The organism is Kitasatospora sp. NPDC056184, from assembly GCF_042268405.1.
Classification (GTDB): domain Bacteria; phylum Actinomycetota; class Actinomycetes; order Streptomycetales; family Streptomycetaceae; genus Kitasatospora.
The window spans coordinates 115,343-173,013 of sequence record NZ_JBHJUI010000018.1 but is presented as its reverse complement, the minus strand read 5'-3'; the positions used below and the strand labels follow the sequence as shown (position 1 = coordinate 173,013).

Sequence of the window (57,671 nt, the reverse complement as noted above, 5' to 3'; positions counted from 1 at the left end):
CCCATCGACCAGCCGTCCCCGACGATGTGGTGCAGCGCGACGACCAGGACGTGCTCGTCCTCGGCGACCCGGAGCAGGGTGGCCCGGACCGGCGGCTCGGCGGCCAGGTCGAACGGGCGGCGGGCCGCGCGGTCCACCTCGGCGTCGACGGACTCCCGTGCGCAGTACAGGAGTTCGACGGGCACCGCGGCCTCGGCGAGGATCCGCTGGTAGGGCTCGCCCTCGTGCTCGGCGATCACGGTGCGCAGGCTCTCGTGCCGCTCGGCCAGGTCGCCGAGCGCGGCGGAAAGCGCGGCGCGGTCGAGCTCGCCGGTCAGGCGCAGCGCGAGCGGCATGTTGTAGAGCGCGCCGGGCCCCTCCATCCGGTCGATCAGCCATAGCCGCTGCTGGGCGAAGGAGAGCGGCAGCCGCTCGGGGCGCTCGCCGGCGGTGAGCGCGGGCCGGGCCTCGGCGCCGTCGAGGCGCTCGACCAGGCCGGCGACGGTCGGGGCCTCGAAGACGTCCCGGATGCCGAGTTCGGCGCCGAGGGCGGCGCGGACCCGGCTGAGCAGCTTGGTGGCGAGCAGCGAGTGGCCGCCGAGGGCGAAGAAGTCGTCGTCGATCGAGACGGCGCCGTCCAGGCCGAGGACTTCGGCGAACAGGCCGCAGAGGATCTCCTCGCGGGCCGTGCGGGCGGCCCGGCCGCCGGCCGTCGCGGTGAAGTCGGGGGCGGGCAGGGCGGCCCGGTCCAGCTTGCCGTTGACGTTGAGCGGCAGCGCCTCCAGGGTGACGAAGGCGGCCGGGACCATGTAGTCGGGCAGCGCGGCGGCCGCGTGGGCGCGCAGCTCCGCCGGGTCGGCGTCGGCGGCCAGGTAGGCGACCAGCCGGGTGCCGGCCGTACCGTCCCGGTGCGGCAGTACGGCGGCCTGCCGGACCTGCGGGTGGGCGGCCAGGACGGCCTCGATCTCGCCGAGTTCGATCCGGAACCCGCGCACCTTGACCTGGTGGTCGGTGCGGCCGAGGAACTCCACCGAGCCGTCGGCGCGGCGCCGGGCGAGGTCGCCGGTGCGGTACATCCGGGCGCCCTCGTCGTACGGGTCGGCGACGAAGCGCTCGGCGGTCAGCGCCGGGCGGCCCAGGTAGCCGCGGGCCAGGCCGGCGCCGCTCAGGTAGAGCTCGCCGGGCACGCCGACGGGCACCGGGCGCAGCCGGGCGTCCAGCAGGTGGGCGCGCAGGTTGGCCAGCGGGCGGCCGATCACCGGGCGGGCCACGGTGGCGTCGAGGCGGTGGTACAGGGCGTCGACGGTGCACTCGGTGGGCCCGTAGATGTTGAGCACGACGGTGTCGGGGGCGGCGGACAGCGCGGTCCACAGCTGCTGGCCGCAGGCCTCGCCGCCGATCATCAGCACGGCGGGCGGGCAGGTGGTGAGCAGGTCCTCCTCGACCAGCCGTTCGGCCTGGCCGGGGGTGACGTCGAGGACGTCGGCGCCGGTGCGGGCGAGGTACTGGACGATGGCGGCGGCGTCGCGGCGCAGGTCGTCGTCGAGCAGGTGCAGTTCCTGGCCGGCGACCAGCCAGAGCACCCCTTCGAGGAAGGTGTCGAAGGACATCGAGGCGGTCGAGGCGAAGGTGAACCGCCGCCCGGGGTTGGCCTGTTGGGCGAGGCTGAGGGTTTCGTCGCGGTGGAAGGCGTACAGGTTGGCGAGGCCGCCGTGCCGGACCACGACGCCCTTGGGGCGACCGGTGGAGCCGGAGGTGTAGATCACGTAGGCGGCGTGCTCGGGCCCGACCGCCACGTCCGGTTCGTCGGCGGGCAGCTCCGCCCAGATGGCGGCGTCGGCGGGCAGCACGGTCAGGCCGTCCAGCACCTCGGGCAGCGGCCAGGCGTCGGTGGAGAGCACGGCGGCCGGGCGGGCGTCGGCCAGCATGTGGGCGAGCCGGTCGCGCGGGTAGTCGGAGTCCAGCGGCAGGTAGGCGGCGCCGGCCTTGAGCACGGCGAGCAGGGCGACGATCGACTCGGCCGAGCGGGGCAGGGCGAGCGCGACCAGCGACCCGGGGCCGATGCCTGCGCCCTCCAGGCCGTGGGCGAGCCGGTTGGCGCGGGCGTTCAGCTCGGCGAAGCTCAGTTCCTGTCCGCCGAAGACCAGCGCGGTGGCCTCCGGGGTGGCGGCGGCCTGCGCGGCGAACGCGGCGGGGACGAGGACCTCGCCGCCGGGGCGGGCGGTGTCGTGCCAGCGGGCGAGCGCCGCGTGCCCGGCCGGGCCGAGCACGTCCAGCTCGGCGACGGGGCGGTGCGGCTGCTCGGCGGCCTGGGCCAGCAGTTGGACGAGGGCGCCGGCGAGCCGCTCGGCGGTGGCCCGCTCGAACAGGTCGACGGCGAACTCCAGGCCGCCGGAGAGCCCGGCCGGGCGGCCGTCCGGGTGGTGGCGCTCGGAGAGGTTGAGGGTGAGGTCGAAGGCGGTGCTGGGCAGGCCGAGCGGCTCGTGGGCGGCGCGGGTGCCGGGCAGGGCGGGGGCGCCGCCGGCGGTGCTGTCGGCGGCGGTGCTGTCGAAGGCGGTGTTGTCGAAGGCGGTGTTGTCGAAGGCGGTGTTGTCGAAGGCGATCATCACCTGGAACAGCGGGTGCCGGGCGAGGGTGCGGGCCGGGTTCAGCTCCTCGACCAGGCGCTCGAACGGCACGTCCTGGTGGGCGTAGGCGGCCAGGTCGGCCTCCCGGACCCGGCCCAGCAGCTCGGCGAAGGTGGGCGCGCCGCTCAGGTCGGTGCGCAGCACCAGGGTGTTGGCGAAGAAGCCGACCAGCTCGTCGAGGGCGGTGTCCAGGCGCCCGGCCAGCGGGGTGCCGATCGGCAGGTCGTCCCCGGCGCCGAAGCGGTGCAGCAGGGCGGCGTAGGCGGCCTGGAGGACCATGAACAGGGTGGCGCCGTGCTCGGCGGCCAGGGCGGCGAGCCGGGCGTGCAGGGCGGCGTCGAGCTCCAGCTCGACGACGTCGCCGCGGTGGGTGGGCACCGGCGGGCGCGGGCGGTCCAGCGGCAGCGGCAGCTCGTCGGGCAGGCCGGCCAGCGCCTCGCGCCAGTGGGCGAGCTGGGCGCCGAGCAGCGACGCCGGGTCGGTGTCCGCGCCGAGCAGCCGGTGCTGCCAGAGGGTGTAGTCGGCGTACTGGACGGGCAGCGGCTCCCACCGCGGCGCGGCGCCGGCCCGGCGGGCGGCGTAGGCCTCGGCGAGGTCGCGGAACAGCGGGCGCAGCGACCAGCCGTCGCTGGCGATGTGGTGCATCACCAGAGTGAGGACGTGCTCCTCGGGGCCCTCGGGGCGCAGGTAGGCGTGCAGCGGGACGTCCGCCGCCAGGTCGAAGGTGTGGTGGACGAGGTCCTGCGCGGGGCGGTCGGTGACGGTGAGCAGCGGGGCGGGCGGCGCGGCCAGCACCCGCTGGTGGGGCACGCCGTCGCGCTCGGCGAAGACGGTGCGCAGCGACTCGTGGCGGGCGGCGACGTCGCCGAGGGCGGCTTCCAGGGCCGCGCTGTCCAGCGGGCCGGTCAGCCGCAGGGCGAGGGTGACGTTGTAGGTGGCGCCGGGGCCCTCGGCCTTGCCCAGGAACCAGAGGCGGCGCTGGGCGAAGGAGACCGGCAGGTGCTCGGGGCGCGGCTCGGGGCGCAGCGCGGGGCGGGCCGGGGCGCCGGCGATCCGGGCGGCGAGCGCGGCGACGGTCGGGGCCTGGAAGAGGTCGCCGATGGCGAGTTCGGCGCCGAGCTCGGTACGCGCCCGGCCGACCAGGCGGGTGGCCAGCAGGGAGTGGCCGCCGAGGGCGAAGAAGTCGTCGTCGATGGTGATGCCGTCGATGCCGAGGATCTCGCCGAACAGCGCGCACAGGGCCCGCTCGCGCTCGTCGCGCGGGGCCCGGCCGTCGCCGTCGGCGCCGAGGTCGGGGGCGGGCAGGGCGCGCCGGTCGACCTTGCCGTTGGCGTTCAGCGGCAGGGCGGGCAGCACCACGACCGCGGACGGGACCATGTAGCCGGGCAGCGCCTCGGCGGCGAACCGCTTGAGCTCGGCGGCGAGTTCGGGGCCGCCGGCGGTGTCGAGGGCGGCGCAGTAGCCGATCAGCCGGGTGTCGCCGGGGCGGTCCTCGCGGGGCACGACGATGACCTGGCGGACGGCGGGGTGGCGGGAGAGCACGGCCTCGATCTCGCCGAGCTCGATCCGGAAGCCGCGCAGCTTGACCTGGCCGTCGATCCGGCCGAGGAACTCGATCGCGCCGTCGGCCCGGCGGCGCACCAGGTCGCCGGTGCGGTACATCCGCCCGCCGCCGTCGGCGTCGTACGGGTCGGCGACGAAGCGCTCGGCGGTCAGCGCGGCCCGCCGCCAGTAGCCGCGGGCCAGGCCGGCCCCGGCGACGTACAGCTCGCCGGGCACCCCGGGCGGCACCGGCTGGAGGCGGGCGTCCAGGACGTGGGCGCGCATGTTGTCCAGCGGCAGGCCGATCGGCGCCCGGCCACCGTCCAGGTCGGCGGGCCGCAAGGGGTGGTGGGTGGCGAAGGTGGTGGCCTCGGTGGGCCCGTAGACGTGGGCGAGCAGCAGGTCCGGGCAGTGGTCGAGGACCCGGCGCAGCAGGGTGCCGGAGGCGGCCTCGCCGCCGGTGCAGACCGTCCGCAGGGCGCGGAAGGTCTCCGGCGCCTGCTCGGCGACCAGGTCGAACAGGGCCTTGGTGAGGAAGACCGCGGTGACCCGGTGCCGGATGGCGAGGGCGTGCAGGGCGGCGGCGTCCAGGGTGCCGGGCGGGGCGACGACGACCGTGCCGCCGCGCAGCAGCGGCGCCCACAGCTCGTAGGTGGCGGCGTCGAAGGCGTGCGGGGAGTGCAGCAGGATCCGCTCGTGCCGGCCGTCGCGCCAGCGGCGGTCGTCGGCGAGGTCGACGACGTCGCGGTGGCGCACCGCGACGCCCTTGGGGGTGCCGGTGGAGCCGGAGGTGAACATCACGTAGGCCAGCCGGTCCGGGTGGACGGGCAGCGCGGGGTCGTGGTCGGGCCGGTGCGCCTCGTCGCCGGGGCGGACCACGGCGGCGGTGTGCGCGAAGCCGGGCTCGGCGCGGTCGGTGAGCAGGACGGGCGCGGCGGTGTCGGCGAGCAGTGCGGTCATCCGCTCGGGCGGCAGGCTCGCGTGCATCGGCACGTAGCAGCCGCCCGCCTTCAGCACGGCGAGGGTGGCGACCACCAGGTCCACCGAGCGCTCCATCAGCAGCGCGACCGGGGACTCGGGGCCGACGCCCGCGGCGATCAGGTGGTGGGCGAGCCGGTTGGCGCGGGCGTTGAGCTCGGCGTAGCCGACGGTGCCGCCGTCGTGGGCGAGCGCGACCGCGTCCGGGGTGCGGGCGGCCTGGGCCTCGAACAGGGCGGGCAGCGAACCGGTGCGGACGGGCGCGGCGGTGGCGTTCCACTCCTCGGCGAGGCGGGCGCGCTCCTCGGGGGCGAGGATGTCCAGGGTGCCGATCGGCGCCTGCGGGTCGGCGGCCGCGGCGGCGAGCAGCCGGCCGAGGCGCTCGAACAGGGTGACGACGGTGGCGCGGTCGTAGAGGTCGGCCGCGTACTCGACCGAGCCCTCCAGGCCGGCCGGGGCGCCGTCCGGGCCGTGCCGCTCGGTGACGCCGATGTTGAGGTCGAACTTGGCGACCCGCAGGCCGAGCGGTTCGGGGGCCGACTCCAGCCCGGGCAGGCCGAGTTCGCCCTCCTCGTGGTTCTGGAGCACCAGCAGGGTCTGGAACAGCGGGTGGCGGCCGAGCGCGCGGGCCGGGTTGACCTCCTCGACCAGCCGCTCGAACGGCACGTCCTGGTGCGCGAAGGCGTCCAGCTGGGACTCCCGGACGCGGCCCAGGAGTTCGTCGAAGGACGGGTCCCCGGACGTGTCGGTGCGCAGCACCAGGGTGTTGACGAAGAAGCCGACCAGGTCGCTCAGCGCCTCGTCGGAGCGGCCGGCCACCCCGGTGCCGAGCGGGATGTCGGTGCCCGCGCCGAGCCGGGTGAACAGCGCGGCGAGGCCCGCCTGGAGCACGGCGAACAGGGTGGCGCGCCGGCCGCGGGCGAGTTCGGCCAGCGCGGCGTGCAGCTCGGGGGCGAAGGTGAACGGGACGGCGTCGGCGGCGCCGGTGGGCGCGGGCGGCCGGGGGCGGTCCGCCGGCAGCTCCAGCTCCTCCGGCAGATCGGCCAGGACTCCTCTCCAGTGGTCGAGTTGACGGCTCATCAGGCTGTACGGGTCGGACTCGTCGCCGAGCAGCTCGCGCTGCCACAGCGCGTAGTCGGCGTACTGGACCGGCAGCGGCTCCCACCGCGGCTCGGCGGCCGCGAGCCGGGCGGTGTAGGCGGTGGCGAGGTCGCGCAGCAGCGGGCCGAGCGACCAGCCGTCGCCGGCGATGTGGTGGAGCACCACGAGCAGCACGTGCTCGGGAGTGTCCCCGTCGGTCGGGGTGAGCGAGAAGACCGTGACCCGGATGGGGAGTTCGGCGCTCAGGTCGAAGGTGTGGGCGGCTTCCGCGTCCCGCAGGGCCGGGTAGCCGGCCGGTGCGCACTCCACCGTCGCGAAGGCGATCGCCGCCTCCGCCGACGGCAGGATGTGCTGCACCGGCACGCCCTCCGCGTCCACCGGGAACACCGTGCGCAGGGCCTCGTGCCGGGCGACCACGTCCGCCGTCGCGGCACGCAGCGCGGCGGTGTCGAGCGGGCCGCGCAGGCGGACCGCGAACGGCAGGTTGTAGAGCGCGGTCGGCCCTTCGATCTGGTCGATCAGCCACAGACGCTGTTGTGCGTACGAAACCGGGATCACGGTGCTTCCTCTGCTCACGTCACGGGCGGGTGGGGGGCGCCGTCACGCGGCGACGGCGGTGGTCGGCAGGACCGAGGGGCGGCAGTCGAGGACGTCGACCGGGCGGCCCATCGCGACGGCGATCTTCCGGTCGCCGCGGTACGGGTCGCGGCCGTGCGCGCAGAGCACGTTGTCGACCAGCATCACGTCGCCGACCTGCCAGGTCTCCCGGACGGTGGCCGCCTCGTAGGCGGCGTTCAGCGCGTCGGCGTCCTCGCGGGTGAGCGGCTCGCCGTCGCCGAAGCCGGTGTTGAACGGCAGGCCGTCCGGGCCGAACTCCTCGACCATGGCCTCCCGGATGTCCGGGTCCAGCGACCACTCGCTCCAGAACGCCAGGTGGTTGAACCAGGCCTCCTCACCGGTGTACGGGTGGTGGATGGTGGCCGGCCGCAGCTGGCTGGTGCGCAGGTTGCCGTCCGCCGTCCACTCCCAGGAGATGCCGTTCTCCCGGCAGTAGCGCTCGACCTCGGCGCGGTCCTCGGTGGCGAAGGCGGTCCGCCAGCCGAGCGAGACGTAGTCCGAGTAGCTGCGGTTCAGCGTCCAGCCGGAGGTCCGGCCGCGCTCCGCCAGGTGCGGCGGCAGGGCGGCGAGGACCTTGCGGACGTCGGCGGTCGGGGTGGCGCCGCCCGCCTCCGGGGCGGTCAGGCAGGCGAACAGCAGCCGGCCGGGGAAGGTCAGCGTGTAGCTGTTCTCGTTGTGCATCCGGATCGGCTGCGCGGGCGGCAGGTCGGTCGACGAGAAGACGCCGTTGCCGAAGTCGCTGCGCGGGGTGGCCTTCTCCCGGTACGGGGTGGGCTCGGGGATCAGCACGTCGCGCACGGCGGCGACGTCCTCGGTGGCGGCGACCGGCAGGCCGCGCAGGAAGATCGTGCCGTGCCGGTGCAGCGCGGCGGTCAGCTCGGCCTCGTGCGCGCGCAGCCAGGCGGTGCCCTCGGCGAGCTCGGCGACGGCCGGCACGTGCGCGAGCGCCGGACGGCCGGGGTTCAGCTCCCAGGTGACCATGGCGGCGCTCACCGGCGGTCGAGGCCGGCGACCAGCGAGGCCGGGCGGATGTCGGTCCAGTTGGCCTCGATCCAGTCCAGGCACTCCTGGCGGGGGGCCTCGCCGTGGACGGTGGTCCAGCCGGCCGGCACGTCGATCCAGACCGGCCAGAGCGAGTGCTGGTTCTCGTCGTTGACCAGGACGAGGTAGCCGGCGTTGTCGTCCTCGAACGGGTTGCTCACGGTGGTCTCCTCGGTGCGGTGGTGGTCGTGGTGCGGTGATTCGAAGGTAGGGGCGCGGCGGGCCCGGAAGCGGCACGAGGCCCGGCAGGAGAGCGGCAGTTACGGGACTGCCGTCCTCCTGCGCGGGCCTCGGCGCGGGGGTCGAACGCGGGGTGCTGTGCCGTACGGCGCTCAGCGGGGCGTGAGGCGGACCGGGAACCGGTCCAGGCCGAAGTTGATGATCGAGCGGTTGTACTCCGCCGGACCGGCCGGCTCGATCGCCGACGCCTTCTCCAGCGCCGCCGTGAACAGCGCGCTCAGCTCCGTCTTCGCCAGCGGCGCGCCGATGCAGTAGTGGGCGCCCAGGCCGAGCGCCAGGTGCTTGTTGGGCGAGCGGTCGAGGCGGATCTCCTCGGGCGCCTCGAAGGCCTCCGGGTCGCGGTTGGCCGACCACACCCAGACGGCGACCCGGTCGCCGCGGCGGATCTGCCGCCCTGCCAGCTCGATGTCCCGGGTGGCGGTGCGCAGCGTGTGCAGCCCGACCGAGGTCCAGCGCAGCAGCTCGTCGACGGCGGAGTCCATGGACACCTCGCCGCGCTGCAACTGCCGCCACAGGTCCGGCCGGTTGACCAGGGTGTGCAACCCCATCGCGGCGGTGTGGCGGACCGTCTGGACGCCGCCGACCACGATGTTGTCCAGGTTGAGCACGACGTCCTCGACCGGCAGCAGCCGGCCGTTCACCTTGTAGGTGGCCATCATCGAGATGAGGTCGTCGCGCGGATCGGTGCGCCGCAGCATCACCTGGTGCAGCAGGTAGGGGATCAACTGCTGGTGCCCGGCCCGGCGCTCCTCCGGGGTGGCGCCGAGGAACGCCACGTCGCAGACCCGGACCACCATGTCGCGGTCCTTCTCCGGGACGTCCAGCAGGTCGCACATCACGGCCAGCGGCAGCGCCGAGACCACGTCGACGAGGTCCGCCTCGCCCTGCTCGACGGCCCGGTCGAAGAGCTCGGCGGCCCGGTCGGCGATCGACCGGGAGGCGCCGCGCACCCCGCCCTTGGAGAAGAACGGGTTGGCCGGGGCCCGCAGTTCGCGGTGCCGGGGCGGGTCGGTGAGGGCCATCATCCGGCCCGAGCCGACCGGCACGTTGCCGACGCCCGCGCCCAGCAGCGAGCCGGACTCCGAGCTGAAAGCGGCCGCGTTGCGCAGTACCTCGGCGGACTCCCGGTAGGTCATCACCGACCAGATCGGCCCGTCGTCGACGGTGTCGGTGCGGTGGACGGGCGCCTCGGCGCGCAGGTCGGCGACCAGCTCCGGGATGTCGGGGCGGGCCCACAGGGCGGGGTCGGTCAGATCGACGGAGGTGGTGGTCACCATGACGGCTGCTCCTCGGTGGCAGTCGGGTCGGCCGGGCGACGGCCGGCCGGGAGGGGGTTCGGGAGGGCGGTCGGGAGGGCGGTCGGGAGAGGGTTCGGACGGGAGGGCTGAAGGCCGCCGCCGGGCATCGCGATCACCACGGCGGCAGCTCCCCGCCGCCCACCGGGACGGTGCTCGGGCTCGGGCGGGGGGCCAGGAGGGAGGTCAGGAGGTCGACCGGGCCGGGCCGGTCGACGGTGGCGAGCAGGTGCCCGCCGGGCAGGACGCGGTGGCCGAAGGCGCCCCGGGTGTGGGCGGCCCAGCCGGTGAGGTCGGTGGTGGCGAGCATCGGGTCGTCGGCGCCGGCCACCGCGTACAGCGCCGAGCCGATCGGCGCGTCCGGCCGGTACCGGTAGGTGGCGCTGACCGCGAGGTCGGTGCGGATGCCGCCGAGGGCGAGCTCGACCAGCTCAGGATCGGCCCGGACCAGCTCCTCCAGCCCGGTCAGGCGCAGGAGTTCGGCCGCGTCGAGGTCCTTGGTCCCGCGCTCGGTCCACTCGTCCGGACTGGGTGCCCCGGCCACCACCACCAGCTCGGGGCGGCGGTCGGCGGGCAGCGCCCGGGCCACCTCGTAGGCGAGCAGGGCGCCGAAGCTCTGCCCGTAGAAGGCGGCCCGGCGACCGGGGCCGAGGTGCGGGGCGACGGCGGCGGTGACGGCCCCGACCAGGGCGGCGAAGTCGGCGGGCATCGGCTCACGGCTGCGTCCGCCGCGCGCCGGCGGGCGCAGCGCCCACACCTCCGCGGCGGGGGCGAGGGCCCGGGCCAGCGGGGTGAAGGCGGTGGCGTCGCCGCCCGCGTGCGGGAAGCAGAACAGCCTGGCGGGGGTGGCGGGTTGAGGGGCGGGAAGGAGGAACCAGTCCCCCTCGGTGCGGGGCCGCGGGCCGGCGCCGACCCGGGCGGCCGCCGGGGCCGAGGCCGCGCGGTACGGGACCGCGCCGGCGTCCGGGCGCGGCCGGGCGGTGACCGGCGGCCGCCCGGGCGGTGCCCCCACCGGCCCGGGGACGGCGGCACCGGCCTGCACCGGCGCCGCCGAGGCGGTCGGACGCGGACGGGCGGTGATCGGCGGCCGCACCGCGGCGGGGGGAATCGGGGGCCCGTCGCTCTTGGCCGGCAGCGGCTGTTCCGGGACTTCCGGCGGGCGGGGGGCGGGGTCGGTGGTCGTGGTCATCGGACGGCCGGGCGGCGGGGGGTGAGGGTCGGGCGGGCGGTGGCGGGGCCGGCGGCCGCGGCGCTGACGACGGCCTGGGTGAAGGCGGCCAGGTCGGCGGCGTCCAGCAGGTGGCGCAGCTGGAGTTCGACGTTGAGCTTGCGGCGCAGCAGGTGGACGACGCGCAGGGCGGCGAGGGAGTGGCCGCCGAGGGTGAGGAAGTCGTCGGTGGGCAGCACCTCGGGGACGCCGAGGACGGTGCGCCACACCTCGGCGACCTGCTCCGCCACTCCGCCGCCCTCGGCGGACGGCTCCGCCTCGGCGGCGGGGGCGGGCAGGGCGCGGTGGTCGACCTTGCCGTTCGGGGTGAGCGGCAGGGCCTCCAGCACGGTCACCGTGCCCGGCACCAGGTGCGCGGGCAGGACGGCCCGCAGGGCGGCGAGCAGGTCGGCGGGGGCGGCCGCCGGGCCGGTGACGTACGCGGCCAGCCGGGTGTCCCCGGGCGCGGGCTCGTGCACGGTGACGGCGGCGGCGGTGACGCCGTCCAGCGCCGCCACCGCGTGCTCGACCTCGCCGAGCTCGATCCGGAAGCCGCGCACCTTGACCTGGCGGTCCACCCGGCCGACGTACTCCAGCAGGCCCTCGGCGGAGCGGCGGGCCTGGTCGCCGGTGCGGTACATGCGCGCGCCGGGGGCGGACGGGTCGGCGACGAAGCGGCCGGCGGTCAGCCCGGGCTGCCCGGCGTAGCCGTGCGCCAGGCCGGGACCGCCCAGGTAGAGTTCGCCGACCGCGCCGGGCTCGGTGACCGGCGCCAGCCGCTCGTCCAGCAGCCGCACGCGCACGCCGGGCAGCGGCTCGCCGAGGTGCGGGCCGGGGCCGGTGATCCGGGCGGCGATCGCGTCGACGGTGCACTCGGTCGGCCCGTACAGGTTGAACGCCTCGATGCCGCCGTCGGCCAGCTCGCGCCAGGTGCGCTCGGGGACCGGCTCGCCGCCCATGAACAGGCGCGGGACCGCCGCCTCGCCGCCGAGCAGCGGCTCGCGGAGCAGCTGCCAGTGGGACGGCGTCAGGTCGAGGTCGGTGACGGCGTGCTCGGCGAGCAGGGCGGCCAGCCGGGCCGGGTCGGCGCGCCGGGCGTCGTCGACGACGACCAGGGTGTCGCCGCGGCAGATCCGGATCCACTGCTGGACGGAGGCGTCGAAGGAGACGCTGGCGTTCCACGCGACGACGGACGGCTCGGGCCGGTAGGCGCCGATCCCCTCCAGCCCGGCGGCGAGGTCGGCGACGGCGCCGTGCGGCACCTCGACGCCCTTGGGGCGGCCGGTGGAGCCGGAGGTGTGGATGACGTAGGCCGGGTCCAGCGGGTGCGGGGCCTCCAGGTCGGCGGCGGGCGCCTCGGCGTCCGGGCGCAGCACGGCGACGCCGGCCGGGACGGGGGGCGTCGCGTCGGCGCTGACCACGGCGGTCAGGCGGGCGTCGGCGGCCATGAAGGCGATCCGCTCGGCGGGGTAGGCCGGGTCCAGCGGGACGTACGCGGCGCCCGCCCGCCAGACGGCGAGCAGCGCGACCGGCAGGTCCAGGGTGCGGGCGAGGTGGACGCCGACCCGGTCGCCGCGCCCGACGCCGGCGGCGCGCAGGGCGGCGGCCAGGGCGGCGGTGCGCCGGTCGAGGGCGGCGAAGTCGAGGCTGCCGTCGGCGGCGTGCACGGCGGGGCGGGCCGGGTGGGCGGCGACGGCGGCGCGCAGCCGGGTCAGCAGGTCCACGGTGGTGGCGGCGGTGGCGGGGGCGATGGTGACCGGCTCCGCGAAGGTGGTCATGACGGGGTACTCCTCGGTGAAGGAAGAAGGAAGGGCCGGGGTGGAAGGGTGGTGCTCGGCGTCGGACGGGGGCGTCGACGGGGGTCGTTGACGGGGCGCCGGGCCCGGAAGGCTGCCCGCGATCGGGCCCGGCGCCGCCCGTCAGACCCCGGCGGCCAGGCGGGCCAGGGCCGCCGCGTAGGCGTCCATGAACTCCTCCGCCGCGGCGTCGTCCACCAGGGCGCGCTGGTGGTCCACGGCCAGCAGCACCCGCTGGGTGACCGGGTCCTGGATCAGCGAGGCGCCGAAGGTGAAGCTGTTCGGCTCGTGCCGGTAGGTGGGCTCGGTGCCGATCCGGCCGTCCTCGATGCGGGCCGAGCTCAGCCGGCCCAGGGCGTGGAAGCGCAGGAAGCCGAACTGGCTGTCGAGCGCGGTGTCGGCCATCATCCGGGCCAGCCGGGCGAACGGCACCCGGCGGTGCGGCATCATGTCCAGCTCCTCGCGGTGCACGTGCCGCACCAGTGCCGCCAGGTCGTCCCCCGGTTCGGCGACCAGCGGGACGGTGTTGAGGAACAGCCCGTACACCTCCGTGCCGCCGAGCCGCTCCAGCCGGCCGTTCATCGCCAGCCCGGTGGTGACCCGCCGCCGCCCGGTGATGTGCGCGAGGGCGTGCAGATGGGCGGCGAGCGCGACGGACTTGACCGGGACGGCGAGCGCGTCGGCGACGGCCCGCAGCTGCCCGGGGGCGTCCGGCAGCACGCGTTCGACGGTGCGCGGCAGCTCGTGGACGTCCTCGCTGCCCGGCCAGAGCTGGCCGGTGGCGCCGTCCAGCCGCCGGTGCCAGTAGGCGAGCGAGTCCGGGTCGGCGGCCGCGGCCCGTTCGACGGCCACGAAGTCGCGGAAGGCGGTGCGCGGCGGCGGGGTGGGCGCGGAGACCGGGTCGGCGGCCAGCGCGGCGTGCCGCTCCATGATCTCGGTGAGCAGCGAGGTGAAGCTCCAGCCGTCGAGGATCGCGTGGTGCTCGGAGACGGTGAGCTGGAAGGCGTCGGCGGCGAGGCGCTGCACGGTGATCCGGAACAGCGGGGGCGCGGTGAGGTCGAACGGCCGGTCGCGGTGGTGCTCGAAGACGGCGCGGATCGCGGCGTCCTGCTCCGGCCCGCCGTGTCCGCGCAGGTCGGCGAACTCGACCGGGGCAGGCAGCGTGCCGTGCACCAGTTGGAGCGGTTCGCCGTAGCCGGAGAGGTCGAGGCCGGTGCGCAGCACGGCGTGCCGGGCCATCGCCTCGTTGACGGAGCGGCGCAGCGCGGTCTCGTCCAGGGCGCCGCCGAAGCGGTAGGAGTTGACGTTGTGGTAGCTGTCGGTGCCGCCGGCGACCTCCATGTGGAAGACCATCGACAGCTGCATGGAGACCATCGGGTAGGCGTCGACGATCCCGGGCGGCAGCTCGGCGCGGTCGTCCTCGTCGATCAGGGCGAACGGCCGGTCGGCGCCGGGGTCGGCCTCGACGGGCCGGGCCAGCGGCAGCAGGGCGGCGACGGTGGGCGCGTTGAAGACGTCCCGCAGGGAGAGCTGCCAGCCGCGGTCGTGCAGCGCTCCGGCCAGCTGGACGGCCCGGATGGAGTCGCCGCCGAGGTGGAAGAAGTCGTCGTGGACGCCGATGCCCGGCACCCCGAGCACCTCCGTCCAGACGGCGGCGAACAGCTCCTCCTCGGGGGTGCGCGGTTCGACGTGCCGGCCGGCCCGTTCGGGGGCGGTGCGCCCGGGGGCGGGCAGCGCGGCCCGGTCGGCCTTGCCGTTGACGGTGAGCGGCAGGGCGTCCAGCACGGTGACGCTCGCCGGGACCATGTACTCCGGCAGCGAGCGGCCGAGGAAGGCGCGCAGGTCGTCGGGGGCGCGGCCGGTGACGTACGCGGCGAGCCGGTCGTCGTGGACGGTCACCACGCAGGCGTCGACGTCGGGGTGGGCGGCGAGGGCGTTCTCGATCTCGCCGAGCTCGATCCGGAAGCCGCGCAGCTTGACCTGGAAGTCGGCGCGGCCGACGTACTCCAGGCCGCCGTCCGGCAGCCGCTTGGCGACGTCGCCGGTGCGGTAGAGGCGGGCGCCGGGCGGTCCGGCCGGGTCGGCGACGAAGCGGCCGGCGGTGAGGCCGGGGCGTCCCCAGTAGCCGTGGGCCAGGCTGCCGCCGCCGATGTACAGCTCGCCGGGGACGCCGGGCGGGCAGGGGCGCAGCCAGTCGTCCAGGACGGCCGCGGTGAGGTGCGCCATCGGCTCGCCGATGAGGCTGCGCCCGAAGCCGGCGCCGCCCTCGGCGACGTCGTGGACGGTGACGTGGACGGTGGTCTCGGTGATGCCGTAAAGGTTGCAGAGCCGGGCGGGCGGCAGCGGGTCGAGCTCGTGCCAGCGCTGGACGACGCCCGGGTCCAGGGCCTCGCCGCCGAGCATGATCCAGCGCAGCGCGGGCAGGTCGCGGGGCCGGCGGCGCAGGGCCGGTTCGAGCTGGCGCAGCGCGGACGGGGTGAGGCACAGGTGGGTGACGCGCTGCTCGTCGAGGAGTTCGGCGAACTCCTCCGGCGAGCGGCTGGTCAGGTAGGGCACGACGATCAGGCGGGCGCCGTGCAGCAGGGCCCCCCACAGTTCCCAGACGGTCCAGTCGAAGGCGTAGCTGTGGAAGAGCGTCCAGGTGGTGTCGGGGCCGAAGCCGAAGTGCGCGCGGCCGGAGTCGAGCAGCCGGCTGACGTGCTCGTGGGCGACGGCGACGCCCTTGGGGCGGCCGGTGGAGCCGGAGGTGAAGATGAGGTAGGCGAGGTCGCCGGGGCGTCCGGCGGCGGGCGGGCGGGTGTCGGGGTGGGCGGCGATCTCGGCGGCCCGGGCGGCCAGGTCGAGGGTCTGCCAGGGGCCGGCGGGGGCGCGGTCGGGGCGGTCGGTGAGGACGGCGGTGACGGCGGTGTCGCCGAAGACCAGGGCGGCCCGGTCGGCGGGGGCGGCGAGGTCGACGGGCACGTAGGCGGCGCCGGCCTTGAGGACGGCGAGGACGGCGACCGGGACGGCGGCGGTGCGTTCCAGCAGCAGCCCGACCCGGTCGCCGGGGCGCACCCCGCGGGCGCGCAGGGTGTGCGCCAACCGGTTGGCGCGGCGGTCGAGTTCGGCGTAGTCGAGGGTCTCCCGCCCGTCGCTGACGGCCGGCCGGTCGCCGTACGCGTCGGCGGCCCGCTCGAAGAGGTGGTGCAGGCAGTGGCCCTCGTCGAGCCGGGCGGGGCGGGGCGGGCGTCCGGCCGCGGGGGCGGTGGTGAGCCGGAGCACGGTGGCGTCCGGGTCGGCGAGGGCGGCGTCCAGCAGGGCCGCGTAGTCGGCGGCGAGGCGGCGGACGGTGCCGGGGTCGAAGAGGTCGGTGCTGTACTCGGCCTCGCCGCGCAGTTCGGCGGCGCCGTCCCCGCCGCCCTCGGCGTCCTCGGTGGGCTCGAAGACGGACCAGGTGAGGTCGAACTTGCTGGTGCCGTTGGAGCGGACGGCGCGCCGGGCGGTGGCCGCGCCGAGGGCGAGCGGGGCGCGGTCCTCGCCGTGGGCGCCGAACACCACCTGGACCAGCGGCGGGTGCTGCGGGGTGCGGGCGGTGCCGAGGTGGTCGACCAGCTGGTCGAACGGCACGTCGAGGTAGCCGAAGGCGTCGAAGGCGCCGTCCTGGAGGTCGGTGACCAGCTCCCGGAAGGTCGCGCCCGGGGCGAGCCGGATGCGCAGCGGCAGCAGGTTGACGAAGTAGCCGAGGAGGTCGGCGAGTTCGGGTCGGCTGCGGGTGGTGACCGGAGTGCCGACGAGCAGGTCGTCGGCGCCGGTCCAGCGGTTCAGCAGCAGGGCGAAGGCGGCGAGCTGGACGGTGAACGGGGTGGCGCCCTCCTGCTCGGCGAGCGCCCGGACGCGGGCGGCGGTGCCGGGGGCGAGGCCGAAGTGCTCGGTGGCGCCGCGCTCGCCGCGCTCGGCGGGGCGCGGGCGGTCGCCGGGCAGGTCGAGCAGGGCGGGGGCGCCGTCGAGGCGGTCCTTCCAGTAGGCGAGGTGCTCCTCGTAGGGGGTGTGCTCCTCCTCCTCGGCCCAGTCGGCGTACTGGGTGGTGAGGGCGGGCAGGTCCGGCGTCCGCTGCGAGGCGAACGCCCGGTAGTGCTCGGCGAGTTCGCGCTCGAAGAGGTCGGCCGACCAGCCGTCCCAGATGATGTGGTGGACGACGAACAGCAGGGTGGTGCGCTCCTCGCCGAGCCGGAGCGCCTCGGCGCGCAGCAGCGGGCCGGCCGCGAGGTCGAACGGCTCGGCGGCCCGTTCGGCGATCAACTCCTCGGCGCGCTCCTCCCGTTCGGCCTCCGGCAGGCCGCACAGGTCGGTGACGGCGAGCGGTACGGCGAGGGTGTCGTGGACGTGCTGGCGCGGGCCGTCGGGGTGCAGCGCGAAGGTGGTGCGCAGCGCCTCGTGCCGGGCGGTGACGGCGTCCAGGGCGCGGGCCAGCAGCCCGAGGTCGAGCGGACCGGTGACCCGGTACGTCCAGGGGGTGGTGTAGGTGACGGTTCCCGGGTTCAGGTGGTCGAGGAACCAGAGGCCGCGCTGGAGGCCCGAGACCGGCGCGGTGCGGGCGGGTTCTGACACCGGACGGGCGGGCTCTGACACCGGGCGGACCGGCTCGGCCACCGGGCGGGCCGGCGGGCTCATGGGGTCGGCTGACGGGCTCACGGGGTCGTTCCTTCCTGTCCGGCGGGTGTCGGGGCGGCCCGCCATCACGAGGCCAGCCGTTCGGCGATGGCGCCCACGGTCCGGCCGCGGAACACCACGTGCGGCGGGACGCGGGTGCCGGTCTGCTGCGAGAGCTTCATGGCGACCCGCACGGCGGCCAGCGAATTGCCGCCGATGCGGAAGAAGTTGGCCTCCGGACCGAGGTCCTCCGGCAGGTCCAGGACGGCGCGGACGGCGTCGGCGACCAGCCGCTCGCGCGGGGTGAGCGGGTCGGCCGCGGCGGCGGTGCGGCGCTCGGCGGGGGCCGGCAGGGCCCGGCGGTCGACCTTGCCGTTGGGGTTGAGCGGCAGGGCGTCCAGCACGTCGAGGGTCGCGGGGACCATGTGCTCGGGCAGCAGCCCGGCGAGGTGGTCCAGCAGCGCCTCGGGGTCGGCCCCGTCCGCCCCCGCGTCGAGGGTGACGTAGGCGGCGAGCCGGTGGTCGCCCGGGGCGGGCTCGTGGACGGTGACGGCGGCCTCGCGGACGGCGGGGTGGCGGGTCAGCGCGTCCTCGATCTCGCCGGGCTCGACCCGGAAGCCGCGGACCTTGACCTGGTCGTCGATCCGGCCGGTGATCTCCAGCAGCCCGTCCGGGCGCCGGTGGCCGAGGTCGCCGGTGCGGTAGAGCCGCTCACCGGGGGTGCCGAACGGGGAGGCGACGAAGCGCTGGGCGGTCAGCCCGGGCCGGCCGACGTAGCCGTGGGCGAGGCCGCCGCCGGCCGCGTAGAGCTCACCGGTGGTGCCCTCGGGGACGGGCTCCAGCCGCTCGTCCAGGACGTGCACGGCCTTGCCGTGCAGCGGGCGGCCGATCGGGATGGCGGTGCCCGCGGCGTCCTCGGGGGTGGCCCGGTGGCAGGTGGTGAGGCCGAGGCTCTCCACCGGGCCGTAGCCGTTGGCGACCACCAGGTCCGGGTACTGGCCGAGCGCCTTGCCGACGTGGGTGACGGAGGCCCGCTCACCGGCCGTGAAGGCCACCTTGAGGTCGTCGTAGGTCTCCGGGAACTCCTCCAGCAGGAAGTTGAACAGGCTGGCGGAGAGCTGGAGCTGGGTGACGCCGTGGCGCCGGGTCAGCTCGGCGACGGCCTGCGGGTCGGGCCGCTGCCCGGGCTGCAGCACGCAGACCCCGCCGAAGGCGAGCGCGCCGTACAGCTCCAGGGCGAAGGCGTCCCAGGAGACCGGGGAGCACTGCAGCCAGACCTCCTCGGGGCCGAAGCGGGCGTAGTCCTGGCCGAGGTAGGTGGTGGTCAGCGCGCGGTGCGGCACGGCGGCGCCCTTGGGGCGGCCGGTGGAGCCGGAGGTGAACATCACGCAGGCGAGGTCGTCGCCGGTGACCGGCACGCCCGGGTCGTGGCCGGGGCGGGCGGCGATCGCGGCGGCCTGCGCGTCCAGGTCGAGGTGGCGCCCGACCGGGAACGGCGGGCTCCCGTGGCGGTGGGTGACCAGCAGCGAGGCCGCGCAGTCGGCGAACGCGCCGGCCAGCCGCTCGGCCGGGAAGTCCGGGTCCAGCAGGGTGTAGGCGGCTCCGGTCTTGAGCGCCGCGAGCAGGGCCACCACCAGGTCGGGTCCGCGCTCGACCAGCACGGCGACGGTGTCGCCGCGGCCGGTCCCGGCCTCGGCCAGGTGGTGCGCGAGCCGGTTGGCCCGGGTGTTCAACGCGCCGTAGGAGAGCCGCTCCTCGCCGGAGACGAGGGCGAGCGCGTCCGGGGCGGCGGCGGCGCGGGCCTCGAACAGGGCGTGCACGGGCGCCTCGACGGCGGTGGCCAGGGTGCCCAGCCAGGCCTCGCACAGCTCGGCCATGGTGGCGGCGTCGAACAGGTCGGAGTCGTACTCGAAGCGGCCGGTGAAGTCGGTGCCCCGGTCGTCGACGGAGATCGACAGGTCGAAGCGGGAGACCGGGTTGGAGTGCAGCTCCCGGGTCACCTCGACGCCGCCGACGGTCAGCGGGCGGGTGTCCAGCGGGTGCAGCTCCAGCAGCACCTGGCAGAGCGGGTTGCGGTTCTCGGCCCGGTCGTCCGGCCGGTCCTCCAGGGCGCACGCCGCGATGTCGTCGAACGGCGCCTCCTGGTGGCGGTAGCCGGCGATCGCCACCTCGCGGACGTGCCGGACCAGCTCGCGGAAGTCGGCCGACTCGTCGAGGCGCACCCGCAGCGGCAGCAGGTTGACGAAGTAGCCGACCAGGGCGTCCAGTTCGGACCGGCCGCGGACGCTCACCGGGGAGCCGATGACCAGGTCGCGCTGTCCGGTGCGGCGGTGCAGGGTGAGCGCGAGGCCGGCCAGCAGCACCATGAACGGGGTGGCGTCCTCGCTGCGGGCCAGCGCGCGGACCGCCTCGGCGACCGGGCGCGGCATCGCGAAGCGGTGGAAGTCGCCGCGGAAGCGCTGCACCTCGGGCCGGGGGTGGTCGGTGGGCAGCGCCGGTTCGGTCGGCGCGTCGGCCAGGTGCTCGCGCCAGTGGGCGAGTTGGCGCTCGGCGTGGGCCGGGTCCCGGTACTGCCAGGCGCTGTAGTCGGCGTACTGGACGGCGGGCTCGGGCAGGTCGGCCGGGCGTCCGGCGGCCAGCGCCTCGTACAGGGCGGCGAGTTCGCCCTCCAGCACGGGCAGCGAGCCCTCGTCCCAGACGATGTGGTGGCAGAGCAGCAGCAGGGTGGCGGTGTCGCCGGTGCGGTAGAGGTGGGCGCGCAGCAGCGGCCCGCCCTCCAGGTCGAAGGGGACCAGCGCGGCCTCGGCGACCAGCGCCTCGACGCGCCCGGCCTCGGTGTCCGTCACGGTGAACGGGACCTCCACCGAGGGGTGGATCAGCTGGCGGGGGCCGTCCTCGGCCAGCTCGAAGGTGGTGCGCAGCGCCTCGTGCCGCGCCACCACGCCCTCCAGCGCCCGCCGCAGCAGCTCCGGGTCGACCCGGCCGGCGAAGCGGAACACCCACGGCACGATGTAGGTGGGCGCGTCCGGGTTCCACTGGTCGAGGAACCAGAGGCCGCGCTGGTACGGGGAGAGCGGCGCCGAGACGGCCCCGGCCCGGGTCAGCGGCGGGCGCTCGCCACCGGCGGCGGCGGTGACGGCGGCGGCGAACTCGGCGAGGGTCGGGGCGTCGAAGATGGTGTACGGGGAGATCATCCCGAAGACGTCGAAGACCCGGCCGACCACCCTCACGGCGGTGAGCGAGTCGCCGCCCAGGTGGAAGAAGTTGTCCTCGGCGCCGACCTCGGGCACGCCCAGCACGTCCGCCCAGACCGCGGCGATCAGCTGCTCGGCGGGGGTGCGCAGCGGGCGGCCGGCGGGGGCGGCGGCGGGCGCGGACCGCGGCGCGGGCAGCGCGGCCCGGTCGATCTTGCCGCCGGCGGTCAGCGGGAAGGCGTCCAGCACGGTGACGGTGGCCGGCACCATGTGCTCGGGCAGCCGCTCGGCCAGGTGGGCGCGGAGCGCGGCGGGGTCGGGGGCGTCGCCGGTGACGTACCCGGCGAGCCTGCCCTCGTGGGCGACGACCACGGCGGCGGCGACGCCGGGGCGGGCGGCGAGCAGCTGCTCGATCTCGCCGGGCTCGACCCGGAAGCCGCGGATCTTCACCTGGTGGTCGGCGCGGCCGACGAACTCCAGCGGGGCGTCCGGGTCCTCGCGGCGCACGACGTCGCCGGTGCGGTACATCCGGGCGCCCGGCTCGGGCGCGAACGGGTCCGCGACGAACCGGCCCGCCGTCAGGCCCGGGCGGCCGTGGTAGCCGGAGGCGAGCAGCGGCCCGCCCAGGTAGAGCTCACCGGCCTCGCCGGGGCCGGTGACCGGGCGCAGCCGGTCGTCCAGGACGTAGGCGCGCCGATCGCCCAGCGCGGTGCCGATCGGGACGACGCCCGACTCCCCCTCCGGCGCCCCGTCCGACAGGTGGGTCGTGGCGGTGATCACGGTCTCGGTGGGCCCGTAGGCGTTCAGCAGCGGCACGCCGGTGGCGGCCCGCCAGCCGGCGGCGGTGTCCGGGTAGAGCCGGTCGCTGCCGGAGATCATCAGGCGCAGGGTGCGCGGGGCGCGGCCGCGGGCGCGCAGCGCCGTCACCACCTCCTGGAAGTAGCCGGCGGCGAGGTTGGCGACGGTGGCTCCCTCGGCGTCCAGCAGGTCCAGCAGGGCGTCCGGGCCGAGCAGGTGCTGCTCGGGGATCAGCAGGCAGGCCCCGGCGGACAGGGTGGTGAGCGCCTGCTCGACGGCGACGTCCACGGTCGGGCGGGCGAGGTGCAGCACGACGTCCTCGGCGGTGAGGCCGAAGCGGTCGACGGCGGCGGCCAGGTGGCCGGCCAGCGCGTCGAGCGGGACGTGCACGCCCTTGGGGCGGCCGGTGGTGCCGGAGGTGTAGACGAGGTAGCCGGGGGCGGGCGCGCCCGCGCCGCCGCCGGACGGCGCGAGCGCGGTGAGCTCGCCGTCGGTGAGGGCGAGGGTGGCGCCGGCGTCCTCGCGGATCCAGCGGTTGCGCTCCTCCGGGGCCTCCCGGTCCAGCGGCAGGTAGACGGCCCCGGCCCGGAGCGCGGCGAGCAGGCCGACCAGGTGGTCCAGCCGGTCGCGGCCGGTGACGGCCACCGTGCGCCCGGGGGCGATCCGGGCGGCGAGGGCGCCGCTCAGCTCGTCCAGCTCCCGGTAGCGGACGGTCCGGGCGCCGAGCCGTACGGCCGGCCGGTCCGGGAACCGGCGCGCGACGGACATGAAGGGGAAACCGCGAGATTCCATCATCCAACCCCGATGAATTAACGACGCTGCGGGCAGTGATCTCGACGATAGGGCGGCTTTCCGGCGCCGATCGGCAGAATTCCCGGAAGACCATCGGCAGTTTCAACTGCCGCTTGGTGCAGGCGAGTTGGTGAAACACGACCGGCCCGCCGGGGCGCGCGGAGGCGCCTCGACGGGCTCAGGTGTCAGTGCTCTTCGAAATGACCGCGGCGGAATTACCCGGGGAATTCCGGGGACCACACGTCGGCCCGCTCCAGGGCGGCCGGCGTGTACTTCCCGAGCGCGCTGATCAGCAGCCGCAGTTCCAGCGCCAGGCAGTCGGCGAACCGGATCAGGCCCGCCTCCGGGTCCTCGGCCGCGGCCAGCAGGGCCGCCCGGCCCAGGCCCACCGCGCGGGCGCCCAGCGCCAGGCTCTTGACCGCCCGGCCGCCCTCCCACATCCGCCCCGAGACCAGCAGGCAGGGCGGCGGCCCGGCGGCCGCCAGCCGGCGCAGGCACTCCCCCAGCGGCAGCCCGACCTGCGCCGGGAAGGCGCCCGGCGCCCAGCCGGTGCCGCCCTCCGCGCCGTCCACGGTGACGGCGTCCGCGCCCGCCTCGGCGGCCACCCGGGCGGCCTCGGCGACGTCCCGGCCGGGGTGCAGCTTCACCCAGACCCGGGCCCGGGGGAAGTTGTTGCGCATCAGCCGGACCTGCTGGCGCAGGATCTCGGCCGTGAAGGTGCCCGGGGTACTGGCGCGCAGCACCCGGCCGTCCTCGCCGAAGACCGGGTCGAGCCCGTAGCGGTCCCCGAGCCGGGCGGCGGCAGCGGCGTCCAGCACGGTCATCCCGCCGAGCCCGGGCTTCGCACCCTGCCCGACCTTCAACTCGAAGGCCAGGCGCCCCGATTCGAGCAGCGGCAGGGCCGCCGGGTCGCTGTAGACGAGGTTCCACACCTCGGCGTCGGCGTCCTCGGTGGACTGCTGGACGGCCACCCCGCCCAGCCCGTCCGGGAGGTGCTCCGTGTAGGCGCGCAGCCGGCCGAGCAGGGCGCGGTCGGCGGCCTCGCCGAGCCGGCCGTAGCCGTTCACCGGGACGATGTTCTCGCCGATCACCATCGGCAGGCCGAGCGCACCCGCCTGCCGGCCGAGCGCCAGCCCGAGGTCCCCGCCGGCCGCCCGGGTGGAACCGGTCGCGGACACGTAGACCGGCAGGGCGGAGGTGAACCCGCCGATGTCCGTGGTGAGTTCGACGTCCCGGTAGTCCGGCTCGCGGCCCAGGTCGATCAGTTTGGCGAGCCGCTGCGGCACGAACACCGGCGGCACGATCCGCAGCGCGTCCAGGACGTCCGCCTCGGGCCCTCCGCCCGGGCGCTCGGCGCCGAACAGCACCTGCCCGTAGCTGCCGGGCGGCGGGAAGGCGGCCGCCGTCCCGGCCCGGGCCCGCTGCCGGACCTCCTCCTCCGGAAAGCCGGGCGCCGACAGGTCGCTCACGGCGTCACCACCCCCGCCACCTTCGGGAAGGCGCTGGCCTGCCAGACCGCGTCCAGCCCGGCCACGTAGCGGGTCAGCCGCTCGACACCGATGCCGAAGCCGGCGCTGCCGGGCACGCCCTCGCGGACCAGGTCCAGGTACCAGCGGTACTTCTGCGGGTTCTCCCCCGTCTCGCGCATCCGGGTGACGATCTCGGCGTAGTCGTTGGTGCGCTGGCTGCCGCTGCACAGCTCGCCGTAGCCCTCGGCCGCGATGAGGTCGAAGTTCCGCAGCAGGCCCGGGTCCTCGGGGTTCTCACGGTCGTAGAAGCCGCGCGAGCCCTTGGGGTAGTCGGTGACGAAGAACGGCCGGTCCCGCCGGCCCGAGAGCAAGGCCTCGCCGGCCCAGTCGAGTTCGGCGTCCGGGCTCTGCGGGTGGTCCAGCCCCCGGAGCTCGGCGACCGCCTCGGCGTGCCGCATCCGGCCGAAGGAGCCCTTCAGCAGCTCCTCGAACGCCCCGGTGTCCCGGCCGAGTTCGGCGAACTCCTTGGGCAGCTCGCGCACCACGCTGCCGACCATGTGCACCACCAGCTCCTCGACCAACCGCACGGCGTCGTCCCGGCTCGCCCCGGCCACCTCGACGTCGAGCTGGTGGAACTCGGCCAGGTGGCGGCTGGTCCCGGCGGTCTCCAGCGGCTCCAGCCGGACGTTCGGCGCGATGCAGAAGATCTTGTCGAAGGCCAGCAGCGAGGCCTGCTTGTAGAGGATCGCGCTGGTCATCAGCTTGTAGCGGTGGCCGTAGAAGTCGACGTCGACCTGCTTGGAGCCGCGCGAGCCGGGGTCGGTGACCGGGCCGATGATCGGCGGCAGCAGCTCGGTGAAGCCCTGGCCGCGCAGGTACTCGCGGGCGGCGGAGAGCAGCTCGTGCTGGATCCGCAGCGCGGCACGGGTGGTCGGGGAGGTCAGGTGGCGGCCGGGGTCGGGGAGCAGCGCGGCGGTCGCGGGGGTGGGCCCGTCGGTGGTCATGGCGTGGTGAGTCCCAACTCTCGTGGTGCGGCGGGTGTTCGGTCGAGGTCCGGGGTGTCGGCGGCGCGGCTGTCGTAGCTCCACTGGACGTGGGAGAGCGCGCCGAGGAGGTCGGCGGAGCCCAGGATCGGCGGGCGCGGGCCGCCGGACAGGCCGCCGATCGGCATCGAGCCGACGTCCGACCAGTGCAGCCGCCCGTCCGGCCCGAGCGAGCTGCGGGCCCGGCCGGCGTTGTCGGGGTGCAGGCAGTAGGGCACGTCGAGGTAGCCGGCCGCGAAGGCGCGGACCAGGGCCCGGCCGATGTCCGCGTCCAGCTCCAGCACGGCGCCGATCAGCGCCCGGGCCTCCGCCTCGATGCCGGTGTCGGGCACCGCGAGCGGCGGGCGGACGCGCTCGGCGTGCGCGGCCGCGGCGGCCGTCTCCAGTGCCCGGACGTTCTCGGGGACGGTCGGGATCCGGTGCGCCTCGGCCGTCGTCTTGACGATCAGCCGGGCCGCCCCGGTGCGCACCGCCAGCCGGGCCGCGTCCTCCAGCAGCAGCCGGGCGCCGCCGGGCGTGCGCGGGAAGACGCCCATGTAGGCGTAGAGCACGAGGTGGTGGTCGACGTCCGGCAGCAGTTCGCCGGCGAGCCGGCCGAGCACGGTCAGCGCCTCCTCGTCCTGGCGCGGGTCGGGCTGCTGGGCGTAGCTGAGCGAGACGCTGCGCAGCCCGTGCTGCCGGAAGAACAGCGCCTCCAGCACGCTCACCGCGATCAGCAGGCTCGGCGGGCAGAGCTGGCCCATCAGGCAGCCGCCGAACGTCTCCAGATGCGGCTCCGCGCCGAACTCACGGATGGAGGAGAGTAGTTCGCAGCTGCGCCGCCAGCTCTCCACCGCCTCGCGCAGCGGCGTGCGGCTGTACGGCAGGCAGTACGACACCGGGCCGCCCTCGGTGGCGTCCAGGCCGACCGCGAGCAGCGCGCGGACGATGTGCTCGGGCTGCGCCGAGCCGTGCCGGACCTGCACCGGGAAGCCCTCGCCGGCGACCCCGCGCAGCACCGCCCGGGTGACGTCCGCCGGGTGGCCGGCGATCGGGTAGCCGTTCAGCCCGACCCCGTCGGCCAGGGCGCGGCGGGCGGCGGCGAGGTCGCCGGTGCGGGTGTAGCTGTCCAGGGTGATGGTGCCGACGGTGACGGCGTCCGCGCCCCGGGTGGCGAGCAGGCCGTCGCGCATCCGCAGCGGGTCGGCCATGCCCATCCGGGGCTGGACCACCAGGGCGCCGGCCGTCCGGGCCCGGGCGACGAACGCCCCGAAGCCGGATCGGGCGGGGAGCGGGCCGCCCGGCGCGGCGGCGAGGCCGCTCATCGCGGCACCCCGGGCAGCGCGGCGGCGCGGACCGGAGCCGGGAGCGAGCCCACGAAGGAGCGGAAGTCGGCGACCGAGCGCCCCTCCTCGAAGACCCCGTCGAACCCGGCGGCCAGCAGCGAGCGCTGCCGGTCCGGATCGCCGGGCCCGGCGATGGTGAGCTTGCCGCCGATCACCGTGGGCGTGCGGGCCAGTTCGGGACAGGCCCGCAGCGCGCGGATCACCCGCAGGCCGTCGTGGTGGCCGTGTCCGTTGACGCTGCTGAGCACGATGAGGTCCGGCTCGATCCGGCGGCACTCGGCGACCAGCAGGTCGTCCGGCACGCAGGCGCCCAGGTTGCTGACCCGGTGGCCGAGCTCCTCCAGCAGCAGTTGCAGGAAGACCAGGTTCCAGGTGTGCGAGTCCGAGGCCGTGGTCGTCACGACGACCTCCAGCCCGGCCGGTTCGGCCTCCAGGCGCTGCTGCTCCAACTGGTCCACGGCGCAAACCCTCTGTGTCGGTGAGTTCGGTGAGTGCTGAACAGAAACGCTAGGGAGGATCCGGCGGGCGGACCGGCAGCTCGTCCGGCAAGTGACGGGCAGTATCGGCGGTGCGGGAACCGCGAGCGGACGCGCGGGAAGCGCGGGCGAGCGGGAAGCGCGGGCGAGCGGACGGGCGAGCGGGAAGCGCGGGCGAGCGGGCGGCAACCGCGGGCGGGCCGGAGCCTCAGCCCGCCGCCGCCAGCACCGGGTACGCCCCGGCGGCGCCGAACAGCCGGCGGCAGAGGTTCAGCACGGTGAACCGCACGCCGTCGCGGGCCTGGACGCTGCGGATCAGCCCGCTCGCCAGCAGCTCGTGCACGGCGGCCAGCGACTCGTGCGGCGGCCGGCCGCTCAGTTCGACGGCGTCCTCGCCCGACCAGTCCCCCGGTTCGGCGGCCAGCCGTGCCAGCAGGTCGCGCTGGCCCAGCGTCAGCCGGTCGAGCGCGGCGTCCAGGGCCTCGCCGACCCCGCCGCACCCGCCGGACCCGGCCGGGGGCGGCGCCAGCTGGAACGGGCCCTCGGCCAGCCGGGCCACCAGCTGGCGCGGGGAGAGCACCGTCGACCAGCCGGCGGCCAGCTCCAGCGCGCCGGGCAGGCCGTCCAGCTGGCGGCAGAGCGCGGCCACCGCCGGCGCCTCCTCGGGCTCCAGCCGGTAGCCGGGGCGCAGCCGGCGCAGGTGCGACAGCAGCAGCCGGACGGCGCCCACCTCGGCGAGCGCGTGCGGGTCGTGGTCGAGGTCCGGGCCCGGGGTGGGCAGCGGGGCGAGCGGGATCACCTGGCCGCCGGGCAACGGCTGGGCGACCCGGGCGGTGATCAGCACCCGCAGGCCGGGGCAGCGCTGGAACAGCTCGTCCAGCAGGGCGGGCTCCACCCCGGTGTCGGCGCCGTCCAGGACCAGCAGGGTGGGGCGGCTGCCGATCGCCCGGACCAGCTCGGCGCGGCGCTCGGGGCCCATCCCGGGCTGGCGGGCCCAGTCCGTCCAGCGCACCGACCAGCGGGCCGTCAGATGCAGCCGCCGGGCGGCCTCCAGCACCAGTCTGCTCTTGCCGACCCCGCCGAGGCCGGTCACGGTGACCAGCCGGTCGCCGTGCACGGCGAGGGCGTCGGTCAGCGCGTCGACCTCCGGTTCCCGGCCGACGATCGCGCCGCGCGCCACCGGCGGGGCGGCCGGCTCCTCGCGCGGCTCCTCGGCGAGCGTCTGGCGGCGCGCGGCCGCCTCGAACACCGAGCGGCTGCGGCCCTCCAGCCGCAGCGCGTCGGCCAGCAGCCGGACCGTCTCCTGCCGGGGGCGCTGCACCCGTCCGCTCTCCATGTCGCGGATCGCCCGGACGCTCAGGGTCGCGTGATCGGCCAGCACCTGCTGGGTCAGGCCGATGCGCTCGCGCCGGATCCTGAGCAGCTCTCCGAAGCCCGCCGTCGACTGCAGGGTGTGAACGCCGTCCATGCTCCGTCCGCCTTCCGTGGGTTGGCCAACTACCGGGGACCAGGGGCTCGGACGGCCGGACGGCGCGCCGAGGGCGGTGCCGAGCGGTGGTGACCGTCGTCCCGGGCTTCCCCTGCCGCAGATGGTCCACGGCCCTGCTCTACGGCCGATCAACGGCCGATCACCGCAGGTTCACGACACCTCCGCATCGTCCACGAACCCTCCCGGGATCCGGCCCGGAACATGGACCGGCCCGGGCGTACCGCATCGGGGAACGGTACGACCGGGCCGGGGATCGGGGAGCGGGGCGTCAGGCGCGCTGCATGCCCGGGTTGTAGGCCTCGCTGACGAAGGAGGCGGCGGTGCTGACGGTGCCGCCCGGGCGGGTGATGTGCGAGATCACCCGGTAGTCGGCCCGCAGGTGCTCCTCGTTGAGCGTGATCGCGGTGTAGCCGCGCCGCCCGTCGTAGAACTTCATGTGCGGGTTGGCGGCCGTCAGGGTGGCCCAGTTGCCCGGGTGCTCCTCGCCGTCGCCGTCGCTGGCGATCGAGGTGCCGACGATCTCGACGCCGACGGTCCGGGAGTCCGGGTCGTCGAAGTCGCGCTTGACGTCCATCGCGTAGGCGACGTGCACGTCACCGGTGAGGACGACGAGGTTCTCCACGCCGATGTCCTCGGCGCCGGCCAGGAGCCGCTCGCGGGCGGCCGGGTAGCCGTCCCAGGCGTCCATGGACAGCTTGGAGGCCGCCGCGGTGGTGTTCTTGCGGCGGGAGAAGACGACCTGCTGCGGCACGACGTTCCACACCGCCTTGGACTTGCGGAAGCCGTCCATCAGCCAGCGCTCCTGGGTGGCGCCCATCAGCGTGCGGGTCGGGTCCGCCGACTCCGCGGTGGGGTACTGCCAGCCGTCGCCGTTGGCCTGGTCGGAGCGGTACTGGCGGGTGTCGAGGATGTCGAACTGCGCCAGCTTGCCGTAGTGGTGGCGGCGGTACAGCTTGAGGTCGGTGGCGTCCGGCTTGGGCATGCGCAGCGGCATGTTCTCCCAGTAGGCGCGGGTGGCGGCGGCGCGGCGGGCGACGAAGGCCTCCACCGACTGGTTCTTCTCGGGGATGCCCGCGGCGTAGTTGTTCTCGACCTCGTGGTCGTCCCAGGTGACGTACCAGGCGTGCGCGGCGTGCGCGGCCTGGAGGTCGGGGTCGGTCTTGTAGAGGGCGTACCGCAGGCGGTAGTCCTCCAGGGTGGTGGTCTCGTGGTTGAACAGCGACGGCAGGGTGCGGTCGGTGTACTTGCGGTCGCCGCCGACGGCGTTGATGCCGTACTCGTAGATGTAGTCGCCGACGTGGAAGACCGCGTCGAGGTCCTCGTTCGCGAGGTGCTGGTAGGCGGTGAAGTAGCCGTCCTCGTAGGCCTGGCAGGAGACCAGGCCGAAGCGGACCTCGTCGATGTGGCGGCCGCGCGCCGGGGAGGTGCGGGTGCGGCCGACCGGGCTGACCCAGCCGCCGACCTTGAAGCGGTACCAGTGGACGCGGTCGGCGTCGAGGCCGTCGACGTCGACGTGCACCGAGTAGTTGAACTCGGCGTGGGCCTTGGCGGTGCCGCGGCGGGCGACCTTGCGGAACTTCTCGTCCCGGGCGATCTCCCAGTCGACCTTGACCACGCCGGTGGGCGGCAGGCCGTTGCCGGGCTCCAGCGGGCGGGGGGCGAGGCGGGTCCAGAGCACGACGGCGTCGCTGAGCGGGTCGCCGGAGGCGACGCCCAGGGTGAACGGGTTCTCGGTCAGCGTGCGGGGCGCGATCTCGGCGTCCGCCGCGTGGGCGCTCGGCAGGTTGGTGGTGAACGCCAGCGCGGCGGCCGCCGAGGTGACGGTCAGGAAGCGGCGGCGGCCGATCCCGAGCCGGGTCGCGGCCTCCCGGAACTGCTGGTCGTGCGAGGCCTGGTCGTCTGTGCGAGCCATGGGTCTGGACTGCCTTCCGTACGCTGGGGCTGGACCGGCGGGGCACACCGGCCGTGTACGGAGGGGATTGGACTGGACGGGGCGGTACGGGGGGCGTCGCAACCCCGGCCGACAAGTGATCATCAGATGATGACACCCGCCGAATCGGGCAATCGGACGATAACGCCCCCCGGGGGCTCAGCGGGAGAAGGCCGCCAGGCTCAGCAACAGGTGGGCCGACTCGGGGTGTTGGAAGTCCGAGTGCGCGCCCGCCGGAGCCAGCCGGCGCCCCGTCACGCTCCCCCGGAAGACGCGCCCCGCGTCGATGTTGACGATCGGGTGGTCCAGCACCTGCTTGGAGTACGGCGTGTCCGTCGCCAGCAGGGCCGTCGAGTACTGCCCGACCGGCGCCGTCCCCACCCCCGAGTGCCCGATCCCCGGCGCGCCCTCGGCCCGCAGGTGCCAGAAGCCGGTGGCCCGGTCCCAGCGCGAGTGGGTCAGCACCAGCGGCCCGCGCAGCGGCGCCCCCGGCCGCCCCGGCGCCGGGAACAGCCGCGGGAACAGCCGGTCGAAGGCGTCCCTCGGCGCGGCCATCTGGAAGACCAGCGCGCTGTCCACGGTGAACGGCCGCGCCGGGTCCGCCGGCCCGCTCCACCCCAGCACCCGCGGCCCCGCGGCCGGCCGCTCCGCCGCCCACTGCACCGCCTCGCACAGGAAGCGGCCGCCGAACGAGTGCCCCACCAGGTGCAGGTACTGGCCCGACCGGTTCGCCAGCACCTCGGGGGCGTCCGGGCGCCCGCGCTCCGCGTCCAGGTAGCCGAGCAGGTGCCCGATCACCAGCCCCGCCTGCCCGCGCCCGGGCCCGCTCATCGCGTGCGCCCGGTCCCGGATCCGCCGGTACCCGGCCGGCGAGGGCAGGCTCGACGACGGCCAGCGCACCACCACGCACCACGGCCGGTACCCGCGCCCCGCCAGCCCCGGGTACGCCGTCGGGGCCGTCCGCCGCAGCTCGACGGCCCGCGCGATCAGCGCCTCCGCCGCCCGCCCGGCCGCCTGCGCACCGGTCTGCCACCCGTGCACGTACACGTACAGGTCGGTGGCCCGCTCCGGCACCCGCAGATGGCGCGCCAGGTGCTCGGCCACCCGCGCCTGCGGCACCGGCGTCCGGGTGCCCGGTACGAGCAGCCGGCCGTTCTCGTCGAGGTCCACCACGGCATGGGTCACGGCGTCAGCTCCAGCATGCTGTCGATCCCGCAGTGCAGGGAGTAGGTGAGGGCGAGCGGATTGCGGTGGATGTCGGCGAAGTCGCGGGCCAGCCGCCAGGTGATCTCCCCCGCGGTGGCCTGCCCCGCCAGGTACTGGTCGAGGAAGGCGAAGGCGTACTCCGCCCCGAACACCTGCGGGATCTCGATCTGCGGGCCGAGCACGCCGCTGGCGCCGAGCTCCACGAGGGCCCGGCCGAGGTGCTCCAGCTCGGCCTCGGCCGACTGCCCGGCGAAGCAGGCGTTCAGCAGCACGAAGGGCCGGAACAGGGCCTCGGGCACGTCCTGGTGGTCCTCGCGCAGCCGGCGGACCAGCTCCGCGTCGATGTGCATCGGATCGGAGAGCCGTACGGTCAGCTGGGCGTAGGCGGCCCCGGTGGAGACGAACTGGCCGTGGCACCAGAAGTACATCAGGTCCTCGTCGAGCACCGCCCCTTCGAAGGCCTCCCGGAAGCGCGTCGACTCGGTGCGGACGGTCAGCTCCGTCCGCTCCTCCAGCAGCTTGCGCACCTCGGGCGCCCGGCCGACCGACTCCAGGGTGCTGTCCGTGTTGAGACTGGTCACCGCCCTGGTCCGCGGCGGGGACTCCGCCTGGATCCTGGCGTAGGCGGCCCCGGTCTGCTCGATCTGGTGCCGGTAGCCGAGGAAGTCCTGCCACGGCTCGTCCCGGCCGTCCCCCGCGGCCAGCATCGGCCAGGGCAGGTGGAGGTCGGAGTCGAAGCTGACCCGCAGCGGCCCCTCCTCGGTGAGCGTCCGGGTGAGGAACTCCCGCAGCTCGGCGAGGTCGCGGCCGGGGCCCGAGAGCATCCTCCGGAACAGGTGCCGCCCCTCCGCCGCCAGTTCCGCCGTCCGGTTCCGGGCCAGCGCCGTCTCCCGGGACAGGTCGACCGCGGACGCGAACGGGTAGTCCAGCGGCATCCCGTCGGTGTCCACCACCGGGTAGTTGACCAGCTGCTGCTTCCAGACCCAGCGCAGCCGGCCGGCCAGCCGGATCAACTCGGGGGCGCGGACGTCCAGGAAGGCGTGGCGACCGCGGGTCAGGGGCCCCCGGTCGCCCGCCCGGTTGGCCTCCATGTGGACCAGGCCCTCGACGCCGTGACACCGCAGGGAGACCTTCAGGTCCAGGGGCTCCGCCCGCCGTGCGCCGGGCCGGTCGCCGGGACCGCCCTGGCGCGGCAGCAACGTGTAGTCGGCGGAGGGGTTCTGCCGTATCTCGACGACGAGGTCCCGGGGCACGTGGCTACTCCTGCTCCTGTCCGTGGTCCTGGCCGACGGCCGCCGGAGCGACGTCGACGACGGTCACCAAGTCCTGCAGCGCGACCCCGAAGCCCCGGTCGAAGACGGTGAACCGGACCCGGTGCCGCCCCGGCACGGCCGGGGTCAGCGCGAACGCGGCCGGCTCGCCCGACGGGAGGTGGTCGGCGACCGGCGGCTCGATCACCGCGTCGGAGAGCGCCGCGGCGACCAGGTGCAGCTCCGGCAGCCGGGACGGGTCGGCCCCGGCCGGGTCGCCGTCCGGCTCCAGCCGGAGGCTCAGCCGGGCCGGGACGCCCACCTCGGGCTCGTCGAGCAGGGTGATCCGGGGCCGCCACACCACCGGGGCGGCGGGCACGGCGGGCGGCTCGGGCCGGGGGCGCGGGGTGAGCGCCGTACCGGCGGGGGCGTCCGGGGCCCCGGCCCGGGCCGGCAGGGCCGGGGCGGCGGGCCGCGGCGGCAGGGCCGCGACCGGCCCGGTGTCGGGTTCCCCGGCCTCCACCCGCGCCAGCGCCGCCCGGCTCTCCACCGCGCGCGGGTGCTCCGGTCCCATCAGCGCGTCACGTCCCGCGCAGGTGGCGAGCAGCAGTTCCCGCGCCGCCGCGGCGCGCCCGCCCGCCGACAGCGCCCGGGCGAGGCCGACCGCCAGGGTCGGGAACGGCTCGGCGTCGCCCGTCCGGCGGCAGCCGACGGCCACGCTCGGCTCGTCGCTCCCCCGGTGCCCGGCCGCGAGCAGCGCGGCCGCGCCCGCGACGGGGGGACCGGACCACAGCCCGGAGTCCGCGACCAGGGCGTCGTAGATCCGCACCGCCCCGGTGTGGTCGCCGGCCAGCAGCCGGGCGTACGCCAGGTCCTGACGGATGCCGAGGGTCAGCGCGTGACGCGGGCCGCGGCTCTCGACGCACTCCTCGGCGAGCACCTCCAGCAGCACCACCCCGTCGAACGGCCGCTCGCCGTGGGCCAGAAGCAGGGCGTGCGCCGCCCGCGTGCTGACCGTCTCGTAGTGCGCCGCGCCCAACGCCTGCACCGCCCGGTCGGCCCAGGAGGCCAGCAGGGCCACGGCCGCCGCGGTGTCGCCGGACAGGTGGGACGCGAAGGCGAGGCGGCGCCCGACGACGAAGATCCCCGGGTGGCCGGGGCCCAGCACCCGCGCCCAGTCGGTCAGCAGCACGACGAGTTCATCCCTCGCCGCCCCGTGCTCACCCGCGTCCCGCAGGGCGCTGCCGAGGTCCGCACGGACCCCCAGGACGGCCGGGTGCTCCGGGCCGAGGGCGCCCTCCGCCGCGGCGACCAGCTCCCGGTAGCGGGCCACCGCCTCCGGGTACCGCCCGGAGGCGGACAGGTTGAGCGCGATGTTGTCGAGGGCGTCCAGCGTGTCGCGATGGGCGGCCCCGCGCAGCCGCGCGAGGTCGGTCCTGAGTGCTTCGTAGACCTCGGCGGCCGCGGCGTAGTCCCAGCCTCGCCGCAGGGCGTGCCCCAGGTTGGCCCGATCGGCGAGGGTGTCCGGGTGGTCCGGCCCGGACAGCCGCGTGGTGTCCTCCAGCACGAGCGCGCGCTCGCGCACCTCGTGGCGGGACCGGCGCGCCACCCGGTGGGCGAAGGCCCGGTTGCGGCGTTCGACGAGCGTGTTGGGGTGGTCCGGACCCATGATCCGGCTCCGGTCGGCGATCAGGACGTCGTACTGCTCGGCGGCCGCACGGTGGTCCCCGCTGTCCCGGCAGTGGGCCACCGCCCAGGAGCGCGTGCTCAGGGTGTCGGGATGGTCGGGCCCCTGGATCCGGGTCCGTTCCTCGACGAGGGCCTCGCGCTCGATCCGCGCCTCGCGGACCCGGCCGAGGCGCCCGAGGGCGTACGCGACGGCGGCCCGGGCCGCCAGGGTGTCGGGATGCTCCGGCCCCTGGCTGCGGGTCCGGTCGCGGAGCAGCGCCTCGCGGGCCTCCCACGCCTCGCGGTCGCTCCCCGCCTCGCCCAGGGCCCAGGCCTGGTCCGAGCGCTCCTTCAGGGTGTCGCCGTCGTCGGCCCCCTGGATCCGGATCCGGTCCGCCACCAGGAGCCCGTACCCCGCGACCGCTTCGCGGAACCGGCCGGCGAGGACGAGCGCGCGGAGCAGGCCGGACCGCTCGTCCAAGGTGTCGGGATGGTCGGGCCCCTGGATCCGGATCCGGTCCCGCAGGAGCGCCTCGTGGAGTTCGGCGGCGCGGCCCGGTTCACCGGCGTCCTGGTAGGCCCACGCCTGGCCGTACCTCGCGGTGAGGGTCGCGGGCAGGTCGGCGCCCGTCACCCGGGTCCGGTCCGCGACCAGGGCCCGGTAGAGCCGCAGCGCCCGTCCGTACTCACCGGTCCTCCGGTACGCCAGGGCGAGCCACAACCGGGCGTTCAGCGTCTCCTCGTGATCGGTGCCGCGGGCACGCTCCCAGTCCGCCGCCAACTCCTCCAGCAGGACCCTCGCGCGGCGGTGGTCACCCGCACCCGAGCAGGCCCGGGACAGCGCCCACCGCGCGTGGAGCGTCCTGGGGTGGCCTGCCGGCAGGACCCGGGTGCAGTCGTCGAGCAGTCGCTCGCACAGCTCGGCGGCGTGCCGGTACTCCCCCTGCTCCCGCGCCGAGTGGGCCTGCTCCGAACGGGTGATCAGCGTCGCGGGGTGGTCCGCCCCCTGCAGCCGCTCGCGATCCGCCACCAGCAGGCCGTACAGCTCCGCCGCCCGAGCGTGGTCGTCGACCTGGCGGCAAGCCCATGCGAGCCATCCCCTGACGTCCAACGTCGCCGGATGGTCGGCCCCTTGGAGCCGGGTCCGGTCCGCCACGAGCGTCTCGAAGAGTCCGACCACACGCCGCTGCCCCGCCGCCCCGCACGCCGACGCCACACCGAGCCGCGCGTCGAGCGTGTCCGGGTGGTCGGGGCCGCGCAGTCGGGTCTGGTCGGCGCTCAACGCCTCGTAGTGCTCGATGGCGTCGAGGTGGCGACCGGCTTCCTGGAGGGCGCGGCCGAGGTACCACCGCGCGTCGAGGACATCGGGGTGAGCCGGCCCCTGCGTCCGTGTGCGGTACTCGACGAGGTCCTGGTAGCACGCCACGGCACGCTCGTGCTCACCAGCGGTCCTGAGGGCCAACGCCAGATCCGCGTGGGTGGCGAGCGTCCCGGGATGGCCCGCGCCCTGCACCCGTGCCCGGTCGGCCACCAGGGACTCGTACAGTTCGACGGCCCTCGCGGACTCACCGCCTTCGCTGCACGCCCAGGCCAACCCGGCCCGGGCGGACAGGGTTTCGGGGTGCTCCGCGCCCGAGACCCGCCGCCGGTCGGCGCAGAGCGCCTCGTAGAGACCGGTCGCGCGGGGGTGCTCGCCGGCGCGCCGGTACGCCCAGGCCTGCCACCACCGCGCATTGAGCGTCTCGGGGTGCTCGGCGCCGTACAGCCGGGTGCGGTCGGCGACCAGGATCTCGAACAGGGCCGTTGCCCGGCCGTGCCGGCCCGCGATGGAACAGAGCCAGGCCAGCGTCCACCGCGTGTCGAGGGTCGAGGGGTGGTCCGCCCCCTGCTCCTGCGCCCGGTCGGCGACCAGTTCCTCGGCCAGCGCGATCGCCCGGTCGTCCTGGCCGGCCCGCTGGCACGCGCGGGCCCGGCCCTCGCGCTCCGCCAGGGTGTCCGGGTGGTGCGGACCCTGGACGCGCAGCCGGTCGGCCACGAGCCGCTCCAGGTCCGCCAGTTCCTGGTCCGGCGCGCCGGCGGACCGACGGGCCAGGGCGAGGTCCGAGCGCTCCTCCAGAGTGTCCGGGTGGTCCGGGCCCTGGATCCGCCGGCGGTCCGCGACCACGGCCTCGTGGAGGGCCACCGCGCGGTCGTGCTCACCGGCCATGCGGCAGGCCCAGGCGAGTCCGGAGCGGACGTCGAGGTTGTCCGGGTGGTCCGGGCCGAGCACCCGGGCGAAATCGGCCAGCAGCGCCGTCAGCTCGGCCACCAGGCCGGTCCGGTACCCCGCCTCGCCCCGTGCCCACGCCAGCCGGGCCCGGGCCTTCAGGGTCTGCGCGTGGTCCGCGCCCTGGGCCCGCGCGCGGTCGCGGACGACCGCCGTGTACTCGGCGACCGCCGCCCGGTGGTCGCCCGCCTCGGCGTGGGCGGCGGCCAGCCAGCCCCGGCTGGTGAGCGTGTCGGGGTGGTCCGCCCCGAGCACCCGCGTCCGGTCCGCGACGGCCTGCGCGTAGAGCTCCAGGGCGAGCCGGTGCTCACCCGCGCTGAGCTGGGCGTACGCCAGGCTGTTGCGATTGGCCAGGGTGTCCTCGTGGTCCGCGCCCAGCTCCTGGGCCAGGCACGCGTGCAGCTGCTCGAACTCGCGGACCGCCTCCCGGTGGTGGCCGGCGAGCTGGAGCGCGTACGCCAGCCCGCCGCGCGCGGCCAGGGTCGCCCGGTCCGTGGCGCCGAGCACCCGCGTCCGCTCCGCCACCACCGTGCGGAACTCCTCGACCGCGCGCCGGTGGTCGCCGGCCTTCCGCCGGGCGTGGGCCAGCGAGAAGCGGTCGGCGAGGACGGCGGGGTGGTCCGGTCCCTGCACCCGGGAGCGGTCGGCCACCACCGCTTCGCACAGCTCCACGGCCTTGACCGGGTCGCCCACCCGGGCGTGGAGTTCGGCGAGCCGGCCCCGGGAGGCGAGCGTGTCGAGGTGGTCCGGGCCGAGCAGTCGGCGCTGTCCCTCGACGACCGCCGTGACCAGCGGGATGACGAGGACCCGCTGCTCCGGTGCGGCGAGCTCCGCCGCGGCCAGCCGGTAGAGTTCGACGGTCTCCGGGGCGGGGTCCGGCGCGGTGCGGCCGGCCGCCGCCAGCTCCCGGACGTGCGGCAGCAGCGCCCGCCGCACGGCCTGGTCGGCCTGCGGCCAGAGCCGTGCCACCGCACCGGCGAGGTTGCGTTCCGCCCGCGCCCGGACCCGGCGGTCCTCGTCGCCGGCCCGCAGCGTGCTGCGCAGCAGCCGGTGCACGGCCACCGTGCGCGGGCCCAGGGTGACGAGGCTGTAGGCCGCCAGCACCTCCAGGGCGGCGTCCACCTCCTCCGGGCGCCGGGAGCCGAAGGGCAGCAGCGCCTCGCGCGGCAGCGCCTCCGGGGCGTACCAGGCCAGCGTGCGCAGCAGCTCGACGGCGAACGGGGCGGTCTCCTGGACGGTGCGCAGTGTCGTCCGCCAGAGCCGGGACACCGTGTCGAGGGCGCTCGGCATGGCGCCGGACCTCGACGGCGCCACGGTGCGCAGCAGTTCGCGGAAGGCGCGGAAGCTCGCCCCGGTCTGCCGGATGTGGGCGCCGGCCTGGGCGAGGGCGATCGGCAGGTGGCCGAGCTCGTCGGCCAGGCCGCGGGCCTCGGCGCGTTCGTCCTCGTCGCTCTCCTCCGCCCGCCCGGCGGCCCGGTGGAGCAGCCGGGCAGCGAGCGGCGCGTCGAGCACGTCGACGCGGATCGGTTCGATGCCCTCGTGCCAGCCGTCGGCGCGCCGGCTGGTGACCAGTTGGTGGCCCCGTCCGAGCAGCCTGCCCAGGGAGGGCGTCAGGTGGACCGGGTCCTCGACGTTGTCGAACACCAGCAGCCACCGCTCGTGCGCGCGGAGCCAGGCCAGTGCCCACTCGACCTGCCGGTTCGGCGACTCGGCCAGCGCCCAGTCCCGGTTCAGGTGGACGGCGAGGTCGGCGAAGGCCTCGGCGATCTGCTCCGGCGACTCGGCGGTGATCCACCACACCAGGTCGTACTCGTGCAGGTGCGCGTAGGCGTAGTGCAGGGCCAGCGCGGTCTTTCCGACGCCGCCCAGCCCGTGCAGGGTCGTCGCCTGGGTGACGAGTCCCCCGCCGCCGGCCAGCGCGGCCCCGACCGCCTCCAACGCCTCGGTACGCCCGACCAGTTCGGCGGTCGGACCCGGCGGGAGGCGGTGCGAGCCTGGCGGGGCCGCGATGCGCCGGGCGGCCGCCTCCGCCTCGGCGGTGAGGACGACCGTCCGCTGCTCGGTGTGCGGGTTGCCGCCGCCGACCACCGGCGAGGTCTTCTGGGGGCGCTGGGCGAAGGGCTCCTGCTCCGGCATTCCCGCGTCGGGGCGGGCGTTCACCGTCATCGACAGACTCATCGCAACGCCCCGCCCCCCAGGTTGTCCGGCCGCCCGACGACCGTAACCGCCCGGAGCCGTGTTGTCCCCGATTTCGGCCGATCACACCGGTACGCCGTGCCAACCGAATGGGGCGGCCGGCGCGGACCCGCCCGCCCCACTCGGCCCGCTGGTCGTGCCCGCTCGAAGGCGGACGAGCGCCGCCCGTCCCTCCACCGCGCGCGGGTTGGCCGTCCGCGGGCACGGTCTCCCGGCCCGTGCGGACGCCGACCAGCAGGTCTTCGGGCCCCCGTGACCGGTGGCCCCGCGCGGCCCTCTCGTCACCGCCCACCGTAGCGCCCTCGGCCGACCCTGTCAGGGCATCCCACCGCCAGGGCGGGGCGAGTCGGAGCGGGTTCCCGGGGGATGATCACGAGAGCGACCGGGCGGCAGCCAATCACGCCGCACCACCGGCCCGCAAATCGGCCGACCGATCCGCCCGACACTCCGTCATGACCCTGTCTCGGCAAGGGATTTCACGGACCGCGGCGGCGCCTTCGCCGGCGAGCCGCGCCGCCGGCCCGGCACGGCGCCGCGGCCGCCGCGGCCCACGGCCGTTCACGTCGGTTCACGTCGGTCCGCACCCGCGCCGATTCCGCCCGCGTGCGAAAACCCGGCCGCGCGGACCATTTCCGGCAAACGGGCGGTATCGTTCCGCTTCTTAAAAACGACTTCATACGGCCGCAACAGCACACGCTTTCTTCGCGACCGACCGGGTGCTAGCCTCACTTCAATCTCGCGCCGCTTGGAACGCCCTTTACCCGGGCGATTCACCGCCGGAAAATCCCGGACCGCCATGCACGCCACCCCGTTTCGGTAATCCTGAAAGGGTTCAGCATGTCCGCTTCCGCCAGCGCCCCCGCCACCTCGACCGGCCCGGGCCTGCTCACGCCCCGGCCGATCGTCGGGCTGCTCACCGACTTCGGCCTCGTCGACGACGCCGTCGGCATCTGCAAGGGCATGGTGCTCAGCATCGCCCCGCACGCCAACATCGTCGACGTCACCCACGACGTCACGCCGTTCGACATCTACGAGGCCGGCCTGTACATCCGCGACTCGTTCCGCTACTTCCCGGCCGACGCGGTCTTCGCCTGCGTCACCTTCCCGCACACCGGCGTCCAGGACAACGCGATCGGGGTGCGCACGCCGCAGGGGCACACCTACTTCGCCCCCAACAACGGCCTGCTCACCCGGATCGTCCGGGAGGCGGGCGTCGCCGAGGTCCGCCGGATCACCGCCGAGAAGGTCCGCCGGCCCGTCGTCGACCCGACGTTCTACGGGCGCGACATCGTGATTTCGGCGGCCGCGCACATTGCCAACGGAGTACCTTTCAGTGAAATCGGCGAGGAAATCGAGGCCGCCGATATCACCCTGCTGGAGGTCGCCGAGCCGGCCGTCGAGGGCGACTGGATAATCGGCGAGGTGGCGATTCTCGACAAGAACTACGGGAACGTCTGGACGAGCATCACCCGGGAATTCCTGGACGCCCGGGGCATCGCCTTCGACACCGAGCTGGAGATCGAGATCGGCGACGCCCGGATCACCACCCCGCTGCGCCGCACCTTCGGCGAGACCGGCGAGGGCGAGCCGCTCGCCTACATCGCCAGCCGCGACCAGCTCGGACTCGCGCTCAACCAGGGCGACTTCGCCGCCCGGTACGGGGTGGAGCGCGGGCACGCGATCCGCGTGAAGGCGCGCTGAGCCCAGCGTGCGCGCACAGGGGTACGCCTACGCACTGCTGACCGCCGCCTTCTTCGGCGCCGGCGCCGTGCTGGCCAACCGGGTCACCCGCGAGATCGACCCGCTGCTGACCACCGAACTCAACCTGTCGATCGGTGCCGTGCTGCTGGCCGGGTGGCTGGCGGCGCAGCGCCGGCCGCTGGTCCCGCGCGGCCTGACCGGGCGGGACCGGCTCCGGCTGGGCTTCGTCTCGGTGGTCGGCACCGGCCTCTCGCTGGTCCTGGTGATCAGCGGGCTGAGCCGGACCAGCCCGGTCAACGGCGGCTTCCTCATGCAACTCCAGGGACCGGCGGCCGTCCTGGCCTCGGTGCTGCTGCTCGGCGACCGGCTGCGCGGGTGGCAGTCGGCCGGTCTCGCGGTCACCCTGGGCGGCGGGGTGCTGGTGGTGCTGCGCGACCCCGGCGCGGGCTTCACCGCCGTCGGCACCGGCGACGCGCTGGTGCTGGCGGGCGCGGTGCTGGCCGGCCTCGCCTTCCTGCCCGCCAAGTCGCTGATGGCCAAGGTGCCGCCGCTGCAGCTGGCGCTGTGGCGGCTGGTCCCGGCGGCGGTGGTGCTGCTGCCGGTCCTGCTGCTCGCGCCCGGTCGGCTGCGCTGGCACCCGACGGCCGGCACGATCGGCCTCCAACTCCTGCTGGCCGTCACCAACTTCTGCCTCGCCTACGTCACCCTGCACCTGGCGCTGGAGCGGCTGCGCCCGTGGGAGACGGCGAGCGTGCTCCAGCTGGAGCCGGCGTTCACGGTGCTCGTCGCCCTGCTGGCGCTCGGCCTCGCCCCGACGCCGCTGCAACTGCTGGGCGGCGCGCTGATGATCGGCGGCGGACTGCTCGCCAACCGCCCCGCGCCCGAACCGGCACCGGCTCACGACCAGGCGCCCGAACCGGCACCGGCACCGGCCCACGACCAGGCGCCGGCCGAGGAGCCGGCGCCGCCCCATGACCCGGGCGGCGGCAACCCGCCGCCGCCCCTTCCCTCCACTCCCCGACCCGCCTACCAGAACAGCCGAGGTACCACCCCATGAAGGCGATCCGCGTCCACGCCCCCGGCGGCCCCGAGCAGCTCCAGGTCGACGACATCCCGGTGACCGAGCCCGCGGCCGGCGAGGTCCGCATCCGCACCGAGGTCATCGGCGTCAACTACGTCGACGTCTACCACCGCCAGGGTGTCTTCCCCGTCGCCCTGCCGTTCGTCCCGGGCCTGGACGCCGTCGGGACGGTCGACGCCGTCGGCCCCGGCGTCACCGAGCCGGCCGTCGGCGACCGCGTCGCCTACGGCGAATTCCCGGGCTCCTACGCCGAGTTCGTCACCGTCCCGGCCCGTCTGACGACCACCGTGCCGGACGGTCTGGACTCCGGGACGGCCGCCGCCGCGATGCTCCAGGGGCTCACCGCCCACTACCTGGCGCACGACGCGCACCCGATCGCCAAGGGCCAGACGGTCGTGGTGCACGCCGCCGCCGGCGGGGTCGGGCAGTTCCTGGTCCAGTTCGCCAAGCGGGCCGGGGCGCACGTCATCGGCACCGTCTCCACCGACGAGAAGGCCGAGCTGGTCTTCGGCCTCGGCGCCGACAGCGTCGTCCGCTACGACCGGGAGAACTTCCGCGAGGCGGTCCGCCGGATCACCGACGGCGCGGGCGCCGACGCCGTCTACGACTCCGTCGGCAAGGACACCTTCCTCGACAGCCTCGACTCGCTGCGCCCGCGCGGCACCCTGGTCGCCTACGGGCGGGCCAGCGGCAAGCCCGACCCGATCGACCCGTTCACGCTGGTCCAGAAGGGCTCGCTGAAGCTGACCTGGCCGAGCCTCACCCACCACGTGCTCACCCGGGAGGAGTTCACCGCGCGCACCGGCGACCTCTTCGCCGGACTCCTCGACGGCACCCTGCGGGCCCGGATCGACCGCACCTTCGACTTCGCCGACGCCCCCGCCGCCCACGCCCGGCTGGAGCGCCGCGAGAGCCTCGGCAAGATCCTGCTGCGCCACCCGTAGGCACTTGTAGGCACGCGTAGGAACCCCTGGGCGCCCGTGGCAGCCCGACCCGGCCGCCACCACCGCCCGACCGACGCCCCGCCGGATCCCGCCTTCGCCGGCGGGGCGTCACCCCGATGACAGGTCCGAACGCCCAGTACGGGAGGACATCACCCATGGCTCCCCGCTCCCCCGGCCCGACCACCGCCCGCCACCGCCGGATCGCCGTGGTCGGCGCCGGCCCGCGCGGTCTGTCCGTCCTGGAACGCCTGCTGGCCAACGAGCGCGCCCGCCCGTCGGCCGCCGCCCTCACCGTCCACCTCGTCGACCCCTACCCGCCCGGCGCCGGGCGGGTCTGGCGCACCAACCAGTCCCGGCTGCTGCTGATGAACACGGTGGCCTCGCAGGTCACCGCCTACACCGACCCGAGCGTCACCATCGACGGCCCGGTCGAGGAGGGCCCCAGCCTCTACGAGTGGGCCAAGTCGGCCGTCCCGCAGGGCTCTCCGGGCGAGTTCGACGACCAGGTGCGGGCCGAGGCCCGCGCCCTCACGCCCGACACCTACCCGACCCGCGCCTTCTACGGCCGCTACCTGCGCGACGTCCACCGCCGGGTGCGCGCCGCCGCCCCCGCGCACTGCCGGATCGTCGAGCACCGCACCCGCGCCGTCCGGCTCACCGACGCCGACCCGCTGCCCGGCTCCGCCCAGGTGCTGGTGCTCGCCAACGGCCGCCGGATCGCCGACCTGGACGCGGTGGTGCTGGCGCTCGGCCACCTGGCGACCGGCCCGACCACCGCCGAACGCACCCTGACCCGGGCCGCCGCCACGCACGGCCTCGTCCACGTGCCGCCCGCCAACCCGGCCGACCTCGACCTCGCGGCCCTGCTGCCCGGCCGCCCGGTCCTGATCCGCGGTCTCGGCCTCAACTTCTTCGACCACCTCGCCCTGCTCACCCGCGGCCGCGGCGGCCGGTTCACCGAACGCGACGGCCGGCTGGTCTACCACCCCTCCGGGCAGGAGCCGCTGATCCTGGCCGGCTCCCGGCGCGGCGTCCCGTACCACGCGCGCGGCGAGAACGAGAAGGGCGCGCACGGCCGTCACCACCCCCGGCTGCTCACCGAGGCGTACGCGGCCCGGCTGCGCGAGCGGGCCGCCGCCGGCGAGCCGGTGCGCTTCGTCCGCGACCTGTGGCCGCTGGTCGCCCGCGAGGTCGAGGCCGTCTACTACGCCGCCCTGCTCGCGGCCGCCGGCCGCCCGGAGGACGGCGAGCGGCTGGCCGAGCAGTACCTGGCCGCTCCCGGCGCGGACCGCGCCGCGGCCGTCCTCGACCGGCACGGGATCCCCGCCGGGCAGCGCTGGGACTGGCAGGCGCTGGCCCGCCCCTACGCCGAGCGGCGCTTCGCCTCCCGCGCGGAGCACCGCGCCTGGATCACCGACCGCCTGGAGCGCGACGTCCGCGAGGCCCGGGCGGGCAACCTCAGCGGCCCGCTCAAGGCCGCCCTGGACGTGCTGCGCGACCTGCGCAACGAGATCCGGCTGGCGGTCGACCACGGCGGCATCGAGGGCTCCTCCTACCGCGACGACCTGGAGTCCTGGTACACCCCGCTGAACGCCTTCCTGTCCATCGGCCCGCCGGCCTCCCGGATCGACGAACTGCGCGCCCTGGTCGAGGCCGGGGTGGTCGACCTGCTCGGCCCGGACGTCCGGATCGCCCTCGACCCGCGCGGCGACCGGCCCGCCTTCACCGCCCACTCGCCCGCGATCGACGCACCGCCGGTGCGCGCCGCCGTCCTCGTCGAGGCCCGGCTGCCCGAGCCCGACCTGCGGCGCACCGGCGACCGGCTGCTGCGCGGGCTGGTCGACGACGGCCAGGCCGGCGCCTACCGGATCCCCGACGCCGCCGGACCCGGCTACGAGACGGGCGGGCTGGCGGTCACCGAGCGCCCGTCCCGGCTGCTGGACCGGGCGGGGCGGGCGCACCCGCGCCGCTTCGCCTACGGGATCCCCACCGAGTCCGTGCACTGGGTCACCGCGGCCGGCATCCGCCCGGGCGTCAACTCGGTGATCCTGGGCGACTCCGACGCCATCGCCCGCGCCGTGCTCGCCCTGCGGCCGCTGCGCCCGGCCGTCGCCGTGGTCCCCGCCCAGCGCCGGGCCGCGCCCCGCACCCCCGTCCGCCCCGGCTGAGGCCGACCTCCGGACGCCGTCCGGACGACCGCTGCCCCGGCCTCCTCCGTCCCGCCCCGACGGAGGGGGCCGGGGCTTTCGCCGTGCCCGGCCGGGGCTTTCGCCGTCCCCGGCCGGGCGCCGTCGACGGGGGTGCGCTGGCGGGCCGGTGCCGGTGCGCTGTGGGCCGATTCGGCGCCGGGCCCCCGGCCTACCGTCGGGGCGTCGGTGGAGGAACGGGCCCGTTCTCCGGGCCCGTTCGACCGCCGGCGCGCTCTCCGCCACCCGTGCCGGGCGGCGGTCGAACCCAGCCCAGGAGGCTTTCGAGGTGTCTGTCATGCCGGTCGGCGGGATCACCCCCCGCACGGGGGACGATGTCGCCGGAGACGTCGCCGACGTCGTCGTCCGCAACGCGAAGATCCACACCGGGGACGCCCGCCGCCCGCAGGCCGGCGCCCTCGCGATCAAGGACGGCGTGATCACCGCCGTCGGGGACGACGCCGACGTCGCCCCGTTCGTCGGCCCGTCCACCACCGTGGTGGACGCGCTCGGCCGGCGCGTCGTGCCCGGCCTCAACGACGCGCACCTGCACGTCATCCGGGGCGGCCTCAGCTACGTCCTGGAGCTGCGCTGGGACGGCGTGCGCTCGCTCCGCGAGGCGCTGGCGATGCTGCGCGAGCAGGCCGCCCGCACGCCCGCGGGCCAGTGGGTGCGCGTGGTCGGCGGCTGGTCGGCCGAGCAGTTCGCCGAGCGCCGGCTGCCGACGCCCGCCGAACTCAACGAGGCCGCGCCGGACACCCCGGTGTTCGTCCTCCACCTCTACCAGTCGGCGATCCTCAACCGCGCCGCGCTGAAGGCCGTCGGCTACGACGCGGCCACCCCCGACCCGAAGGGCGGCCAGATCGTCCGGGGCCGCAGCGGCGAGCCCAACGGCATGCTGCTGGCCGCCCCCAGCGCGCTGGTCCTCTACTCCACCCTCGCCAAGGCCCCCGCGCTGCCGCCGGAGGACCGCAAGTCCTCCACCCGGCACTTCCTGCGCGAGCTGAACCGCTTCGGCCTGACCTCCGCGATCGACGCCGCCGGCGGCTTCCAGAACTTCCCGGAGAACTACGCGACGGTCACCGAGCTCGCCCGGGAGGGCCTGCTCTCGCTGCGCATCGCCTACCACCTGTTCCCGCAGACCGGCGGGCAGGAGCTGGACGACCTCAAGCGCTGGATCGAGACGGTCCGCCCGGAGGACGGCGACGCGTGGCTGCGGCTCAACGGCGCCGGCGAGAACCTCACCTGGGCCGCCGCCGACTTCGAGAACTTCGCCGAACCGCGCCCCGAACTCGGCGCCTACGAGGCCGAGTTCGAGAAGGCTGTCCGGCTGCTCATGGAGAACGGCTGGGGCTTCCGGCTGCACGCCACGTACGACGAGACGATCCGGCGCGACCTCGCCGTCTTCGAGAAGCTCGCCGCCGAGGGCCTCTTCCCGCAGGGCAACCGCTGGCTGTTCGACCACGCCGAGACCGTCTCCGGGGAGAGCCTGGACCGGATCGCCCGGCTCGGCGGCGCGCTCTCCGTGCAGAACCGCCTCTCCTTCCAGGGCGAGGCGTTCACCCGCCGCTACGGCGCCGGCGCCGCCGCCGAGGCCCCGCCGATCCGCGCGATGCTGGACCGCGGCCTGACCGTGGCCGCCGGCACCGACGCCACCCGGGTCTCCTCCTACAACCCGTGGGTCGCCCTGCACTGGCTGGTCTCCGGCCGCACGGTCGGCGGCCTGGCGATGCGCCCGCCGCAGAACCGGGTGGACCGGACCACCGCGCTCGCGATGTACACCGCGGCGGGCGCCGCCCTCACCGGCGAGCAGGACGTCAAGGGCGTGCTGCGGCCCGGCTGCTACGGCGACCTGGCGGTGCTGTCCGACGACTTCTTCACCGTGCCCGAGCAGGAGATCCCGCACATCGAGTCCGTGCTGACCGTCGTCGGCGGCCGGATCGTGCACGCCGCGGCCGAGTACGAGGGCCTGGACGAGGAGCTCCCGCCGGTCAGCCCGGCGTGGAGCCCGGTCGCCCGCTTCGGCGGCTACCGGTCCACCGGCGCCCGGCAGGCGGAGCTGCTCGGCGAGGTCGTCGCCGAGTCCGAGCTGCAGCGCGCCTGGCGCGTCTCCCGCGGTCGGACCGTCGAGCGGGAGCTGCCGTTCGACCCGTGCTTCGTCCTCTGACACCCCTTCCACCGCACCGGACCGCACCAGGCCCGCACCAGCCCGCACCGCGGGCAACCAGGACGACAGGAACAGGAAACAGGACACGATGGATACCGGACTGCTGATCATCCGGGTGGTGGTGGGCCTGCTCATCGCCGGCCACGGCGTACAGAAGGTGAGCCACCGCCTCGGCGGCGGCGGCCTCACCGGCGGAACGGCGGAGTTCCGGCACGACGGGTTCCGGGGCGGGACGCTCACCGCGCTCGCCGCGGGCGCCGGGCAGATCGGCTCGGGCCTGTTCCTGGCCCTGGGCGCGCTCACCCCGCTGGCCGCCATGGTCGCCATGGGCGTGATGACGGTGGCGATCACCGTCAAGGTGCCGCACGGGCTCTGGGTGCAGAACGACGGCTACGAGTACCCGCTGGTGCTGGTGGTGGTCACGGGCTCGCTCGCCCTCACCGGCGCGGGCCGCTTCTCCGTCGACCACGCCGTCGGCCTGACCTCCTGGCCGCTCTGGCTGGTGCTCGCCGCCGCGGTGTCCGGCCCGGTCAGCGGGCTGCTCACGCGGGCCGTCCTGCACCGTACGGACCCGATCGCGGGAGCGCCGGCCGGTGCGCGCGCTGCTGACTGACGCGCTGCGGACGCTCGCCCCGCTCCGCACCGACCGGCACGGGCCGCTGCCGCCGCTGATGCTGCTGCTGACGGTCACCACCGGGGTGGTCGACGCGGTGAGCTACCTCGGCCTCGGGCACGTGTTCGTGGCGAACATGACCGGCAACGTGGTCTTCCTGGGGTTCGCCCTCGCGGGCGCCCCGGGCCTGTCCGCCCCCGCCTCGCTCGTCTCGCTGGGGGCGTTCCTGGCCGGCGCGCTGGCCGGCGGGCGGCTGGCCGGGCCGACGGCGGCCCACCGCGGGCGGCTGCTGGCCCTGGCCGGCGGGATCCAGGCCGTCCTCACGGCCGCGGCGGCCGTCGTCGCCGCGGCCGCCGGGGGCGGCGGCGTCCAGTACCCGCTGATCGTCCTGCTCGGCCTGGGCATGGGCCTGCAGAACGCGGTGGCCCGCCGGCTCGGCGTGCCCGACCTCACCACCACCGTGCTCACCCTCACGCTGACCGGCCTGGCCGCCGACTCCCCGGCGGCCGGGGGCGCGGGGCCCCGGCCGGGCCGCCGGATCCTGTCGGCGCTCGCGATGCTGCTCGGCGGCCTCGTGGGGGCGGTGCTGGTCCTGCGCGGCCAGCTCGCCGCCGCGCTGGCCCTGGCCGCGCTGCTGCTGCTGGTCACCGCCGCGACCGCCCGCCGGCTCTCGGCCCCGGACGCCCACTGGGCGCCGCCGCCGGCCTGAGCGGCAGCGGCAGCGGCGCCCTCGGACCGGCGGGCGCGGGGGCGGCTCCTCCCCCCGCGCCCGCCCGTACCGCGGGGCGGCGCTACCAGGGACGGCGGTGCAGGGCGACGTGCACGGTGTCGACGACCTGGATCAGCGCGGCCCGCGCGGTGCCGGTCGGGCAGCGCGCGTCCAGCAGCAGGAAGCCGTGCACGGTGCCCTGGTAGCGGGTCGCCACCACCGGCACCCCGGCCGCCCGCAGCCGGGCCGCGTAGGCCTCGCCCTCGTCGCGCAGCACATCCGCCTCGGCGGTGACCACCAGCGCCGGGGGCAGCCCGGCCAGCTGCTCCAGGGTGGCCCGCAGCGGCGCGGCGGTCGCCTCCCCGCGCCGCCGCTCGTCCGGCAGGTAGTGGTCCCAGTACCGGCGCATGTGGTCGCGGTGCAGGAAGTACCCGGTGGCGAAGCGGTGGTAGGACGGGGTGTCGAAGTCCGCGTCCGTCACCGGGCAGACCAGCACCTGCTGGACCAGCCGGACGTCCCCGCGCTCGCGGGCCAGCAGCGTCACGGCCGCCACCAGGTTGGCCCCCGCCGAGTCGCCGACGGCGGCCAGGCGCTCCCCCGCCAGCCCGATCTCCCCGCCGTGCGCCTGGATCCACCGGGCCACGGCGTAGCACTGCTCCAGGGCCACCGGGTAGCGCGCGCCGGGCGACCGCGCGTAGTCGACGTACACCACGGCGGCGTCGGCGCCCAGGGCGAACTCCCGGACCAGCCGGCGGTGGCCGGCGGCGTCGCCGGGCGACCAGCCGAGGCCGGGCAGGAACAGCACCACGGGGCACGGCTCGGCGGCGCCGGCCGGCCTGGTCACCTGGACGGCCACCCGGCCGGTGGGACCGCAGGGCAGCGCGAGCCACTCCGTGGTGGTGCCGTAGGGATCGTCCGGGTCGCACCCGCCGTCAGGACCACCGTCAGGACCGGCGTCAGGACCGGCGCCGGAACCGTCGTCAGGACCACCGCCGGGCGCGTCGTCGGCGGGCAGCAGCGCGAGGAGGTCCGGCGGTTCCGCCGCGGCCCCGGCCGCCCGGGCGGCCAGGAACTCCTGGAGCGCCCGGTCGAGCACCGGTCCGCGGTCGGGAAGGGGGATGGGGTCGGACAACTCTTCGCTCCTGGCTTCGATCGGTGGTGCGCTGCGGCGCTGCCCGGCGGCCCGGGGCCCGGATCCGGTGGGCGCGCCGGCCCGTCAGCCGGTCACGTCCGCGCCCGGCCCGTGCCCGGCGCGCCATTCGCGCGGCGGCACGCCGTAGGCGGCGCGGAAGGCCCGGCTGAAGTGGGCCGGGTTGACGAACCCCCACCGCTGGGCGACCGCCGACACCGTCGGCGCCGTGCCGCCGCGCCGGGCCAGCTCGCGGGCGCAGGCCTCCAGGCGGCGCTGCTGGATCAGCTTGCCCACCGTCACCCCTTCGCCCTCGAACAGCCGGTGCAGGTACCGGACGGAGATGTGGTGCGCCTGCGCGATCCGCTCGGGCGCGAGGCCGGGATCGCCCAGGTGCCGGTCGATGTACCGCCGCACCCCGCGGACCAGCTGCGCGTTGGGGGTGTCCGGCTCCTCCGCGGTCCGGTCCAGGGTGAGCTGGGCGATCAGCGCGCTGAGCAGGTCGGCGAGGCTTCCGGCCAGCCGGTCCCCGACCGGCGCGGGGTAGGAGTGCGCGGAGGCGGCGAGGCCGTCGAGGAACGGCAGCAGCACCGGTCCGCAGCCGTCCGCGGGGCCGACGGCCGTCGCCGAGGCCTGCCGCAGGTCCTGCTCCGGCACGCCCAGCAGGCGGCGCGGCAGGTGGAACAGATGGGTGCGGAAGCGCTCGGGGTAGTCGAAGGCGTAGGGGCGCGCCGTGTCGTACAGCACGAGCCCGCCGGCCGGCACCTCCGCCCGGCGCCCGTCCTGCCGCAGCACGGCCCGGCCGGACACCTGGACGCCGACCCCGACCTGCGGCTCGCTGCGCGGGGCCCGGGCGATCAGCGCCGCCGTGCGGGAGAACCGGGCGGCGTCCGCCTCCAGCGTGGAGACCCGCACGTGGCCGAGCCGGTGCGAGACCAGCTGCCCGTCGAAGGGCCGCCCGCCGAGCGGGTGCAGTTCGAGCGGCACCAGCGTCCGCGACACCGCTCCGCCCAGGTACGCCGCCTTCTCGCCGTCCGGGACCGCCGCGGTCGACACCCGTACGCCCATCTGACCGCCCTTCCGTCGAAGCCCTGCCCCTTCAGCCTGCCCGTTGGGGCAAGCGGTGGGTTAGGTCATCTGACTGCCCTCCTGGCGGGGGCGGCGGCGACGGCGGGTCAGCGGGCGCCCGACCGCCCCAGCGCGTGGGCGAGCGCGGCCCGCGAGGTGATGCCGAGCTTGGGGAAGATCTTGTAGAGGTGCGCGGCGACCGTGCGCGGCGACAGCTGGAGGCGTTGGCCGATCTCCTTGTTGGTGAGGCCGGTCGCGGCCAGCCGGGCGATCCGCAGCTCCTGGCCGGTCAGCAGGGTCGGGACGGCCGGCGCCTCGGCCGGTCCGCGCTGCGGCGGGACCAGCGCGTCGCCCGCGGCCCGCAGCTCCTCCTCGCACTGCGCCGCCCAGGGCCCGGCCTTCAGCCGGCGGAAGACGTGGTGGGCCGCGCGCAGCACCTCGCGGGCCCCCGGGCGGTGGCGACGGCGCAGCCAGGAGCCGTGGGCGAGCCGCAGCCGGGCGAGGTCGAAGGCCCACCGCTCGGCGCCCGGCAGCCCGGCGGCGGCGCGGAAGGCGTCGTCGGCGCCGTCGTCCTCGGCGGCCACCGCGGCGGCGGCCGCGACCAGGAAGGCGTGCCGCCCGGAGAGCTCCGCGGTCCGGGCCGTCCGGGCGGCCGCGAGGTGGGCCAGCGCCTCCTCCCGGCGGCCGGCCTGCACGGCGGCGGCGACCAGGTCGAACACCAGCGCGTGGCGCCAGGGCCGGCCGCCGGGCAGCCGCCCCGGCACGAGGAGTTCGCGGAGGTGCGCGTACGCCTCCTCGGGGCGCTGGTGGGCGAGCGCCGCCAGCCCGCGCAGGTGGGTCAGCCGGTCGAGCACCGAGCGCATCCGGGCCCGGGTGGCGGTCGGCCGCACGGCCCGGTCGACCGCCTCCAGCCCGGCCTCGTCGCCGCGGCCGGCCAGGAAGGCGGCGTGGTACTGGCGGAACAGCAGGGCGTTGGTGTGGTAGCCGAGCTCGTCGGCGATCTCCGCCTCGCGCAGGCAGTCCTCGGCCCGGTCCCAGTCGCCGAGCAGGAAGTCCTGGTGGCTCTTGGCCTTCGCCACCGAGCCCTCGCTGGCGTAGCCGTGCAGCCCGGTGAAGCGCCGCCACAGGTCGATCTCGGGGCAGTCGAGGGCCGAGTTGGTCCAGAGCAGCAGCCAGGCCGAACCGGCCTCCTGCTCCTCGGTCATGCCCGCGGCCACCGCGCGCAGCGCGTCGGCGACGCCGGGGCCCGGCTCCGTCCAGGCGCGCAGGCAGAGCCGGCCCACCTCGGAGACGGCGTTCCGGTGCCGTTGCAGGGCCTGCCACGCCCAGGGGTCGTCGGTGTAGGTGGCGGCCAGCAGCAGTTTGAAGAAGACCTGTTCGACCAGCCCGCCGGAGGTGCCGGCGCCCGGGGCGGCCAGGGTGTCCAGGGCGGTCGGCAGCAGGGCGGCCGAGGAGGCGAAGTCGACGTGGTGGCTCTGGTCGGCGTAGACCACCGCGTAGGCGAACAGCGGCGCGGCGTCCGACGGGACGGTCGCGGTCCTGAGCTCCTCCACCAGGGCGGCGGTGTGGCGCAGCTGCCCGCCGTGGGCCGCCATCACGGCGGCCGCGGTGAGCCGGCGGACGCGGTCGCAGGAGTCGGGGCTGAGCACGGCGGCGCGTTCGACCAGCAGCGCGCCCTCGGCGCCGCCGCCGCGCCGGGCGAGGTCGCGGCCGGCCGTCTCCAGCCGCCGCGCGAGGTCGCCGTCCGGCAGCAGCGCGGCGGCGGCCTCGTGGGCCAGCCGCCGGGGGTCGCCCGGCGCGAGGGTGTCGGCCAGGGCCTGGTGGGCCTCGCGCAGCGCGGCGTCGGAGGCCGCCGCGACCACGGCGGTGCGGGCCAGCGGGTGGCGGAAGACCAGCTGCCCGGCGGCGTCCAGCCGGGCCAGGCCGTCCGCCTCGACCCGCTCCAGGGTCTCCCGCACGCTGCCGTCCGGGACGGCGCGCAGCCAGCTGCCGCTGCTGAGGTCCGGCCCGGCGGCCAGGGCTCCGAGCAGCAGCAGCCGCCCGGCCTCCGGGGTCGTCGCGTCCAGCCGCTCGGCGAACATCCGCTCCAGCCGGCGCCCCAGCGGCAGCCGCTCGGGCAGCGGGGCGACCCCGCGCTGCTGGGCGGCGGCGAGCTGGCGGGGCAGTTCCACCAGGGCGAGCGGGTTGCCGTCCGCCTCGACGAGCACCCGGTCGCGGGTGCTGTCGGCCAGCTCGGGGAAGCGGCTGCCGAGCAGCGCGGCGGCGTCCGCCCGGGGCAGCGCCCGGACGTCGACGGGCTCGGTGGCCCAGGCCTGGGCGGCCTGGCCGTCCGGGCGGGTGGCGCCGACGATCACCAGCGGCAGTTCGGCGCAGCGCCGGTGCAGGAAGCCGAAGACGGTGGCGCTGGAGGAGTCGATCCAGTGCAGGTCGTCCAGGACCAGCAGGACCGGGGCGGTGCGCATCGCGTCGTCGAGCAGGGCGAGCGCGGCGGCGCCGACGGCGAAGCCGCTGGGGGTGCCGGAGCGGACGCCGAACGCGCTCTCCAGGGCGTCCCGCTGGTGGGCGGAGAGCGCGTCGGAGCGCTGGCACGGCGACCAGAGGGCCTGGTGCAGGGCGCCGAACGCGAGGTCGGTCTCGGCCTCGGCGCCGACGGCGCGCAGCACGGTGAAGCCGCGCTCGCGCGCGGTGCGCTCCGTCCAGGCGAGCAGGGTGCTCTTGCCGACGCCCGCCTCGCCGCGCAGCAGGACGGTGGCGCCGCCGGTGCCGTCCTGGGCCCGGTCCAGGGCGCCGGCCAGCACCCCGGTCTCCCGCTGCCGTCCGATCAGGGCCGGGTCCTGCCTGTCGTGCGCCACGCGTCTTTCCTCTGGAGTCGGTCCGCCCGCCTCCGGGCACCCCAGGTTATCGCCTGCCGGAACCCGCTCCGTCCGCCCGTCCCGCCCGTCCCGCTCCGGGCGCCGGGGCGCTCCACCCGCCGCCGACCTCCTGCGCCGGCTTGTGCGGGAAGCGGCGCTCGGCGTACTCCTCGGCCCGTGAGCCGGGCAGCACGTAGAGGGTCTCGGGCTTCTCCTGGAGCGGGCGCAGCACGGTGTCCATGAACCGCCGCCGGTCGTCGAGGTATGACGTTGCGGTGCAGCCCCATGACGCCGAGTCCGGCGGCCACCGCGACCGTCTTGTGGGCGACCACCCGGATCCGGCCGGGGAAGTGCTCCATTGGACGGCCTCCGAATGCCGGTCAGTTCGCTTTTCCAACCAGCTCGGCGCCCAGTCCACGCAGGCATGGTTCGAAAACAAGACTCACGAACGCAAAAGGGTCCCGCCCCTCCGGACGGAGGGGCGGGACCCTGGACCACGCGGGTGTCAGGCCATCAGGGCGAGCACCTCGCGGTCCGGATCCGCCGCGTCGTACAGCGTCTCGACGGCCGTCCCGTCCAGCGGGAGCGAGCAGACGAGCCGGGCCCTGGGCAGTTCCGCACCGGAGGGGCCGACCGCGAGCAGCAGCCGGTCCGCCGCCACGGCCGTGTCGGTGACGACGACCCCGGGGGCGGCGGGAAACAGCCCGCGCAGCACCGGACGCAGGTCCGAGGACGTCCACCGGTGGGTCCCCCGCGCGTAGCGCAGCAGCCGCCCGGCGGCCGACACGGCCGTCACACCGTCCGCCGTGACCGAGGGACGCCCCGCCAGGCCGTCGTTCGAGAGCCGCAGGAACGACCACGACCGCGCGTCCGCGTCGGCCCCGTAGAGCAGACTGTGCTCCCACCAGTCGCCGAACTCCGTCGCCGCGCACCAGAGGCCCGCCGTGCCGGCCGCCGTGTCGAGCGCACCGGAGCGCGGATCGGCCATCGCCCCGCCGAGCCTGAGCCGCAGGCCGACCGACGGCCGGCCCCACCCGGTGAAGTCCAGCTCGCGCCACCCGTCCCCGGCGGGCGCCGGGGTGAGCAGCACGGGCCGCCGTCCGGGCTCGCCCGAGCGGTCCGGCGGCGACAGCCTGCCGCCGACCAGCACCAGCGGCTCCTCCGGGGTGCTGGTGGCGCTCCGGACCAGGTACTGCTCCGGGAGCGCCGCCTCCTCCCATTCCGTCGCCCCCCAGGGCAGCCGGTACACCCGGCTCACGCTGCCGAGGGCCGTCGACCGGTCCCCCGCCACGACCAGCACGGTCGTGCCGTCGCGCAGCACGTGGTACTGGCCCGGCTGGGGATCGGTGGCCGGTGAGGCCGGGAGGGTGGTGAACTCCCCGCCCGTGCCGTCCGCGACGTGCACGGGGGCGCCGCCGTCGGCGGACGCCGCGACCACGGAGACCCCGCGGTCGTGGCGGACGATCCGCACCGGGAACACCCGGAGCCCACGGATCTGGCACCCCGGGATCCGGGACCGCCGGACGAGCGGGCCTTCCCGCAGCTCGGCGACCACCAGGTCGTCGCCCTCCCGGAGCACCACCGTCGGGGCCGTGCCCCGCATCGGCTCCGTCACTTGAACAGTCCTCCCACCCAGCCGCCGAGCTTGCGGCCGACGTAGCTTCCGGCCGCAGCGCCGATGACGCCGCCCGCGACGGCCCCGATGGCCGTACCGGGGCCGGGGAAGAAGCTACCAATGGCCGCGCCGACCACGGCACCGCCCTTGGCCCCGGCGAGGGCTCCGCCGATGCCGCCCGCTTCCCTGGCCGCGGTGCGGACCTTCTGGCCCTCGGGGGCCGTCGCGACCTCGTAGACCCCGAGGCCGATGTCGACGCCGAGCATGACCCGTCCGCCGATCTTGGACACCTTGGCCAACTGGTTCGCCCGGGGGTTGGTCTTCCCCGCGCTCTCGATGATCTCGACGTCCGACTTGCGCTGACGCAGCGAGTCGTAGGTGGGGAAGTCCCGCTCCCCGCGCTTGCGCGGCAGGTACCAGTCCTCGAACGGGGTCCGGTAGTGGCTGCGCAGCGCGTTGCGCTCGTCGACCACCCACTGGGCGGCCGCCCGGTCGCCGTAGGCCGAGCGCATCTCCTGCGCGGTGTCCCTGGCCAGCCGGTCGGCGGCCCGGTACTGGTTGCGGCGGCGGTTGGCGTTCTCCGTGTAGGAGAACGTGTAGGCGCTCGCGGTGTCGGCCGCGACGCGGGCGGCCTCCGAGCCCCCGGACGACGAGGGCGCCGACGGGGCCGGCGCGGTCGCCTCGTGGTAGGTGCCGTTCGAACTGACCCAGGCCTCACCCGACGCGCAGCTGTCCGCGCACATCTTCTTGCCCGTCGGGTCGCTGAAGGTGACGGGGTTGTTGTTGCCGTACGCGTAGGCGTGCAGCTGCTGGGTGTCCTCGGTGGTCAGCAGCGGGTCGACGCTGATGAACCGCCCGGTGGCCGGGTCGTACTCGCGCGCCCCGATGTGGGTCAGGCCGGTGTCGGCGTCCTGGGTGCCGCCGACGAAGGTCCGCTGTCCGGCCCAGGCCGCGGCCTGCGGGCCGCGCGGGCCGCCGAACACGGTGGTCCTGCGCCGTGTCACCGCCTGGGTCTGCGCGTCCACCTGGACGGTGGCCGTCCCCTGACGGTCCGCCAGCAGGAAGGTGAGCGCGCCCCCGGTCCGCACCGCGACCGTCTTGGAGCCGACGGAGTAGTAGCGGGTGCCCACCACCGGGCCGCTCTTCGGGAGCAGCAGTTCGTTGCCGCCCGGGAGGTAGAGCGTGGTGCCGGTGGAGTCGCGGCGGATGAACCGGGCGCCCTCGGCGTCGTACAGGTAGCTGCTGACGGCCACGCCCTGGGTGACCTTGGCCAGGTGGCCCTCGGCGTCCCACTCCAGGGCCTGCGACCCGTTCGCGGTCGGCCGGGAGGTGGTGTTGCCGGCCGCGTCGTAGCCGTACTGGTCGGTCCTGGTGCCGCCCGGCCCGGTCTCGGAGACCGAGGTCAGCGCGTGCGGACGGGCCGCACCCGCCGCCGGGGTGGTGTACGTCCTGCTGACGTCACCGGCGGTGCTGTCGTGCCGCACCTCCGTCCTGCGGTTGCCCAGCGCGTCGAAGGTGTAGGACGTCCAGTAGGCGTCCGGCCCCGCCACGTTGCCCTGCGGGCCGGCGGTGCAGGCGTCCCGGGCGGTCCAGGCCTCGGTGATCCGCCGCAGCCCGTCCAGCGTGAAGCACTGCCGGTCGGTGACGCGGGCGGCGTCCTGCCCGCTGCTGGTGGTGATCCCGGTGACGTTCCCGGCCGGGTCGTAGCTGTAGCCGGTGTCGTCGATCCGCTGCGGGGCGGTCTCCCGGTCGGTGACCGCCCGGGTCAGTGCCCCGGTGTGCTCGTCGTACTCGTACGAGGCCCAGAGCTGCTTGCCGAACGCGCCGAACTCCTCGCGGGTGGTGCGCCCGTAGTGGTCGTAGCCGGCCGACGCGAGGATCGGGTCGCTGCCGGCGTAGACGGTCGCGGCCAGGCCCGTGGTCGGGGTGTAGGCGTTGGTGACCCGCTCCAGCGGCAGTCCGCCGGCGGCGGGCTGCTGGGTCCACATCACCTGGCCGGTGTTGGCGTTGTAGGAGGTGGTCCACTTGTAGGTGCCGGCCAGGGCGCCCTCGGTGGCGGGGACGGTGATCTGGTTGGCGGTCGGCTTGTACAGGCTGTTGTAGGCCGTGACCTCCACCACGTAGTCCGCGCCGTCGGCGTGCCGGACGGTCTTCGACAGCCGGCCCTTGGCCACCGTGTCGTAGACCCACTCGGAGAGCGCGGTCGCGCCCTGCTTGAGCGCGGTGCGCCGACCGAGCGCGTCGTAGTCGGTGTGCAGGGTGGTGTTGCGCGCGTCGGTGGTCTCCACCGGCCGGTCGCCCGCGTCGTAGACGGTGGTCGTCCGCCCCTTGTCGGGGTCGTCGGTCTGCACCGCGCGGCCGCGCACGTCGTAGCCGGTGGTCCACTTGTTGCCCGCCGGGTCGCTGACCTCGGCCAGCCGGCCGCGCTTGTCGTAGGCGTACTTCACCGACTGCGAGGTGGTGCGGGCGGCGTCGGTGTACTCCTTGACCTCCGTCTTGCGGCCGCGGCCGTCGGTGTAGGTGGTGGTGGCCACGGCGCCCTGCGGCGGGACGACCGTGGTCGCGTCGCCCAGGTAGGTGGTCGTGGTCCGCTTGGTCTCGTCGCCGAACCTCTTGCTGACGACGGCGGTCGGCCGGGCCGCGCCGTCGTAGAGGGTGTCGGTGGAGGCCGGGTACTTCAGCTCCTGGCCGAGCACCAGGACGCCCTCGGCGGCGCCGTCGGCGTAGAACTTGCCCGAGTCGCGCCAGGCCAGGCCCCGGGTGTCGTAGAACACCTCGGAGACCAGGCGGCCCGGCCCGCTCGGCGCCGGCTCCTGGGTCTGCCGGGTGCGCAGCAGGCCGTCCATCAGCACGTACCGGGTGAGGTAGGTGGAGTCGTGCTGGAGGGTGGCGGTGGTGATGACGTTCACCCCGTCGTTGCGGACCTGGTAGCCGTACGAGTAGTTGGGCGAGTCGGGGTAGGCGGTCGCCGAGCGGGTCGGCAGCCACACCTTGGTGACCCGGCCCAGGGCGTCGAACGCGCTGGCGGTGACCTTGTTGTTGGCGTCGGCAACGGCCACCTCCTGGCCCCGGCGGTCCAGGGTGGCGGTGGTGGTGTGGCCGAGCGGGTTGGTGACCACGGTCTGGGTGGGCACCTCGCCCGCCGCCGGGGTGTAGGCGGTGGTGGTCTGCTTGCCGTAGGCGTCGAAGGACGACACCACCCGGCCGTAGGCGTCGTAGCCGCTGCGGGAGACGGTGTCGTAGCCGGTGCCCGCCCCGTTGATCGCCCGGGTCTCGGTCACCAGGCCCTTGGCGGGCGCGGTGTCGAGCGCGGTCGCGCCGTCGTACAGGGTCTGCTGGTCGGAGATGACGTCCGCCGGGCGGCTGACGGCGCCGCCGCACGCCGCGGCGACGGTCTCGACCCGGGCGACCCGGTCGAGCAGCCAGGCCGCGGTGTTGCGGACGTACGTCG

30 protein-coding genes (2 of these 30 running past the window's edge) are annotated in these 57,671 nt (G+C 75.9%); 7 read left to right on the top strand and 23 right to left on the bottom strand.

Features of this window, described 5'->3' with window-relative positions; all coding sequences use genetic code 11:
* The 17 genes from ACFC0B_RS29775 to ACFC0B_RS29695 all read right to left on the bottom strand — a co-directional run.
* Nucleotides 1-6,785: part of an amino acid adenylation domain-containing protein coding region (locus ACFC0B_RS29775; RefSeq protein ID WP_376092524.1), annotated on the bottom strand (this coding region is incomplete at its 3' end). 444 nt of the annotated region lie to the left of the window's left edge; the window shows 6,785 of its 7,229 annotated nt.
* Between the two features lie 42 nt (nt 6,786-6,827).
* Nucleotides 6,828-7,826, bottom strand: coding sequence for a TauD/TfdA family dioxygenase (locus ACFC0B_RS29770; protein WP_376092521.1), 999 nt, complete (start codon nt 7,824-7,826; stop codon nt 6,828-6,830).
* A gap of 8 nt (nt 7,827-7,834) precedes the next feature.
* Nucleotides 7,835-8,047: an MbtH family protein gene (locus tag ACFC0B_RS29765; protein ID WP_344330127.1), complete on the bottom strand. Its 213-nt coding sequence runs from the start codon at nt 8,045-8,047 to the stop codon at nt 7,835-7,837.
* Between the two features lie 171 nt (nt 8,048-8,218).
* Nucleotides 8,219-9,403, bottom strand: a complete 1,185-nt coding sequence (locus ACFC0B_RS29760) for a cytochrome P450 (protein WP_376092517.1) — start codon at nt 9,401-9,403, stop codon at nt 8,219-8,221.
* 133 nt (nt 9,404-9,536) lie between these two features.
* A complete protein-coding gene (locus ACFC0B_RS29755; protein ID WP_376092514.1) occupies nt 9,537-10,610 on the bottom strand; it encodes a thioesterase domain-containing protein in 1,074 nt (357 codons plus the stop codon).
* Nucleotides 10,607-12,406: a non-ribosomal peptide synthetase gene (locus ACFC0B_RS29750; RefSeq protein ID WP_376092511.1), complete on the bottom strand. Its 1,800-nt coding sequence runs from the start codon at nt 12,404-12,406 to the stop codon at nt 10,607-10,609. Before ACFC0B_RS29750 ends, ACFC0B_RS29755 begins: the two co-directional genes overlap by 4 nt.
* 141 nt (nt 12,407-12,547) lie before the next feature.
* Nucleotides 12,548-17,095, bottom strand: a complete 4,548-nt coding sequence (locus tag ACFC0B_RS29745) for an amino acid adenylation domain-containing protein (protein ID WP_376092508.1) — start codon at nt 17,093-17,095, stop codon at nt 12,548-12,550.
* A gap of 44 nt (nt 17,096-17,139) precedes the next feature.
* Nucleotides 17,140-21,813 carry an amino acid adenylation domain-containing protein gene (locus ACFC0B_RS29740; RefSeq protein WP_376092505.1) on the bottom strand — a complete coding sequence of 1,558 codons (4,674 nt, stop codon included), beginning with the start codon at nt 21,811-21,813 and terminating at the stop codon, nt 17,140-17,142.
* A gap of 239 nt (nt 21,814-22,052) precedes the next feature.
* The gene (locus ACFC0B_RS29735; RefSeq protein WP_376092502.1) at nt 22,053-23,306 is read right to left on the bottom strand and encodes a glutamate synthase-related protein; all 1,254 of its coding nucleotides are present in this window, start codon (nt 23,304-23,306) and stop codon (nt 22,053-22,055) included.
* Entirely contained in the window at nt 23,303-24,310 is a 1,008-nt protein-coding gene (locus tag ACFC0B_RS29730) for an asparagine synthetase A (protein ID WP_376092499.1), read from the bottom strand. Before ACFC0B_RS29730 ends, ACFC0B_RS29735 begins: the two co-directional genes overlap by 4 nt.
* On the bottom strand, nt 24,307-25,653 hold the full coding sequence (locus ACFC0B_RS29725; protein WP_376092496.1) for a methylaspartate mutase: 1,347 nt from the start codon (nt 25,651-25,653) through the stop codon (nt 24,307-24,309). The genes ACFC0B_RS29730 and ACFC0B_RS29725 overlap by 4 nt, the downstream gene beginning before the upstream one ends.
* Complete coding sequence (locus ACFC0B_RS29720) at nt 25,650-26,132, bottom strand: cobalamin B12-binding domain-containing protein (RefSeq protein WP_376092493.1); 483 nt, start codon at nt 26,130-26,132, stop codon at nt 25,650-25,652. The genes ACFC0B_RS29725 and ACFC0B_RS29720 overlap by 4 nt, the downstream gene beginning before the upstream one ends.
* A 226-nt stretch (nt 26,133-26,358) precedes the next feature.
* A complete protein-coding gene (locus ACFC0B_RS29715; RefSeq protein ID WP_376092490.1) occupies nt 26,359-27,618 on the bottom strand; it encodes a helix-turn-helix domain-containing protein in 1,260 nt (419 codons plus the stop codon).
* Between the two features lie 289 nt (nt 27,619-27,907).
* Entirely contained in the window at nt 27,908-29,551 is a 1,644-nt protein-coding gene (locus tag ACFC0B_RS29710) for an alkaline phosphatase D family protein (protein ID WP_376092487.1), read from the bottom strand.
* A gap of 177 nt (nt 29,552-29,728) precedes the next feature.
* Nucleotides 29,729-30,754 (bottom strand): hypothetical protein, encoded by a 1,026-nt coding sequence (locus ACFC0B_RS29705; RefSeq protein ID WP_376092484.1) that lies wholly within the window; start codon nt 30,752-30,754, stop codon nt 29,729-29,731.
* Complete coding sequence (locus tag ACFC0B_RS29700; RefSeq protein WP_376092481.1) at nt 30,751-32,028, bottom strand: CHAT domain-containing protein; 1,278 nt, start codon at nt 32,026-32,028, stop codon at nt 30,751-30,753. Before ACFC0B_RS29700 ends, ACFC0B_RS29705 begins: the two co-directional genes overlap by 4 nt.
* A 4-nt stretch (nt 32,029-32,032) precedes the next feature.
* Nucleotides 32,033-38,125: a tetratricopeptide repeat protein gene (locus tag ACFC0B_RS29695; protein WP_376092478.1), complete on the bottom strand. Its 6,093-nt coding sequence runs from the start codon at nt 38,123-38,125 to the stop codon at nt 32,033-32,035.
* Between the two features lie 867 nt (nt 38,126-38,992).
* On the opposite strand from ACFC0B_RS29695, the gene ACFC0B_RS29690 reads away from it, so the two are divergent.
* The 7 genes from ACFC0B_RS29690 to ACFC0B_RS29660 all read left to right on the top strand — a co-directional run bounded on the left by ACFC0B_RS29690 (nt 38,993) and on the right by ACFC0B_RS29660 (nt 47,556).
* On the top strand, nt 38,993-39,856 hold the full coding sequence (locus ACFC0B_RS29690; protein WP_376092475.1) for an S-adenosyl-l-methionine hydroxide adenosyltransferase family protein: 864 nt from the start codon (nt 38,993-38,995) through the stop codon (nt 39,854-39,856).
* A gap of 7 nt (nt 39,857-39,863) precedes the next feature.
* On the top strand, nt 39,864-40,913 hold the full coding sequence (locus ACFC0B_RS29685; RefSeq protein ID WP_376092472.1) for a DMT family transporter: 1,050 nt from the start codon (nt 39,864-39,866) through the stop codon (nt 40,911-40,913).
* A complete protein-coding gene (locus tag ACFC0B_RS29680; RefSeq protein ID WP_376092469.1) occupies nt 40,910-41,881 on the top strand; it encodes a quinone oxidoreductase in 972 nt (323 codons plus the stop codon). The genes ACFC0B_RS29685 and ACFC0B_RS29680 overlap by 4 nt, the downstream gene beginning before the upstream one ends.
* A 155-nt stretch (nt 41,882-42,036) precedes the next feature.
* Nucleotides 42,037-44,049, top strand: a complete 2,013-nt coding sequence (locus ACFC0B_RS29675) for an FAD/NAD(P)-binding protein (protein ID WP_376092466.1) — start codon at nt 42,037-42,039, stop codon at nt 44,047-44,049.
* Nucleotides 44,050-44,365: 316 nt separating this feature from the next.
* Nucleotides 44,366-46,234 carry an amidohydrolase gene (locus ACFC0B_RS29670; protein WP_376092530.1) on the top strand — a complete coding sequence of 623 codons (1,869 nt, stop codon included), beginning with the start codon at nt 44,366-44,368 and terminating at the stop codon, nt 46,232-46,234.
* Between the two features lie 88 nt (nt 46,235-46,322).
* On the top strand, nt 46,323-46,847 hold the full coding sequence (locus ACFC0B_RS29665; RefSeq protein ID WP_376092463.1) for a DoxX family protein: 525 nt from the start codon (nt 46,323-46,325) through the stop codon (nt 46,845-46,847).
* Nucleotides 46,828-47,556, top strand: coding sequence for a YoaK family protein (locus ACFC0B_RS29660; protein ID WP_376092460.1), 729 nt, complete (start codon nt 46,828-46,830; stop codon nt 47,554-47,556). The genes ACFC0B_RS29665 and ACFC0B_RS29660 overlap by 20 nt, the downstream gene beginning before the upstream one ends.
* An 82-nt stretch (nt 47,557-47,638) precedes the next feature.
* Here the strand turns inward: ACFC0B_RS29660 and ACFC0B_RS29655 are convergent, their stop codons facing one another.
* The 6 genes from ACFC0B_RS29655 to ACFC0B_RS29630 all read right to left on the bottom strand — a co-directional run.
* A complete protein-coding gene (locus ACFC0B_RS29655; RefSeq protein ID WP_376092457.1) occupies nt 47,639-48,688 on the bottom strand; it encodes an alpha/beta hydrolase in 1,050 nt (349 codons plus the stop codon).
* An 84-nt stretch (nt 48,689-48,772) separates the two neighbouring features.
* Entirely contained in the window at nt 48,773-49,753 is a 981-nt protein-coding gene (locus ACFC0B_RS29650) for a helix-turn-helix domain-containing protein (RefSeq protein ID WP_376092454.1), read from the bottom strand.
* 107 nt (nt 49,754-49,860) lie between these two features.
* Nucleotides 49,861-52,605, bottom strand: a complete 2,745-nt coding sequence (locus ACFC0B_RS29645) for a BREX system ATP-binding domain-containing protein (RefSeq protein WP_376092451.1) — start codon at nt 52,603-52,605, stop codon at nt 49,861-49,863.
* 46 nt (nt 52,606-52,651) lie between these two features.
* On the bottom strand, nt 52,652-52,846 hold the full coding sequence (locus tag ACFC0B_RS29640) for a hypothetical protein (RefSeq protein ID WP_376092448.1): 195 nt from the start codon (nt 52,844-52,846) through the stop codon (nt 52,652-52,654).
* 264 nt (nt 52,847-53,110) lie between these two features.
* On the bottom strand, nt 53,111-54,220 hold the full coding sequence (locus ACFC0B_RS29635) for a hypothetical protein (RefSeq protein WP_376092445.1): 1,110 nt from the start codon (nt 54,218-54,220) through the stop codon (nt 53,111-53,113).
* Nucleotides 54,217-57,671: the 3' portion of an RHS repeat domain-containing protein gene (locus ACFC0B_RS29630; protein WP_376092442.1), read on the bottom strand. 2,599 nt of this gene lie beyond the right edge of the window; the window shows 3,455 of its 6,054 coding nt (coding positions 2,600-6,054); its start codon lies off the right edge, out of view; its stop codon occupies nt 54,217-54,219. Before ACFC0B_RS29630 ends, ACFC0B_RS29635 begins: the two co-directional genes overlap by 4 nt.

Bases quoted from the DNA above. Each gene is read 5' to 3' on its own strand.
- ACFC0B_RS29725 (WP_376092496.1), bottom strand. From the start codon at position 25,653: ATGAGCGGCCTCGCCGCCGCGCCGGGCGGCCCGCTCCCCGCCCGATCC.
- ACFC0B_RS29690 (WP_376092475.1), top strand. From the start codon at position 38,993: ATGTCCGCTTCCGCCAGCGCCCCCGCCACCTCGACCGGCCCGGGCCTG.
- ACFC0B_RS29670 (WP_376092530.1), top strand. From the start codon at position 44,366: ATGCCGGTCGGCGGGATCACCCCCCGCACGGGGGACGATGTCGCCGGA.
- ACFC0B_RS29710 (WP_376092487.1), bottom strand. From the start codon at position 29,551: ATGGCTCGCACAGACGACCAGGCCTCGCACGACCAGCAGTTCCGGGAG.
- ACFC0B_RS29665 (WP_376092463.1), top strand. From the start codon at position 46,323: ATGGATACCGGACTGCTGATCATCCGGGTGGTGGTGGGCCTGCTCATC.
- ACFC0B_RS29680 (WP_376092469.1), top strand. From the start codon at position 40,910: ATGAAGGCGATCCGCGTCCACGCCCCCGGCGGCCCCGAGCAGCTCCAG.
- ACFC0B_RS29695 (WP_376092478.1), bottom strand. From the start codon at position 38,125: ATGACGGTGAACGCCCGCCCCGACGCGGGAATGCCGGAGCAGGAGCCC.
- ACFC0B_RS29715 (WP_376092490.1), bottom strand. From the start codon at position 27,618: ATGGACGGCGTTCACACCCTGCAGTCGACGGCGGGCTTCGGAGAGCTG.
- ACFC0B_RS29740 (WP_376092505.1), bottom strand. From the start codon at position 21,813: ATGTCCGTCGCGCGCCGGTTCCCGGACCGGCCGGCCGTACGGCTCGGC.
- ACFC0B_RS29760 (WP_376092517.1), bottom strand. From the start codon at position 9,403: ATGGTGACCACCACCTCCGTCGATCTGACCGACCCCGCCCTGTGGGCC.
- ACFC0B_RS29650 (WP_376092454.1), bottom strand. From the start codon at position 49,753: ATGGGCGTACGGGTGTCGACCGCGGCGGTCCCGGACGGCGAGAAGGCG.
- ACFC0B_RS29640 (WP_376092448.1), bottom strand. From the start codon at position 52,846: ATGGACACCGTGCTGCGCCCGCTCCAGGAGAAGCCCGAGACCCTCTAC.
- ACFC0B_RS29755 (WP_376092514.1), bottom strand. From the start codon at position 10,610: ATGACCACGACCACCGACCCCGCCCCCCGCCCGCCGGAAGTCCCGGAA.
- ACFC0B_RS29730 (WP_376092499.1), bottom strand. From the start codon at position 24,310: ATGACCACCGACGGGCCCACCCCCGCGACCGCCGCGCTGCTCCCCGAC.
- ACFC0B_RS29750 (WP_376092511.1), bottom strand. From the start codon at position 12,406: ATGACCACCTTCGCGGAGCCGGTCACCATCGCCCCCGCCACCGCCGCC.
- ACFC0B_RS29770 (WP_376092521.1), bottom strand. From the start codon at position 7,826: ATGGTCACCTGGGAGCTGAACCCCGGCCGTCCGGCGCTCGCGCACGTG.
- ACFC0B_RS29675 (WP_376092466.1), top strand. From the start codon at position 42,037: ATGGCTCCCCGCTCCCCCGGCCCGACCACCGCCCGCCACCGCCGGATC.